At 63.1% G+C, this 54,844-nt stretch carries 60 protein-coding genes and 5 tRNA genes (2 of these 65 running past the window's edge); 48 read left to right on the top strand and 17 right to left on the bottom strand.

Annotated features, from left to right (window positions below; genetic code table 11):
* From tsf to GGR38_RS07780, 21 genes are all read left to right on the top strand, one after another.
* Window positions 1–683, top strand: the 3' portion of a protein-coding gene (tsf, locus tag GGR38_RS07880) for a translation elongation factor Ts (RefSeq protein ID WP_183624299.1). 244 nt of this gene lie to the left of the window's left edge; the window shows 683 of its 927 coding nt (coding positions 245–927); its start codon lies off the left edge, out of view; its stop codon occupies window positions 681–683.
* 170 nt (window positions 684–853) lie between these two features.
* Entirely contained in the window at window positions 854–1,567 is a 714-nt protein-coding gene (pyrH, locus tag GGR38_RS07875) for a UMP kinase (protein ID WP_168602627.1), read from the top strand.
* Between the two features lie 15 nt (window positions 1,568–1,582).
* Complete coding sequence (gene frr / locus GGR38_RS07870) at window positions 1,583–2,146, top strand: ribosome recycling factor (protein WP_168602628.1); 564 nt, start codon at window positions 1,583–1,585, stop codon at window positions 2,144–2,146.
* A 62-nt stretch (window positions 2,147–2,208) separates the two neighbouring features.
* A complete protein-coding gene (uppS, locus tag GGR38_RS07865) occupies window positions 2,209–2,853 on the top strand; it encodes a polyprenyl diphosphate synthase (RefSeq protein ID WP_183624580.1) in 645 nt (214 codons plus the stop codon).
* Window positions 2,840–3,586 (top strand): phosphatidate cytidylyltransferase, encoded by a 747-nt coding sequence (locus GGR38_RS07860; protein WP_246404334.1) that lies wholly within the window; start codon window positions 2,840–2,842, stop codon window positions 3,584–3,586. The genes uppS and GGR38_RS07860 overlap by 14 nt, the downstream gene beginning before the upstream one ends.
* Window positions 3,587–4,741 (top strand): 1-deoxy-D-xylulose-5-phosphate reductoisomerase, encoded by a 1,155-nt coding sequence (locus tag GGR38_RS07855; RefSeq protein ID WP_183624295.1) that lies wholly within the window; start codon window positions 3,587–3,589, stop codon window positions 4,739–4,741.
* A gap of 3 nt (window positions 4,742–4,744) precedes the next feature.
* Entirely contained in the window at window positions 4,745–5,866 is a 1,122-nt protein-coding gene (rseP, locus tag GGR38_RS07850) for an RIP metalloprotease RseP (protein WP_246404333.1), read from the top strand.
* Window positions 5,867–6,153: 287 nt separating this feature from the next.
* Window positions 6,154–8,889, top strand: coding sequence for an outer membrane protein assembly factor BamA (gene bamA, locus GGR38_RS07845; protein WP_183624293.1), 2,736 nt, complete (start codon window positions 6,154–6,156; stop codon window positions 8,887–8,889).
* Complete coding sequence (locus GGR38_RS07840) at window positions 8,889–9,566, top strand: OmpH family outer membrane protein (protein ID WP_183624291.1); 678 nt, start codon at window positions 8,889–8,891, stop codon at window positions 9,564–9,566. Before bamA ends, GGR38_RS07840 begins: the two co-directional genes overlap by 1 nt.
* Before the next feature lie 21 nt (window positions 9,567–9,587).
* Window positions 9,588–10,067 carry a 3-hydroxyacyl-ACP dehydratase FabZ gene (gene fabZ, locus GGR38_RS07835; RefSeq protein WP_183624289.1) on the top strand — a complete coding sequence of 160 codons (480 nt, stop codon included), beginning with the start codon at window positions 9,588–9,590 and terminating at the stop codon, window positions 10,065–10,067.
* 90 nt (window positions 10,068–10,157) lie between these two features.
* A complete protein-coding gene (gene rpmE, locus GGR38_RS07830; protein ID WP_172338864.1) occupies window positions 10,158–10,391 on the top strand; it encodes a 50S ribosomal protein L31 in 234 nt (77 codons plus the stop codon).
* 196 nt (window positions 10,392–10,587) lie between these two features.
* Window positions 10,588–10,664: transfer RNA gene (locus GGR38_RS07825), tRNA-His, on the top strand.
* A gap of 186 nt (window positions 10,665–10,850) precedes the next feature.
* A complete protein-coding gene (gene ccmC / locus GGR38_RS07820) occupies window positions 10,851–11,609 on the top strand; it encodes a heme ABC transporter permease CcmC (RefSeq protein WP_183624287.1) in 759 nt (252 codons plus the stop codon).
* On the top strand, window positions 11,609–11,749 hold the full coding sequence (locus GGR38_RS07815) for a hypothetical protein (RefSeq protein WP_183624279.1): 141 nt from the start codon (window positions 11,609–11,611) through the stop codon (window positions 11,747–11,749). Before ccmC ends, GGR38_RS07815 begins: the two co-directional genes overlap by 1 nt.
* 3 nt (window positions 11,750–11,752) lie before the next feature.
* Entirely contained in the window at window positions 11,753–12,199 is a 447-nt protein-coding gene (gene ccmE / locus GGR38_RS07810) for a cytochrome c maturation protein CcmE (RefSeq protein WP_183624277.1), read from the top strand.
* A 12-nt stretch (window positions 12,200–12,211) separates the two neighbouring features.
* Complete coding sequence (locus GGR38_RS07805) at window positions 12,212–14,206, top strand: cytochrome c-type biogenesis CcmF C-terminal domain-containing protein (RefSeq protein WP_183624275.1); 1,995 nt, start codon at window positions 12,212–12,214, stop codon at window positions 14,204–14,206.
* Window positions 14,203–14,754, top strand: a complete 552-nt coding sequence (locus GGR38_RS07800) for a DsbE family thiol:disulfide interchange protein (RefSeq protein WP_183624273.1) — start codon at window positions 14,203–14,205, stop codon at window positions 14,752–14,754. The genes GGR38_RS07805 and GGR38_RS07800 overlap by 4 nt, the downstream gene beginning before the upstream one ends.
* A complete protein-coding gene (locus GGR38_RS07795) occupies window positions 14,754–15,173 on the top strand; it encodes a cytochrome c-type biogenesis protein (protein WP_183624271.1) in 420 nt (139 codons plus the stop codon). The genes GGR38_RS07800 and GGR38_RS07795 overlap by 1 nt, the downstream gene beginning before the upstream one ends.
* Window positions 15,170–15,877: a tetratricopeptide repeat protein gene (locus tag GGR38_RS07790; RefSeq protein WP_183624269.1), complete on the top strand. Its 708-nt coding sequence runs from the start codon at window positions 15,170–15,172 to the stop codon at window positions 15,875–15,877. Before GGR38_RS07795 ends, GGR38_RS07790 begins: the two co-directional genes overlap by 4 nt.
* Window positions 15,878–15,981: 104 nt before the next feature.
* Entirely contained in the window at window positions 15,982–17,904 is a 1,923-nt protein-coding gene (locus tag GGR38_RS07785) for a potassium transporter Kup (RefSeq protein WP_425497046.1), read from the top strand.
* Window positions 17,905–18,038: 134 nt separating this feature from the next.
* The gene (locus tag GGR38_RS07780) at window positions 18,039–18,659 is read left to right on the top strand and encodes a superoxide dismutase (protein ID WP_183624267.1); all 621 of its coding nucleotides are present in this window, start codon (window positions 18,039–18,041) and stop codon (window positions 18,657–18,659) included.
* Between the two features lie 227 nt (window positions 18,660–18,886).
* Here the strand turns inward: GGR38_RS07780 and GGR38_RS07775 are convergent, their stop codons facing one another.
* The 8 genes from GGR38_RS07775 to GGR38_RS07740 all read right to left on the bottom strand — a co-directional run bounded on the left by GGR38_RS07775 (window position 18,887) and on the right by GGR38_RS07740 (window position 26,488).
* On the bottom strand, window positions 18,887–19,525 hold the full coding sequence (locus GGR38_RS07775; protein WP_183624265.1) for an inner membrane-spanning protein YciB: 639 nt from the start codon (window positions 19,523–19,525) through the stop codon (window positions 18,887–18,889).
* A complete protein-coding gene (gene ftsY, locus GGR38_RS07770; RefSeq protein WP_183624263.1) occupies window positions 19,522–20,451 on the bottom strand; it encodes a signal recognition particle-docking protein FtsY in 930 nt (309 codons plus the stop codon). The genes GGR38_RS07775 and ftsY overlap by 4 nt, the downstream gene beginning before the upstream one ends.
* Window positions 20,448–21,638, bottom strand: a complete 1,191-nt coding sequence (gene mtaB, locus GGR38_RS07765; protein WP_183624261.1) for a tRNA (N(6)-L-threonylcarbamoyladenosine(37)-C(2))-methylthiotransferase MtaB — start codon at window positions 21,636–21,638, stop codon at window positions 20,448–20,450. Before mtaB ends, ftsY begins: the two co-directional genes overlap by 4 nt.
* On the bottom strand, window positions 21,635–22,447 hold the full coding sequence (dapF, locus tag GGR38_RS07760; protein WP_183624259.1) for a diaminopimelate epimerase: 813 nt from the start codon (window positions 22,445–22,447) through the stop codon (window positions 21,635–21,637). Before dapF ends, mtaB begins: the two co-directional genes overlap by 4 nt.
* 41 nt (window positions 22,448–22,488) lie before the next feature.
* Window positions 22,489–24,186 (bottom strand): putative bifunctional diguanylate cyclase/phosphodiesterase, encoded by a 1,698-nt coding sequence (locus GGR38_RS07755; protein ID WP_183624256.1) that lies wholly within the window; start codon window positions 24,184–24,186, stop codon window positions 22,489–22,491.
* Window positions 24,187–24,382: 196 nt separating this feature from the next.
* Window positions 24,383–24,459: transfer RNA gene (locus tag GGR38_RS07750), tRNA-Pro, on the bottom strand.
* Between the two features lie 160 nt (window positions 24,460–24,619).
* Window positions 24,620–26,152, bottom strand: coding sequence for a methyl-accepting chemotaxis protein (locus GGR38_RS07745; RefSeq protein ID WP_183624254.1), 1,533 nt, complete (start codon window positions 26,150–26,152; stop codon window positions 24,620–24,622).
* A 3-nt stretch (window positions 26,153–26,155) separates the two neighbouring features.
* Window positions 26,156–26,488 carry a hypothetical protein gene (locus tag GGR38_RS07740; protein ID WP_183624252.1) on the bottom strand — a complete coding sequence of 111 codons (333 nt, stop codon included), beginning with the start codon at window positions 26,486–26,488 and terminating at the stop codon, window positions 26,156–26,158.
* A 153-nt stretch (window positions 26,489–26,641) separates the two neighbouring features.
* On the opposite strand from GGR38_RS07740, the gene thyA reads away from it, so the two are divergent.
* The 4 genes from thyA to GGR38_RS07720 all read left to right on the top strand — a co-directional run bounded on the left by thyA (window position 26,642) and on the right by GGR38_RS07720 (window position 28,609).
* Window positions 26,642–27,610: a thymidylate synthase gene (gene thyA, locus GGR38_RS07735; RefSeq protein WP_246404331.1), complete on the top strand. Its 969-nt coding sequence runs from the start codon at window positions 26,642–26,644 to the stop codon at window positions 27,608–27,610.
* Between the two features lie 12 nt (window positions 27,611–27,622).
* Window positions 27,623–28,216 (top strand): YdeI/OmpD-associated family protein, encoded by a 594-nt coding sequence (locus tag GGR38_RS07730; RefSeq protein ID WP_183624250.1) that lies wholly within the window; start codon window positions 27,623–27,625, stop codon window positions 28,214–28,216.
* 205 nt (window positions 28,217–28,421) lie between these two features.
* Window positions 28,422–28,498 (top strand) — tRNA-Asp (locus tag GGR38_RS07725).
* Window positions 28,499–28,532: 34 nt separating this feature from the next.
* Window positions 28,533–28,609 (top strand) — tRNA-Asp (locus GGR38_RS07720).
* A gap of 89 nt (window positions 28,610–28,698) precedes the next feature.
* On the opposite strand, the gene GGR38_RS07715 is transcribed toward GGR38_RS07720, so the two are convergent.
* The 4 genes from GGR38_RS07715 to GGR38_RS07700 all read right to left on the bottom strand — a co-directional run bounded on the left by GGR38_RS07715 (window position 28,699) and on the right by GGR38_RS07700 (window position 30,365).
* Complete coding sequence (locus GGR38_RS07715) at window positions 28,699–28,914, bottom strand: DUF2842 domain-containing protein (protein ID WP_183624248.1); 216 nt, start codon at window positions 28,912–28,914, stop codon at window positions 28,699–28,701.
* A complete protein-coding gene (locus GGR38_RS07710) occupies window positions 28,914–29,495 on the bottom strand; it encodes a 5-formyltetrahydrofolate cyclo-ligase (protein ID WP_343059036.1) in 582 nt (193 codons plus the stop codon). The genes GGR38_RS07715 and GGR38_RS07710 overlap by 1 nt, the downstream gene beginning before the upstream one ends.
* 331 nt (window positions 29,496–29,826) lie before the next feature.
* The gene (locus GGR38_RS07705; protein ID WP_183624244.1) at window positions 29,827–30,144 is read right to left on the bottom strand and encodes a cell division protein ZapA; all 318 of its coding nucleotides are present in this window, start codon (window positions 30,142–30,144) and stop codon (window positions 29,827–29,829) included.
* Window positions 30,141–30,365: a hypothetical protein gene (locus GGR38_RS07700; protein WP_183624242.1), complete on the bottom strand. Its 225-nt coding sequence runs from the start codon at window positions 30,363–30,365 to the stop codon at window positions 30,141–30,143. The genes GGR38_RS07705 and GGR38_RS07700 overlap by 4 nt, the downstream gene beginning before the upstream one ends.
* Window positions 30,366–30,560: 195 nt before the next feature.
* Here GGR38_RS07700 and tkt point away from each other — a divergent pair, with 195 nt between their 5' ends.
* From tkt to GGR38_RS07670, 6 genes are all read left to right on the top strand, one after another.
* Window positions 30,561–32,534 carry a transketolase gene (gene tkt / locus GGR38_RS07695; protein WP_183624240.1) on the top strand — a complete coding sequence of 658 codons (1,974 nt, stop codon included), beginning with the start codon at window positions 30,561–30,563 and terminating at the stop codon, window positions 32,532–32,534.
* 14 nt (window positions 32,535–32,548) lie between these two features.
* Complete coding sequence (gap, locus tag GGR38_RS07690) at window positions 32,549–33,556, top strand: type I glyceraldehyde-3-phosphate dehydrogenase (protein ID WP_168602655.1); 1,008 nt, start codon at window positions 32,549–32,551, stop codon at window positions 33,554–33,556.
* A 72-nt stretch (window positions 33,557–33,628) separates the two neighbouring features.
* Window positions 33,629–34,825 carry a phosphoglycerate kinase gene (locus GGR38_RS07685; protein WP_183624238.1) on the top strand — a complete coding sequence of 399 codons (1,197 nt, stop codon included), beginning with the start codon at window positions 33,629–33,631 and terminating at the stop codon, window positions 34,823–34,825.
* 137 nt (window positions 34,826–34,962) lie between these two features.
* Window positions 34,963–35,874, top strand: a complete 912-nt coding sequence (locus GGR38_RS07680) for a class I fructose-bisphosphate aldolase (protein ID WP_183624236.1) — start codon at window positions 34,963–34,965, stop codon at window positions 35,872–35,874.
* A 79-nt stretch (window positions 35,875–35,953) separates the two neighbouring features.
* Window positions 35,954–36,631 carry a thiamine phosphate synthase gene (thiE, locus tag GGR38_RS07675; protein ID WP_183624234.1) on the top strand — a complete coding sequence of 226 codons (678 nt, stop codon included), beginning with the start codon at window positions 35,954–35,956 and terminating at the stop codon, window positions 36,629–36,631.
* Window positions 36,632–36,694: 63 nt separating this feature from the next.
* Window positions 36,695–38,677, top strand: coding sequence for an OPT family oligopeptide transporter (locus GGR38_RS07670; protein WP_183624232.1), 1,983 nt, complete (start codon window positions 36,695–36,697; stop codon window positions 38,675–38,677).
* Window positions 38,678–38,686: 9 nt separating this feature from the next.
* On the opposite strand, the gene GGR38_RS07665 is transcribed toward GGR38_RS07670, so the two are convergent.
* On the bottom strand, window positions 38,687–39,040 hold the full coding sequence (locus GGR38_RS07665) for a hypothetical protein (RefSeq protein ID WP_183624230.1): 354 nt from the start codon (window positions 39,038–39,040) through the stop codon (window positions 38,687–38,689).
* A gap of 102 nt (window positions 39,041–39,142) precedes the next feature.
* Here GGR38_RS07665 and efp point away from each other — a divergent pair, with 102 nt between their 5' ends.
* The 3 genes from efp (at window position 39,143) to GGR38_RS07650 (ending at window position 40,718) form a co-directional block, all read left to right on the top strand.
* A complete protein-coding gene (gene efp, locus GGR38_RS07660; RefSeq protein WP_183624228.1) occupies window positions 39,143–39,706 on the top strand; it encodes an elongation factor P in 564 nt (187 codons plus the stop codon).
* 2 nt (window positions 39,707–39,708) lie between these two features.
* Complete coding sequence (locus GGR38_RS07655; RefSeq protein ID WP_168602662.1) at window positions 39,709–40,545, top strand: inositol monophosphatase family protein; 837 nt, start codon at window positions 39,709–39,711, stop codon at window positions 40,543–40,545.
* 89 nt (window positions 40,546–40,634) lie between these two features.
* Window positions 40,635–40,718 (top strand) — tRNA-Leu (locus GGR38_RS07650).
* A 64-nt stretch (window positions 40,719–40,782) separates the two neighbouring features.
* Here GGR38_RS07650 and GGR38_RS07645 read toward each other — a convergent pair.
* The 4 genes from GGR38_RS07645 to GGR38_RS07630 all read right to left on the bottom strand — a co-directional run bounded on the left by GGR38_RS07645 (window position 40,783) and on the right by GGR38_RS07630 (window position 45,001).
* On the bottom strand, window positions 40,783–41,313 hold the full coding sequence (locus GGR38_RS07645) for a GNAT family N-acetyltransferase (RefSeq protein ID WP_183624574.1): 531 nt from the start codon (window positions 41,311–41,313) through the stop codon (window positions 40,783–40,785).
* Window positions 41,314–41,315: 2 nt separating this feature from the next.
* Window positions 41,316–42,260 (bottom strand): asparaginase, encoded by a 945-nt coding sequence (locus tag GGR38_RS07640; protein WP_183624226.1) that lies wholly within the window; start codon window positions 42,258–42,260, stop codon window positions 41,316–41,318.
* A gap of 56 nt (window positions 42,261–42,316) precedes the next feature.
* Window positions 42,317–44,518, bottom strand: a complete 2,202-nt coding sequence (locus GGR38_RS07635) for a TonB-dependent receptor (RefSeq protein ID WP_183624223.1) — start codon at window positions 44,516–44,518, stop codon at window positions 42,317–42,319.
* 78 nt (window positions 44,519–44,596) lie between these two features.
* Window positions 44,597–45,001 (bottom strand): hypothetical protein, encoded by a 405-nt coding sequence (locus tag GGR38_RS07630; protein ID WP_221227039.1) that lies wholly within the window; start codon window positions 44,999–45,001, stop codon window positions 44,597–44,599.
* A 235-nt stretch (window positions 45,002–45,236) separates the two neighbouring features.
* Between GGR38_RS07630 and GGR38_RS07625 the strand changes: the two genes are divergently transcribed.
* The 14 genes from GGR38_RS07625 to GGR38_RS07560 all read left to right on the top strand — a co-directional run.
* The gene (locus GGR38_RS07625) at window positions 45,237–46,346 is read left to right on the top strand and encodes a hydrogenase small subunit (protein ID WP_183624221.1); all 1,110 of its coding nucleotides are present in this window, start codon (window positions 45,237–45,239) and stop codon (window positions 46,344–46,346) included.
* On the top strand, window positions 46,346–48,145 hold the full coding sequence (locus GGR38_RS07620; protein WP_183624219.1) for a nickel-dependent hydrogenase large subunit: 1,800 nt from the start codon (window positions 46,346–46,348) through the stop codon (window positions 48,143–48,145). Before GGR38_RS07625 ends, GGR38_RS07620 begins: the two co-directional genes overlap by 1 nt.
* A gap of 15 nt (window positions 48,146–48,160) precedes the next feature.
* Window positions 48,161–48,727: a HupE/UreJ family protein gene (locus GGR38_RS07615; protein WP_183624217.1), complete on the top strand. Its 567-nt coding sequence runs from the start codon at window positions 48,161–48,163 to the stop codon at window positions 48,725–48,727.
* Between the two features lie 15 nt (window positions 48,728–48,742).
* The gene (cybH, locus tag GGR38_RS07610; protein WP_183624215.1) at window positions 48,743–49,462 is read left to right on the top strand and encodes a Ni/Fe-hydrogenase, b-type cytochrome subunit; all 720 of its coding nucleotides are present in this window, start codon (window positions 48,743–48,745) and stop codon (window positions 49,460–49,462) included.
* Window positions 49,463–49,700: 238 nt separating this feature from the next.
* On the top strand, window positions 49,701–50,405 hold the full coding sequence (locus GGR38_RS07605; protein ID WP_183624207.1) for a HyaD/HybD family hydrogenase maturation endopeptidase: 705 nt from the start codon (window positions 49,701–49,703) through the stop codon (window positions 50,403–50,405).
* Window positions 50,405–50,716 carry a HypC/HybG/HupF family hydrogenase formation chaperone gene (hypC, locus tag GGR38_RS07600; RefSeq protein ID WP_183624204.1) on the top strand — a complete coding sequence of 104 codons (312 nt, stop codon included), beginning with the start codon at window positions 50,405–50,407 and terminating at the stop codon, window positions 50,714–50,716. Before GGR38_RS07605 ends, hypC begins: the two co-directional genes overlap by 1 nt.
* Window positions 50,713–51,174: a thioredoxin domain-containing protein gene (locus GGR38_RS07595; RefSeq protein WP_183624202.1), complete on the top strand. Its 462-nt coding sequence runs from the start codon at window positions 50,713–50,715 to the stop codon at window positions 51,172–51,174. The genes hypC and GGR38_RS07595 overlap by 4 nt, the downstream gene beginning before the upstream one ends.
* Entirely contained in the window at window positions 51,174–52,016 is an 843-nt protein-coding gene (locus GGR38_RS07590; RefSeq protein WP_246404328.1) for a hydrogenase expression/formation protein, read from the top strand. The genes GGR38_RS07595 and GGR38_RS07590 overlap by 1 nt, the downstream gene beginning before the upstream one ends.
* A complete protein-coding gene (locus tag GGR38_RS07585) occupies window positions 52,013–52,234 on the top strand; it encodes a rubredoxin (RefSeq protein ID WP_183624198.1) in 222 nt (73 codons plus the stop codon). The genes GGR38_RS07590 and GGR38_RS07585 overlap by 4 nt, the downstream gene beginning before the upstream one ends.
* Window positions 52,231–52,704, top strand: coding sequence for a [NiFe]-hydrogenase assembly chaperone HybE (gene hybE / locus GGR38_RS07580; protein WP_183624196.1), 474 nt, complete (start codon window positions 52,231–52,233; stop codon window positions 52,702–52,704). Before GGR38_RS07585 ends, hybE begins: the two co-directional genes overlap by 4 nt.
* The gene (locus GGR38_RS07575; RefSeq protein WP_183624194.1) at window positions 52,701–53,417 is read left to right on the top strand and encodes a Ni,Fe-hydrogenase I large subunit; all 717 of its coding nucleotides are present in this window, start codon (window positions 52,701–52,703) and stop codon (window positions 53,415–53,417) included. Before hybE ends, GGR38_RS07575 begins: the two co-directional genes overlap by 4 nt.
* Window positions 53,417–53,758: a hydrogenase maturation nickel metallochaperone HypA gene (gene hypA, locus GGR38_RS07570; RefSeq protein ID WP_168602676.1), complete on the top strand. Its 342-nt coding sequence runs from the start codon at window positions 53,417–53,419 to the stop codon at window positions 53,756–53,758. The genes GGR38_RS07575 and hypA overlap by 1 nt, the downstream gene beginning before the upstream one ends.
* Entirely contained in the window at window positions 53,689–54,642 is a 954-nt protein-coding gene (gene hypB / locus GGR38_RS07565) for a hydrogenase nickel incorporation protein HypB (protein ID WP_343059034.1), read from the top strand. The genes hypA and hypB overlap by 70 nt, the downstream gene beginning before the upstream one ends.
* A 4-nt stretch (window positions 54,643–54,646) precedes the next feature.
* Window positions 54,647–54,844 carry the 5' portion of a HypC/HybG/HupF family hydrogenase formation chaperone gene (locus GGR38_RS07560; protein WP_183624190.1) on the top strand. It continues 45 nt past the right edge of the window, so only the first 198 of its 243 coding nucleotides appear in the window; its start codon is at window positions 54,647–54,649; the stop codon falls past the right edge of the window.

The raw sequence follows: 54,844 nt of genomic DNA, 5'->3' as shown, positions 1-54,844 counted from the left end.
TCGCCAAGAACGACCAGTTCCAGGATTTCGTGCGCAAGACCACCGAAGTCGCTCTGAACGGCGACATTGCCGAAGTCGAAGCCCTCAAGGCTGCGGCCTATCCCGACGGCGGCACGGTTGGCGAAAAGCTGACCAGCAACGTTGCCACCATCGGCGAAAACCAGCAGGTCCGCCGCATCAAGGCCGTTTCGGTTTCCGAAGGCGTGGTCGTGGCTTACATGCACAATGCCGCTGCCCCCAACCTGGGCAAGATCGGCGTGCTGGTCGCTCTGGAAGGCAATGCTCCGGCCGACGTTCTGGAACCGCTGGGCAAGCAGATCGGCATGCACATTGCCGCGGCTTTCCCGCTGGCTCTGTCGGCTGACGACCTTGACTCGGCTCTGATCGAGCGCGAGCGCAAGATCGCTGCTGAAAAGGCTGCTGAATCGGGCAAGCCCGAAGCCGTTCAGGCCAAGATGATCGACGGCGCCGTGGCCAAGTATGCCAAGGAAAACGCCCTTCTGTCGCAGCTCTTCGTGATGGACGGCAAGACCCCGGTTTCGGACGTCGTTGCCGCCGCCGCCAAGGAAGCCGGCGCCACGATCAAGCTGGTGGACTATGTCCGCTTCCAGCTGGGCGAAGGCATCGAAAAGGAAGAAACCGACTTCGCCGCCGAAGTGGCTGCTGCTGCCGGCCTGAAGTAAGTTTCTTTCCAGCAATGGAAAACAAGGGGCTCGCCGGAAACGGCGGGCCTTTTTGTTTGGTGCTCTGGCATGTTTTCTCTATCCCTGTGTGCATTAGTTTTTGCGCACCCTTGGCACGGGCAACGCCACGGTATAAGGGCGCTTGCGAAGCATAAGGATAGATCGAAACCATGGCTCAGCCCCAATATAAGCGCGTTTTGCTGAAACTTTCGGGCGAAGTGTTGATGGGGAGCCAGCCTTTCGGCATCGATCCCGAATTCGTGGCCGAAATGGCCGCCGAGGTGAAGGCTGCCAAGGAAAGCGGGCTGGAAATCTGTCTGGTGATCGGCGGGGGCAATATCTTCCGCGGCATGGCGGGCGCCGCCAAGGGCATGGACCGCGCGCAGGCCGACTATATGGGCATGCTGGCCACGGTGATGAATGCGCTGGCGATGCAGAATGCGCTCGAACAGCTTGGCGTTCCCACCCGCGTGCAGAGCGCTATCGAGATGGACAAGGTGTGCGAGCCGGTGATCCGCCGCCGCGCCGAGCGTCATCTGGAAAAGGGCCGCGTGGTGATTTTTGCCGCCGGTGTTGGCGCGCCTTATTTCACCACGGATTCGGGCGCGGCCTTGCGTGCGGCTGAAATGCGCTGCGATGCGCTGTTCAAGGGCACCAGCGTGGATGGCGTCTATAATGCCGATCCCAAGCAGGATCCTGCGGCGAAGCGTTACGATACGATCGACTATGACACTGTTCTGGCCGACAACCTCAAGGTAATGGATGCGAGCGCCGTGGCGCTGTGCCGTGACAACAAGATTCCGATCGTCGTCTTTTCCATCCGCGAGCGTGGCAATCTGGCCCGCGTGCTGGCCGGGCAGGGCGTCCAGACGATTGTGCAGTAATTCAGGAGAATACCAATGGCTGCTCCCAAATATGACAAGGCTGATCTTGAGCGCCGGATGAAGGGCGCGGTGGAATCGCTGAAGGGCGATCTGTCGGGTCTGCGCACGGGCCGTGCCAATACCGCGCTGCTCGATCCGATCACGGTGGAAATCTATGGCAGCCACATGCCGCTCAACGCCTGCGCCACGGTGGCCGCGCCCGAATCGCGCATGTTGACCGTGACCGTGTGGGATCGTTCCAGCGTGACCCCGGTGGAAAAGGCGATCCGTTCGGCGGGTCTGGGCCTGAACCCGATCACCGATGGCAACACGATCCGTCTGCCGATCCCCGATCTGACCGAGGAACGCCGCAAGGAACTGGCCAAGCTGGCCAGCAAATATGCCGAAGGCGCGCGCATCGCGATCCGCAATGTCCGCCGCGACGGCATGGAAGCGCTCAAGGCCGACGAGAACAAGAAGCTGATCTCGGAAGACGAGCGCAAGCGCTTTGAAACCGAAGTGCAGAAGCTGACCGACGAGGCGATCAAGGGCGCTGATGAAGCTGCTGCGGCCAAGGAAAAGGAAATCCTGGGCAAGTGACCGCTGCGGTACTTCCTGCTTCTGGCGGACCCGAACACGGTGTCCGCCATGTGGCCATCATCATGGATGGGAATGGCCGCTGGGCCAAGAAGCGCCATTTGCCCCGCGTGCTGGGGCATCAACGCGGGGTCGAGGCGGTGCGCCGCCTGATCCGCGGGGTGCGCGGCATGGGGCTGGAGGCGGTGACGCTTTATGCGTTTTCCTCGGAAAACTGGCGCCGCCCGGAACAGGAAGTGTCCGATCTGATGGGGCTGCTCAAGCGCTTCATCATCAGCGATATCGACGAGATTGCAGCCAACGGCGTCCGTCTCAAGATTATCGGTGATTACAAGGCTTTGTCGGCTGATATTGTCGATCTGCTCGAAGGCGCGATGGCGCGCACGGCGGGCAATTGCGAGCTGACGCTGGCCATTGCGCTCAATTACGGCAGCCAGCAGGAAATCGCCCGCGCGGCAGCGGCAGCAGCGGTCAAGGGCGAGATTACGGCCGAGGCTATCGAGGCCGAACTCGACACGGCATGTCTGCCGCCGCTTGATCTGGTGGTGCGCACCAGCGGCGAGGTGCGCCTGTCGAACTTCCTGCTGTGGCAGGCCGCCTATGCTGAAATGTGGTTCACCGACGTGCTGTGGCCCGATTTTACCCCCGACCATCTGGCCCACGCGCTTGGCGCCTTTGGTCAGCGGGAGCGTCGCTTTGGCGGCCGCTGAAGGCGAGGGGGCTGCGGCTCCCAAGAAAAACTCCGATCTCAAGGCGCGCACGCTTTCGGCCATCGTGATGGTGGTGGTGGCGGGCGGGGCGCTCTGGCTGGGCGGCATTGCGTGGACGGTGTTCGTGCTGCTGGTGGCCACGGGCGTCTTGTGGGAGTGGAGCAAGCTCTCTCGCGCGATTGCGGCAAGCCATTGGGCGCGGCTGATCTGGCTGGCGGCGGGCGTTGCCTATGTCGGGCTGGCGGGCGAGATGCTGATCGTGCTGCGGGCCGAGGATATTGTGTCGGTGCTGATGCCGGTGCTGGCGGTGATTGCGACCGATATTGGCGCCTATTTCGCCGGGCGCACCTTTGGCGGGCCAAAGATTGCGCCGAAAATCAGCCCCAGCAAAACGTGGAGCGGGCTGGCCGGCGGGACCCTTGGGGCCGGTCTGGCTCTGGCCGGGCTTCAGGTCTATGCGCATTGGCGCGCCGTCAGCGAGATGGCGGCCTTGCATCTTCCGGTCGCCGCTGCGCCTTTCGCCATTAACTGGCCGGAGGTTGCCGTGAGCGGCCTGCTGGTCGCCGTCATCGCCCAGACCGGAGACTTTTTCGAAAGCTGGATGAAGCGCCGGGCCGGGGTCAAGGACTCGGGCCATCTCATTCCGGGCCATGGCGGCTTGTTCGACAGGGTTGACGGTTTGCTTGCGGTGCTGTTCGTTGCCGGGATGCTCGGCGCAATAGGAAGATTCTAAGTGCGATCAATTTCCGTTTTGGGCGCCACCGGTTCGATTGGCGCCTCCACGCTGGATCTGATCCGCCGCAATCGTAAGGATTGGCGGGTTGTCGCGCTGACGGCCAATGGCAATGCAGCGGCTTTGGCCGCGCTGGCGCGTGAATTTGAGGCCGAGGTGGCGGTTTGCGCCGATCCTGCCGCGCTTCCTGCATTGCGTGAGGCTTTGGCCGGGACCAATATCGAAGCGGCGGCGGGGGCGGATGCTCTGGTCGATGCGGCGCGGCGTCCGGCTGATATTGTGATGGCCTCGATTGTCGGCTGCGCAGGGCTGGCCCCGACCATGGCCGCCATCGAGCAGGGCCGCACCGTGGCGCTGGCCAATAAAGAAGCGCTGGTTTCGGCGGGCGAATTGATGATCGCGGCGGTGGCCAGGCATGGCACCACGCTGCTGCCGGTCGATTCCGAGCATAATGCGATCTTCCAGTGCCTGTCGGGCAACAAGACTGAGCACGTCCGCTGGATCACGCTGACGGCCAGCGGCGGTCCGTTCCGCGACTGGAGCCTTGAGCAATTGCAGAGCGCCACCCCGGCGCAGGCGATCAAGCATCCCAACTGGAGCATGGGCGCCAAGATCAGCGTCGATTCGGCCAGCATGATGAATAAGGGGCTGGAGTTTATCGAGGCCTATCACCTGTTCCCGGTGGGCCTCGACCGGCTGCGCATTATCGTGCATCCCCAATCGATCATCCATTCGATGGTTGAATATCACGATGGCTCGACGCTGGCCCAATTGGGGCCGTCCGACATGCGCGTGCCGATTGCCTCATGCCTGGCCTGGCCGGAACGGATGGAGACGCCGCTCTCGAGCCAGCTCGATCTGGCCGCGATTGGCGAATTGACGTTCCGCGCGCCCGATGAGCTGCGTTTCCCCGCCACGAAACTGGCGCGGCAGGCGGCCCATGCCGGAGGCGGCATTCCGGCGGTGCTGAACGCGGCCAATGAGGTGGCGGTCGATGCTTTCCTGAACGGGCGGATCGGCTTTACCCGCATTCCCGCGATGGTCGAGGATGTGCTGAACGCCTATGCGCCGCCCCCTCCGGCTGCTATTGACGAGGTGCATGAGGTGGATGCGCAGGCCCGCCGCCGCGCCGCCGCCTTGCTGGAGATGGCCTGAACCATGGCGCAGCCGACGATTCTGATGACGATCCTTGCCTTTGCCCTGCTGCTGGGGCCGCTGGTGCTGGTGCATGAGCTGGGCCACTATCTGGTGGGCCGCTGGTGCGGGGTGAGGGTGGTGGCCTTTTCCATCGGCTTTGGTCGGGAAATCGCAGGCTGGACGGATCGGCAGGGCACGCGCTGGCGGCTCTCGATGCTGCCTTTGGGCGGTTACGTCCAGTTTGCGGGCGATATGAACCCGGCCTCGGCAGGGGTGGACAAGATCCCGCTCGACATTAAGGAGCGCGAGGGCTGGTTCCATTTCAAGCCCTTGTGGCAGCGCTTCCTGATCGTGCTGGCCGGGCCGGCGACCAATTTGATCGTGGCGGTGCTGATCTTTGCCGCCTTCAACATGGCCTATGGGCGTCTGACGGTGCCTGCCGTAGTGGGGCGCTTTGGCGAAAATTCCGCGGCGCAGGCCGCAGGTGTGCAACTGGGCGACCGGATCGTGGCCATCGACGGCAAGGCGATTTCCGGGTTTGAGCAGATTCCCGATGCGGTCAAACCCTTTCCGGGCGAAACCGTGCAGTTGCAGATCGAGCGTTCGGGCCATCGCCTGACGATCCCGGTCACGCTGGCCTCCGAAATGATGAAGGACGGGCTGGGCAACAGCGCGCGGATCGGGCGGCTGGGCGTGGGGCGGCCGCTGGGCGATACAGAGGTGATCCATATCCGGATGGGTGTGGTCGATTCCTTTGTGACGGCGGGCGATCAGTCGCTGCATCTGATGGGCCTGATCGCCACGGGTCTCAAGCAGATCGTGACCGGCCAGCGCAGCGTGCGCGAAATGAGCGGGCCGATCAAAATGGCGCAATATTCGGGCCAGACCCTGCAAATGGGCTGGTTGCCGTTTGTGTCCTTTGCGGCTTTCATTTCAATTAATTTGGCATTCATCAATCTGCTGCCAATCCCGGCGCTGGATGGTGGACATCTGGCATTTTATCTGGCCGAAGCGGTGCGGCGCAAACCCTTGGATGCGAAGAGCCAGGAATGGGCGTTTCGCACCGGGATTGCCTTTGTGCTGGCGTTGATGGTGTTCGTCACGATCAACGATCTGGTGCCGGCGGATCTGTTCGGCCTTTGACGGGGCGGTTTTGACCGGCCCGCTTTTGGCCGGACGGCGCAAGATGCCTTGAAAGCTGGGCCCGCATCGGGCAGAGGGCGCATGACGCGCAAAAGGGATGCTGTTTCGGCCGGTTCGTCCGGCCCATGAAACGGGCAAACACGGGGACCGTGCAGCTGGCCGCCTGAGGGGGGTCGATTGTCGGGGGCGCATTGACCGGTCGGGTGACCGACGGTTGCTAATGGATGGGAAGTACCGTGTCGAAGATGGATCGGAATATGGCTTTCGGGCAGGCAAATACGGATAAGATGACGCGCCTGGGCCAGATCGGCATGGCCTTGCTGGGCACGACGATCTTGGCGGGCGCGCCTCAGATGGCAAGCGCGGTCGAGCGTCCGGCGCAAAAGTCCGCCGCTGCGGCCACGGCTGCTGCTCCGGCGGCCAAGCCTGCTGCCACTCCTGCGGCAACCCCAGCGATTGCCGCCCAGCCGGTGGCCACGGTGGCGGCCGAGCCGATCCTGTCGCTGACGGTTGAGGGCGCGCAGCGTCTCGAACCCGATACGGTCCTGTCCTATATCCAGATGCGCGCGGGCCAGCCCTACAGCGAGGCCGCCGCCGACCAGGCGCTCAAGGATCTGTACGCCACTGAATTGTTCGCCGACGTTTCGGTGCGCAACGATGCCGGGCGCGTGGTGATCACGGTTAAGGAAAATCCGGTCATCAACCGCATCGTGCTTGAGGGCAACAAGCACCTCAAGGAAGACAAGATCAATCCGGAAATCAAGCTGGCCCCGCGCCAGATCTTTACCCGGTCCAAGGTCCGCGCGGACGTGTCGCGCATCATCGAGCTGTACAAGCGTCAGGGCCGTTTCGCCGCGACGGTGGAGCCCAAGATGGTGCGGCTGGACCAGAACCGCGTCGATATCGTCTTTGAAATCAACGAAGGCCCCAAGTCCAAGGTTCGCCAGATCAACGTGATCGGCAATGACCATTTCAGCATCAAGGAAATTGAAGCTGCGATGATCACCAAGACCGCGCGGCCTTTGCATATCTTCCGCTCGAACACGTCCTATGACCCGGACAAGCTGGCCTATGACCAGCAGAAGCTGCGCCAGTTCTATCTGACGCAGGGCTATGCCGATTTCCGCGTGGTCTCGGCCGTGGCCGAACTGACGCCCAACAAGCGCGACTTCATCATCACCTATGTGGTCGAAGAAGGTCAGCGCTATAAGTTTGGCGATGTGAAGGTCGAAAGCCAGCTTCGCGACTTTGACGGCGCCCAGTTGGCCAAGCAATTGCCGATGAAGAAGGGCCAGTGGTACAACGCCAAGCTGGTCGAAGACACGATCGACAAGATGAACGAGACGGTCGGCGTGTTCGGCTATGCCTTTGCCGACGCCCGCCCTGATTATCAGCGCGACGCCAAGAATCTGGAAATGGGCGTCACCTTCAACCTTCAGGAAGCGCCGCGCGTTTATGTCGAGCGGATCGACGTGAACGGCAACACGCTGACGCAGGACAAGGTGGTGCGCCGCGAATTCCGTCTGGCCGAGGGCGATGCCTTCAACTCGGTGCAGGTGAAGCGTTCGACCAACCGCATCAAGAGCCTTGGCTATTTCCAGGAAAAGTTCGAGGTCAAGCAGGTCAACGGATCGGCGCGCGACCGCATCATTCTGGAAGCCAACGTCGAGGAAAAGCCGACCGGCGAATTGCAGCTCTCGGCCGGTTACTCCAGCCTTGAAAGCTTCATCTTCCAGGCCTCGATCCGCCAGAACAACTTCCGCGGGCGCGGTCAGACCATCGGCCTGTCGGGTTCGGTCTCGCGCTATTCGAAGAGCCTCGTGCTGTCGTTTACCGAACCCTATCTGATGGACAAGAATGTCTCGATGGGCATCGACATCTATCGGCGCGATTATAATAACTACAACTATTACAGCAGCAACACCTCTACCACTTACAGCAACTCGACCATCGGTTTTCAGGGGCGCCTTGGCTTCCCTGTGACCGAATACATGTCGCTGGTGGGTCGTTACACGTTGAACTATGACAATGTGTCGCTGTCCAAGTCGCAGTTTTACACGGTGAATGCCTCTGGCGTTAATGCTTGTAACCCGCTGCTGGCGGGTCGCTATCTTTGCGATGCGGAAGGCAAGCGTCTGTCCTCGATTGTTGGCGCTTCGCTGATCTATGACAATCTGGACAATCGCGTGCGTCCGACGCGCGGTCGTTCGGGCTCGCTGGGCGTCGATTTCGCCGGGCTTGGCGGTGATGTGCGCTATGCGCGTCTGCGCGCCAATGCCTCGCAATTCTATCCGCTGGGCAAGGGCTTCATCTTCTCGATGAAGGGCGAAGCGGGCGCGATCAAGGCGCTCAGCAGCCGCAATGTGAGCGGGGTGGATGACGTCTATCTGACCGACCGCTTCTATCTTGGCGAACCGCAGATGCGCGGCTTCGACATTCGCGGCATCGGCCCGCGCGTGGTGCGCAAGCCTTATACGACCGACAGCACCGGGGCCTATGTCCTGACCACGGACAAGAATTCTTGGACGCAGGACGCGGTCGGCGGCAAATATTACTATCTGTTCCATGCCGAGGTCGAAATTCCGCTGGGTTCGGGCGCCAAGGAAATGGGCATCCGTCCCTCGATCTTCCTTGATGCGGGCGCGGTTTGGGGCATCACCAAGCCCACGCTTCAGGATTCGACGGCGATCTGCGGCTATGTGGGTTGCTCGATCTTTGTGCCGACCCGCGATACCACGGGTAATGCGCTGTATTATCAGACCAACACCGATGGCAGCGTGGTCACCACGACCAACAAGACCAACACCGCGACGGGCGCCGCCAACACCGCAATTGGCAGCAATATCAGCCCGTTCAAGGAATTCTATTACGGCGACAGCCCGCGTCCGCGTATCGCGATCGGCGTTGGCTTTAACTGGAATTCGCCCTTCGGCCCGTTCCGCATCGACATTGCCAAGTCGCTGCTGCACGAAGAGGGCGACGACACCAAGACCTTCCAATTCAACGTGGGAACGCAGTTCTGATGAAAACTTTTGCCAAGATTATCGCTCTGGCCGCGCTGGCTGGTATTTCGCAGGCTGCCATGGCTGCTCCGGCTGCCAAGCCCGCTGCGGCTGCTCCGGCAGCGTCGGCGAGTGCCGGCGTGAACGGCGTGGCTGTGGCCAACCTCGACGCTGTCGTCGCCAATTCGCTGGCCTTCAAGAAGGCGCAGGCTGACCGCGAAGTGACCTACAAGGCTCAGCTTGACGCCGCCAAGTCGAAGGAAGCTGCGCTCAACGCCCAGATCAAGCCGATCGTGGACAAGTTCCAGAAGGATCGTGCGGCTCCGGGCGCCAATGTGAACGCTCTGGCCGCCGCTGCTCAGCAGCAGGTTCAGCAGATCCAGGAGCAGGGCAAGGCCGAGATCGAAAAGATCGTCGAGCCGGTTCGTCTGTCGGACGCCTATGTGCTTGAGCAGATCATGGACAAGCGCGCCGCTGCTGTTCAGTCGGCGATGAGCAAGGCCGGCGTCACGCTGCTGCTCAACCCCGAAGCGATTCTGGCCGCGACCAACGCTTACAATCTCAACCAGCAGATTCTGACCGAGCTGAACACCTCGCTGCCTTCGGTTCAGATCGTGCCGCCCGCTGGCTGGCAGCCGCGCGAAGCTCGCGAAGCCGCCGCTCAGCAGCAGCAGGCTCCGGCCAACGAGAGCCGCTAAGGAAAGAGTGAGGGGGATAGGATGAGCGACGATACTGCCGCAGCCGCGGCGCCGCTGACATACGACATTCGCAAGGTTCTGGCGGCGCTGCCTCATCGTTACCCCTTGCTTCTGGTGGATCGGGTTGCCGCGCTGAACATTGGCGAGGACATCCATGCGGTGAAGGCCGTCTCGTTCAACGAGGCGTTCTTTCAGGGCCATTTCCCCGGCCGCCCGATCATGCCCGGCGTGCTTCAGATCGAAGCGCTGGCGCAGGCGGCGGCCATTCTGGCCATTGAGACTCTGGAACTGGCCGGCAGCAACAAGCTGGTCTATTTCATGAGCATTGAGGACGCCAAGTTCCGCTCTCCTGTCGAGCCGGGCGTACTGCTTGATCTCAAGGTGGGCTTTATCCAGAAGCGCGCACGTGTGTGCAAATTCTGGGGCAAGGCGGAAATTGACGGGAAGGTGACCTGCGAGGTCAATTTCACCGCGATGATCGCCGATCCGCCCAAGGATTGATTCAACTGGACAAGCAGGCGGCGCGCGTCTATGCGCGCCGCTTCTCATTCAGGCCGGTCGGAACCGGCCGTTTTTGCGAAAGTGAATGCCATGGCCAAGGCTAACATCCATCCCGACTACCACTTCATCAACGTGCAGATGACCGACGGCACCGTTTTCCAGACCCGTTCTACCTACGGCAAGGAAGGCGACACGCTGGCTCTGGACATCGACCCGACCTCGCACCCGGCATGGACCGGCGGTAACGCCCGTCTGCTGGATCAGGGCGGCCGCGTGGCGCAGTTCAACAAGCGCTTTGGCGGGCTTTCGCTCACCAAGAAGTAAGCGTTTTACGGGGCGCGGCGGGCCTGCACCGGCCTGTCGCGCGCCTGCTCTGCCAAATGGCGTGAGCGAATATGGCGGGTGTGGGAAAAATTTTCACAGAAAGTGAAAATAACTCTTTCCATCTCCGCCAAGCTGGTGCAAAGGGCCGCTCCCGGCAGGGACGGCGCGGTTGAAAAACCCCGCAAAAAATAGAGTGGCGATTATAGCTCAGTTGGTTAGAGCGCCGGTTTGTGGTACCGGAGGTCGAGGGTTCGAACCCCTTTAATCGCCCCATTTTTTCAAAGCAGCAGCGGCCTTGGCGGGCCGCTTTTTTATTGCCCTTTCTGCTTTTTATCGCCCTTCCTATACGCGTAAAAACCATGGTGCTGGCCCCATGGCCCCCTTGCCGCGCGCGATGCGGCCTGCCAAAGCAAGGGCGCGCGCCGAAAGGGTCGGCGCTTTTGCGGTTATTGATCGGTCATGCACGGTTTTGCCAATCCCGCCCGTTTCCTGCGCATCGCCCGCTGGGCCACGCCGCTTTGTCTGTTGCTGGGGCTGGTGCTGGCCGCATGGGCGCTGGTGTGGGGGGTGTTCTTTGCCCCCGCCGATGCGCTTCAGGGCGATACGGTGCGAATCGTTTACCTGCATGTGCCCACCGCCTGGCTGGGTATGGGCGGGTGGAGCGCGATTGCGATCGCCAGCTTTACCGAAATCGTCTGGCGCCACCCGCTGGCCGGGATTGCCGCGCGGGCCGTGGCGCTGCCGGGCGCGGTGTTTACGGCGCTGTGCCTGATCACCGGTTCGATCTGGGGCCGCCCGGCATGGGGCACATGGTGGGTTTGGGATGGTCGGCTGACCTCGATGCTTGTGCTGCTGTTCCTCTATTTCGGCTATATGGCGCTCGACGCCGCCGCACGGGGCAGCCAGCAGGCAGGGCAGGGGCAGAGCCGCATCACTGCCATTTTCGGCCTTGTGGGGGCCGTTAACATCCCCGTGATCCATTATTCGGTCACATGGTGGAACAGCCTGCACCAACCGCCCAGCATCACCATGGGCAAATCGGCCATGGCGGCCGATTTCCTCGTGCCGCTGCTGATCGCCACGGTGGGCTTCTCGCTGATCTTTGGCGGGATCGTCATGGCGCGGATGCGCACCATTCTGGCCGATGAACAGGCCGAGGCGCGTTTGCGTCGCAAGGCCATGCGGGCGCAGGCCCCGGCCGTCGGGGAGGCTTGGTAATGACCGAGGCATTTGACCAATGGCAATTCGTGATCGCCGCCTATGCATTAGGGGGCGCGACAACATTGGGTCTTGCGGCCTATAGCTGGCTGGCGATGCGCCGGGCCGAGGCACGCCGCGACAAAGTACGCGAGGGTTAAGGCATGGCGGTTCGGGCCAAACATCAACGTCTGGTTTTGCTGGGCATCGCGCTGGTCGCGCTGATCGGGGCGGGTTTGCTGGCGACATGGGCGCTGCGCAGTCAGGCCAGCTATTTCTATGTTCCCGCCGATATGGCCGCCAATCCGCCGGAATCGGACCGCGCAGTGCGCCTTGGCGGCATGGTCGAGCGCGGCAGCATGAAGAATGCGCCCGACGGCGTGACGGTCAATTTCATCGTTTCGGATGGCAAGGCGCGTATTCCGGTGCGCTTCGCGGGCATCCGCCCCGCGCTGTTTGTCGAGGGCAGCGGCGTTGTGGCCGAGGGCAAGCTGGGCCGCGACGGCATTTTCGTGGCCGACAATCTGCTGGCCAAGCACGATGAAAAATACGTGCCGCGCGAGATGAAAGATATGCAGCAGGCCCGTAAAGCCATCGAAAACACCAAGTGAGGATTTCCCCCCGTGCTTCCTGAAATCGGTTTGGGCCTGTTGTGGCTGGCGGCGGCACTGGCCGGTCTGCAATTGCTGGCGGGCGGATTGTCGCTGAGCGCCAATGGCGGCGGCATGGCGGGCATCGTGCGCCCGGTGGCGATCGTGCAAGGCATTTTGGCCGCCGCCGCGCTGGGCATCCTGATCTGGCTGTTCGTGCAGACCGATCTGTCGGTTAAACTGGTGGCGGAAAACAGCCATTCGGCCAAGCCTCTGATGTACAAGATCGCGGGGACTTGGGGGAATCACGAGGGCTCGATGCTGCTCTGGGTGACGGTGATGGGGCTGGGCGGGGCGTTTGTCGCTGCCGTTGAGCGCCGCCTGCCCGAACCCACGATGATGGCGACGCTGGCCGGACAGGCCTTTGTCAGCCTCGGTTTCTATGCGTTCCTGCTGTTCGCCTCCAATCCCTTTGCGCGGCTCTATCCGGCGCCGGAGGATGGCAATGGGCTTAACCCGCTGCTGCAGGACCCCGGCCTCGCGTTCCATCCGCCCACGCTTTATCTGGGCTATGTCGGGCTTTCGATCGCGTTTTCCTTTGCCATCGGCGCGCTGATCACGCGTCAGGTCGGGCCTGATTTTGCCCGTGCGATGCGGCCTTGGGTGCTGGGCGCGTGGATCTTCCTGACCGTGGGCATCACGGCGGGCAGCTATTGGGCCTATTATGTGCTGGGCTGGGGCGGCTGGTGGTTCTGGGACCCGGTCGAGAATGCCTCGCTGATGCCATGGCTGGCGGCGACTGCCTTGCTGCATAGTTGCAGCGTGCTGGCCGCGCGCAATGCGCTGCGGGCGTGGACGGTGATGCTGGGCGTGGTGGCGTTCTCGATGTCGATGGTCGGCACCTTCCTTGTGCGTTCGGGCATCCTGACCTCGGTTCATGCCTTTGCGGTCGATCCGCGCCGGGGCGGGTTCATTCTGGCCTTGCTGGCGATCTATATCGGCGGGGCCTTGCTGCTCTTCGCCCTTCGCGCCGCCACCGTAACCGAGGGCGAGCGCTTTGCCATCATCAGCCGCGAGGGCGCGCTGGTGTTCAACAATGTCATGCTTTCCTCGATCCTTGGCATTACGCTGATCGGCACGCTCTATCCGCTGTTCACCGAGGCGATGGGGACCAAGGTTTCAGTTGGCCCGCCCTATTTTACGCCGGTTTCGGCGATGTTTGCGGTGCCGATGTTTGTTGTGCTGCTGTTTGGGCCGATGCTGCGCTGGCGACGGGACAAGTTTTCGCGCGTGTCGGGCGTGTTGGCGCTGCCGCTGGTGGTGGCGCTGATCGCGGGGGGCTGGGCCTTTGGCGCGGGCGTGCGCCATGTGCTGCCGCTGCTGGGGCTGGCGTTGGGGCCGGCGCTGGTGGTGGCCAGTGTGCTGCCGCTGCGGGGCCGTTCGGTGCTGCGTGCGCCGCTCAGCCTGTGGGGCATGGTGATTGCCCATGCGGGGATTGGCGTGGCGCTGTTCGGCATGGCCTCGGACAGTGCGTTTACGGTTGAAAAGCTGGTCGCCGCCAAGGTCGGCGAGGTGCAGCAGGTTGGCCCGTGGAGCATCAGGCTGGCCGAGGTGGCGCCGATTGCCGGGCCGAACTGGACCGCGATGGAGGGCGTGTTGAAGGCGCGCTATGACGGCGGGGCAGAAGTGACGCTGCGCCCGCAATCGCGCACCTTCTGGGCGCCGCTTCAGACCAATGCGGTTTCGGCGCTGAAGGGCCGCTGGAATGGGCAGCTTTATACCGTGCTGGGCGATGAAACCGTGTCGGACAAGGGCGAGAGCCGCTGGCAATTGCGCCTCTGGTGGAAGCCCTATGTGCCGCTGATCTGGATCGGCGGGTTGCTGGTGGCGCTGGGCGGCGGTCTGGCTTTGCTCAGCCGCGTGGCGCAGGATCTGAAGCGCCGTCTGGCGCGGGCCAAGGGCGGTCATCGGCGCGATGAAGTGGCGGCTTTAGTCAAGACAGATGCGGCCAAGGGAGATGCGGCATGAGCAAGGACAATCCCGCCAAGGCCCCGCGCTGGGCGCTGTGGCTGCCTTTGGCGCTGTTTGCCGGTTTTGTCGCGCTGGTGGTGGTGGGGCTGGTCAAGCCCAAGAACACCGATATTGCCAGCCAGATGGTGGGCAAGCCTTTGCCCGCCTTTACCCTGCGCGCGGCGGCTGATGAACGGCCCGGTCTGGCCACTGCGGATTTCCAGACCGGCAAGCCGCAATTGCTGAACATCTTTGCCAGCTGGTGCATCCCCTGCCGCGCCGAGGCGCCGGTGCTGGAGGAATTGCGTCGTCAGGGCGTGACGATCAACGCCATCGCCATCCGCGACCACAAGGCCGATCTGGCCGCGTTTCTGGGGCAATATGGCAATCCCTATGCGCGGATCGGTGCGGATGACGTGTCGGCGGTGCAACTGGCCATCGGATCGAGCGGCGTGCCGGAAACCTTTGTCATCGATGGCAAGGGCGTGATCCGTTACCAGCATATCGGCGACATCCGCCCTGAGCAGATCCCCGACATTCTGCGCCTGCTCAAGGAGGCGCAGTGATGATTCGCGCGCTCCTTGCCGCTTTGGCGTTGATGATGGCCGCGCCCGTATGGGCCGACGATTCTATGCCGCCCGCGCCTTGGGCCTATCGCCAACTGCCCGATCCGGCGCAGGAGGCCAAGGCCAAGGCCTTGATGGAAACGCTGCGCTGTCTGGTTTGCCAGAGCCAGTCGATTGCCGATTCGGATGCCTCGATCGCGGGCGATATGCGCAGCCAAGTGCGCGAACGTATCGCGGCGGGCGAGGACCCGGAGGCAATTCGCGCCTGGCTGATCCAGCGCTACGGCGATTATGTCAGCTATGAGCCGCGCGTCAGCGCCGCGACATGGCCGCTGTTTGCCGCGCCTCTGCTGCTGGTGGCGCTGGCAGCGTTTTTGCTGCGAAAAAGGTTTACCAGCGGAACGGAGACTGAGGCATGACCTGGGTGGTTTTGATCGCGCTGGTGGTGCTGGTGCTGGCGGTTTTGCTGTGGCTGATGCGGCGGCGGCGTGAGGGCTGGGAGGCTGTGGCCGCAGCGCTGATGGTCGGTCTTGCCGGCTATGCGTTGCAGGGCCAGCCCGCGATGCCCTCGGCCATGAAGGCGCCGAGCAATCCGGCGGCGGGCAATGGCAAGGCTCTGGTTGAGGAGCGGCAGAAATTGTCGGGCGTGGACCCGACCAAGAATCGCTGGATCGTGCCGGGCGATGCGCTGGCAATGCATGGCCAATATGCCGAGGCGGCAACGGTTCTGCGCGGGGCGGTCGAGGCCGATCCCAAGAATGGCGATGCGTGGCTGGCGATTGCCAATGCGCTGGTCAGCCATGCCGAGGGCAATATTTCGCCCGCCGCGCTCTATGCCTTCCGTCAGGCGCAGAATGCCGATCCCAAGGCGCCCGGGCCGTCCTTCTTCCTTGGGCTGGCGATGGCGCGGGCGGGGCGTTTTGATGAAACACGCAGCCTGTGGGCCGATCTTGTGGCCAAGGCGCCCGCCGATGCGCCGTGGCGCGATGATATTGCCATGCGTTTGAAGCGTTTGGACGAATTGATGGCGATGCTGCGCCAGCGCGCGCAGGCCGAGGCCGCCGCCCCGCAAGGCGCGCCGATGGCGACCCCCATGGCCGCCCCCATGGCGGCGCCGCAATAAGCGATTGGGCAGCGCGGCGGGATGCAAACGGCTGTTGCCGGGGCATTGCCGCGCTGCTAATCGCCGGGCCTTGCCGCTTTTCGCGGCGACTCAGGGGCATAGGCATGATGCAGCCAGTGGCGCAGCCGGGCGAGACCGATAAGGTCGAACACTCTTCCACCCATCAAGGATCACATGGCGGCCTGCCCAAGCTGGCGCTGGGGGCGATGGGCGTGGTGTTTGGCGATATCGGCACCAGCCCGCTTTATGCGATGCGCGACACTTTTGCCGGGCATCACCGCCTGCCGCTCGACCAATTGCATGTTTACGGCATCATCAGTCTGATGTTCTGGTCGATGATGGTGATCGTGACGCTGAAATATGTGTCGATCATCATGCGCGCCGATAACCGGGGCGAGGGCGGGTCGCTGGCCCTGCTGGCTTTGGTGAACCAGCATATTTCGGGCAAGCGCTGGTCGGCGGGCATCGTGCTGCTGGGCGTGTTTGCCACCTCGCTGTTCTATGGCGATTCGATGATTACGCCCGCCGTTTCGGTGATGGGCGCGATCGAGGGTCTGGCCGTTTACGAGCCGGGCATGCATGGCGCCGTCGTGCCGATGGTGGTGGTGATTCTGATCGGCCTGTTTCTGATCCAGAGCCGCGGCACGGCCAAGGTTGCGGCCTTTTTCGGCCCTGTCATGCTGGTCTATTTCGCGGTGATCGCGGTTTTGGGCGTGATGAGCATTCTGGAGCATCCGGGCGTCATCGCCGCGCTCTCGCCCCATTTTGCCGCTGCGATGTTTGTGGCCGATCCGATGCGCGGCTTTCTGGCGATGGGTTCGGCGGTGCTGGCTGTGACGGGGGCCGAGGCGCTTTATGCCGATATGGGCCACTTTGGGCGCCCGCCGATTCGTCTGTCGTGGCTGGCAATCGTGCTGCCCTCGCTGGTGCTCAATTATCTGGGGCAGGCGTCCTTGCTGGTGCGCGTGGGCGCGCCTGCTCTGGCCAGCCCGTTCTATTTCCTTGCGCCTGAATGGTTCCAGTGGCCCTTGCTGGGTCTGGCCAGCCTGGCCGCGATCATTGCCAGTCAGGCGGTCATCACGGGCGCTTTCTCGGTGACGCAGCAGGCGATCCAGCTTGGCTTCATCCCGCGCATGTCGATCAAATATACCAGTGTGAACGCCGGGCAGATCTATATTCCCGTCATCAACTGGGCGCTGATGATCGCGGTGATCCTGCTGGTGTTCGTGTTCAAGGAATCGTCGAACCTGACGGCGGCCTATGGCATCGCGGTGACGGGCGCGATGATGATCGACAATTTCCTGCTGGCGGTGATGCTGTTCGTGGTGTGGAAATGGGCGAAATGGCTGGCGATCCCCTTGCTGGTGATCTTCACGTTGCTCGATTTCGGCTATCTGTCGGCCAACCTGACGAAGATCCCCGATGGCGGCTGGGTGCCGCTGGTGATGGGGCTGGCGATTTTCACCCTGCTCACCACTTGGTCCAAGGGGCGCGCGTTGATGCGGGCCAGCATGGCCGAGGGCACGATCCCCTTCGAGGTTTTCGCCAAGAGCGCCCATTCCAGCGCCCAGCGCGTGGCGGGCACGGCGATCTTCATGTCATCGACGCGGGGCGGGGTGCCTTCGGCGCTGCTGCATAATATCAAGCATAACAAGGTGCTGCATGAGCGCGTGGTCGTGCTGACCATCGCCATTCAGGATGTGCCGGTGCTGGAGGATGGCGAGCGGATCGAGATGAAGAATTTCGGTCAGGGCTTCTACAAAATGGCGATCAAGTTCGGCTTCCTTGAGGATACCGATGTGCCCTCCGCGCTCAAGGGCGTGACGCTGGACGGCGAACCGATCGACATGATGAAGACCAGCTTCTTCCTCTCGCGTCAGACTTTGATCGCTTCGTCCAAGCCGGGCATGGCGATCTGGCGCGAAAAGCTGTTTGCGTGGATGATGCGCAATGCGGCCTCCGCGATGGAATTCTTCCGCCTGCCCGTCAACCGCGTGGTCGAGCTGGGCAGCCAGGTGGAGATCTAAATAGCGGGGCGGGAAGGGTAAGCTTTCCCGCCCTACAGATTTTTTCGCTCTGCACGGTGGCCGATCCGCGCTTTGATGCCCATATACCGCCACAAGCCCCGGGCCGGGGATTCGCGATAACACAGGAGAAAGTCATGGCCTTCACTCTTCCCGAACTGCCCTATGCCAAGGACGCCTTTGGCACGGTCCTCTCGGCCGAAACCTTCGACTATCACCATGGCAAGCACCACAATGCCTATGTCACGCAGGCCAACGACCAGATCAAGGGCACCGATCTGGAAGGCAAGAGCCTGCTCGAAGTGATCGCGGCCGCCAAGGCTGCGGGCAACAAGAAGCTGTTCAACGCTTCGGCCCAGATCTGGAACCACACGTTCTACTGGCTCGGCCTGTCGCCGGAAAAGACCGCTCCTTCGGCTGAACTGCTGGCCAAGATCGACACCGATCTGGGCGGCCTCGACGCGTTTAAGGCCGCGATCAAGGCTGAAAGCGCCGGTCACTTCGCCAGCGGCTGGGGCTGGTTGGTGCTGGAAGACGGCAAGCTGAAGGTGACGAGCTATCACGACGCCGACACCCCGGTTGCCTATGAAGGCGTGAAGCCGCTCTTCACGCTCGACGTCTGGGAACACGCCTATTACGTCGACTATCGCAACCTGCGCCCGAACTACCTCGACGCGCTGCTCGACCATGTGAACTGGGCGTTCGTCGAAGCCAACCTTGATGGCGAAGGCGCAGCCCGCGCTGATCAGCAGGGGTAAAGGGGAGTTTTTCGCAGGGGGACTCGTCCCCCTGCACCCCGCACCCCCATTACTGATTTTGGAATGATCCTGAAGCCTCGTGCTTTGGGGCCAAAATAGAAAAGCCTGCGGCGCCTTCAAACAGCGCCGCAGGCTTTTCTATTTTCAACGCCGCGTCCGACACAAAATGCCGAAGCCCCAGCGCCACGCAGACAGTAACGGGAGCGCGAGGGACGAGTCCCTCGCATTCAATCCTCCTTGGAATCAGCTTCCTCCGCCCCCAACCCATGCTTCAACAGCATCGGCATCTGGGCAAAGGTGAAAAGGAAGGAGAGCGGCATAAACAGCCAGATCTTCATCGCCAACCAAGTGTCGAAATTGTGATTCGCCTGATTGTAGAAGTGGCGCAGCGCCTCGTTTAGCACCGCGAGGAACAGGAAGAACCAGCCCCAGTTGCGCGACAGCTTCATCCATCCCTCGTCGGACAGGCCCGCAAAGGCGTCCTCCAGCAGGATCTTGAGCAGCGCATGGCCGCGCATCAGCCCGATCAGCAAAGCCAGCCCGCTGGCGACATAGATCGCGGTGGGCTTGATCTGGACCCATGTGGCGTCATGCAGCAGCACCGTCAGCCCGCCAAAAAACACGACGAGGCCCGATGAAAGCCACAGCATCGGCCCGATCCGCCCCAGCCGCCATTTCGACACGACCAGCGCAATCAGCGTGGCGACGATAAACACCACCGTGCTCTTGGTGATGGCCACCACATCGCCGATTCCCGCTTCGCCGCCCGCCGGGCGTGATGCGCGATAGGCGAGGAAAAAGGCCAGCATCGGCCCATAATCGATAACGATATTGAGCCAGCCCGACTTCTTCTTCGTCGCGCTCATGCCGCCACCCCGGCGATCACGCGGGCCACAAGGTCCGGGTCAAAGGGGCGCAAATCGTCGATGGTTTCGCCCACGCCAATGGCATGGATCGGCAGGCCATATTGCTCGGCCGCCGCGACCAGAACGCCGCCGCGCGCGGTGCCGTCCAGCTTGGTCATCACCAATCCCGTCACGCCCGCCACTTCGCGGAAGACCTCGATCTGGGCCAGAGCATTCTGGCCATTGGTGGCGTCCAGCACCAGCACCACGTCATGGGGTGCGGCCGGGTTCAACCGGCCCAGCACGCGGCGAATCTTGGCCAGTTCGTCCATCAATTCGCGCTTGTTCTGCAAACGCCCTGCGGTGTCCACGATCAGCGCGTCAGTGCCCTTGTCGGTCGCGGCTTTCACCGCGTCAAACACTACGCTGGCCGGATCGCCGCCTTCGGGACCCTTGATGATCGGCACGCCCAAACGATCCGCCCAGACGCCCAATTGCCCGATGGCCGCCGCGCGGAACGTGTCGCCCGCCGCCAGCATCACCGCGTAATCCTGCTCCTGAAACAGATGGGCGAGCTTGGCGATGGTCGTGGTCTTGCCGCTGCCGTTGACGCCGATGACCAGCACGACATGCGGGCGCGGAAAGGCGGTGACGTCCAGCGGCTTGGCCACCGGGCGCAGGATCGCGGCGATTTCCTCGGCTACGGCGGCGCGGATCGCGGCTTCATCGACGCCATTGTCGAACCGCGTGGCCGCCAGACGTTCGCGGATGCGTGCCGCCGCACGCGGGCCAAGGTCGGACAGGATCAGCGCGTCTTCAAGGTCATCCAACTGATCCTCGGTCAGGCGCGCGGCCCCGCCCAGCAGACCGGCGATATTGCCCGTCAGTCGGTCGCTCGTTTTGGCAAAACCGCCCAGCAAACGGTCGGACCAGCTATCGGCACTCATGCCAGCATTCCTTCAAGCAAATATGTGGGTGTGATGGTGATGATGGCCCCGCGCGGCGCGCCGGCAGGCGCGCGAATGGAGGCGAAATTTTCCGCATGGCCCGTCCCGTCGCGCTCGACCAGAATGGTCTGGGGCCGCCCGAGCAGGCTTTCCTGCCATGCCTGACGCTGAAGCGCGACCGCCTCACGCAAGGCGGCGGCGCGGGCCAGCACCACCTCGCGCTCCACCTGCGGCATGCGCGCGGCGGGCGTGCCGGGGCGGGGGGAATAGGGAAAGATATGGCCATGGACGATGGCCAGTTCGGCAATGATCGACAGGTTCGCCTGATGTGCGGCCTCATCCTCGGTGGGGAAACCGGCGATGATATCGGCGCCGATGGCCATGTCGGGGCGCAGGGCCTTCAACCGCGCCACCAGATCCAGCGCATCGGCGCGGCTGTGGCGGCGCTTCATGCGTTTCAGGATCAGATCATCGCCATGTTGCAGCGAGAGGTGCAGATGGGGCATCAGCCGCGCTTCCCCGGCCAGCAGGTCGAACAATTCCTGATCGATCTCCACCCCATCGACCGAGGACAGGCGCAGGCGCGCCAACTCAGGCACCTCGCGCAGGATCGCGGCGACCAAGGCCCCCAGACGCAGCCCGAAATCCTGACCCCAAGAGGTGAGATCCACCCCCGTCAGCACCACTTCGCCCACGCCGCCCGCGACATGGGCGCGCACTTCGGCCACCACATCGGCCAGCGAGCGCGAGCGCGAAGGACCGCGCCCCTGCGGGATCACGCAGAAGGTGCAGGCATGATCGCAGCCGTTCTGCACCGCGACAAAGGCCCGCGTATGGCCCACCGAGCGCGCCGCCACCGGGGCCAGATCGGGCACATTCCACGCCCGCGCGTCCAGCTTTTCCGCATTGGCGATCAGCCCGTCCACCTCAGGCATGGCGGCAATGGCCTCGCGCTCGATTTCGGCGGCGCAGCCTGTCACCATCAGGCGCGCATCGGGGTTATTGCGGCGCGCGCGGCGGATGGCCTGCCGCGTCTGGCGCAGCGCCTCGGCCGTCACGGCGCAGGAATTGATGACCACCAGACCGGTTTCACCCGCCAGCATTGCCTGCATCCGCTCGCTTTCAGCCAGATTCATCCGGCAGCCCAGAGAGATGACTTCAACGCGCGAGACGGCCTCAACGCTCATGCGAGATAGTCGGAAAGCTCGAAGCTGCCACGGAAGGCTTCGGTGGCCGGACCCGTCATGGTAATGCGCCCATCCGTGCCCCATTCGATCACCAGCACGCCGCCCGGCAGCGTCACCTCTACCCGGCGGTCGACAAGGCCCCGGCGCATGGCGCCCACCGCCGTGGCGCAGGCCCCGGTGCCGCAGGCCAGCGTAATGCCCGAACCACGCTCCCACACGCGCAGCCGTATGGCGCTGCGCGAGGTGATGGTGGCGACATTGACGTTGATGCGCTGGGGGAACAGCGGATCATGCTCAATGATCGGGCCGATGCGGGCCAGATCGACGGCATCGGTGTCGGGGGTGAAAAAGATCACATGCGGATTGCCGACATTGACCGCCGTGGGGCCAACCAGATCTTCCCAGCCCACCGGCATGGTGAGCGTATCCATGGCAAAGCCCAGCGGAATCGCATCCCAGTCAAAGCGCGGCACGCCCATATCGACGCTGATCCCCGCCTCGCTCGGCTCGGTCGTCAATATGCCGCCCAGCGTTTCGATCCGGGCGGGGCGGCCATGCAGCAGGCCGACCGCGCGACTGGCATTGCCGCAGGCGCCGCTTTCGCTGCCATCGGCATTGAAGAATCGCATGCGGAAATCGGCCACGTCCGACCCGTCCAGCACGACCAGTTGGTCGCAGCCGATGCCGGTGTGGCGGTTGGCCAGCGCGGCGGCCAGCGTGGTGGTGATTTCGGGCAGGGCTTCGCTGCGCCCATCAAGGACGACGAAGTCATTGCCCAGCCCGTGCATCTTGACAAAACCTATGCGCATGGGCCGCGCTCTATGCCTGTTGGCGCCTCAGGTCCACCCTTTTAGGCGGTGCGGAGCCACTCTTGCGGCATAGTTGATGGCTGGGTCGATGGTGCGGGCTCGGCTTGACGGCTGCTGGCCAGCGAAACGTCATGGGCGTGGGGCGCCAGCAGGGCGCGTTCGGCCAGAAATTCGCGGGTGGCCTGTGCGTCCTGAGGCTTGCCGTAGAGATAGCCCTGGCCTTTGAAGCTGCCCAAAGACTGCAGGCTTTCGAGCAATTCGGCCGATTCGACCCCTTCGGCCGTGATCGGCAGGCCAAGGCCCTTGCCCAGCAGCGCGATGGTTTCCACGATGGTGCGGCTGTCGGAATCCTCCTGCATGGCCAGCACGAAGCTGCGGTCGATCTTGATCCGGTCAAAGGGCAGCTTGCGCAGTTGGGCAAAGGAGGAATAGCCGGTGCCGAAATCATCGAGGCTGATCGTGATGCCCTGATTGCGCAGCGAGGTGACGAGCGCCTGAACCACGGCGATATTCTGGTGCAGGCTGGTTTCGGTGATTTCCACCTCAAGCCGCTGGGGCGGGAATTGCGCCTCGACCAGCAGCTTGAGCAGCTTTTGCGCAAACCACGGATCGCGCAATTGCAGCGGCGAGATATTGACCGAGAGCGTGAGGCGCGGATCCCATTCGCGCGCATCGCGCAGGGCCTGACGGATCAGCGATTCGGACATTTCGGCGATCACGCCGATTTCCTCGGCAATCGGGATGAACACGTCCGGCCCGATCAGGCCAAAGGTGGGCGAATGCCAGCGCGCCAGCATTTCAAAGCCCAGCACCTCGCCCGTGGCCAGATCGACCTGTTGTTCATAATAGGGCACGAATTCGCCCGCAGGGATTGCCTCGCGGATCGCCAGTTCCAGTTCGCAGCGATAGCGCAATTCGGTTTCCAGCGATTCCTCGAACCACAGTGGGGCAGGGCGTGCCTGCTTCTTGGCATGAAACAGCGCGACTTCGGCCAGATGCAGCAGGCCATTGGCGTCGATCGGCGCATTGCCCAGCCGGTTCTGGCGATCGCCGCTGGCCAGCCCCACGCTGGCGCTCAGCCGGTGGCTTTCCAGCTTGCGGTCCATCGTGGCCAGCATGGCGTCGGCAATATGATCGACGCGTTCGGGATGGCCCGGCGTAAAGGGGATGACACAGGCGAATTCATCGCCGCCCAGCCGCGCCAGCAGGGCCTCGGGCGGCAGGAGCGCCTCGATCCGCTGGGCCGTGTCGGTCAGCAGGAGATCGCCGCCATGCGTGCCGATCTTGTCATTGATGACCTTGAAGTCATTGATGTCGAGCATCACCAGCGCCGCCGTTTCGCCGCGTTCGCGCAGAGTCGCCAGCAACTGATTGGCGCGCGGGGCAAAGGAATGGCGGTTAAGGCAGCCGGTCAGCGGATCGGTCTGCTCCATCTGGCGGGCCAGATCTTCGGCCTGACGCCGCGCGACCACTTCGCCATGCAGATCCTGATACCGGCGCCAGCCAAAGATGACGAGCGCGATGTTAAGCAAAAGCGCATTGGTCAGCAGTTGATCCGGGCCAAGCCCGATGCCGCTGGCCCGCGCCCAAACCTGCGACAGCGCCTTGCCGCCGATGGCGGCGACCATGCAGGTTGCCGTGACCGCAATGGCCAGCGCGAGCATATCATTGCGCGCGGACCGTGAGGGCCGAGCGTCTGGCTGTGAATTGGCCCGCTGGATCTTGGCAATGACGGACATGGATATGGCTTGCCCCTGAAGCGCGAAATTGGATGAAATCTAGGATCAGGTTGTAAAATTTGCGTTAATAATTGTCGCGGCGGCGGGGAGGCTGGCCGGGGTGGGACGGGCCGCGCAGAGGGCGAATATATCGCGCGCAAAGAAAAAGGCGGCCCTAAGGCCGCCTTATCCTGTATCTCTCGTAAAAGAGAGAAAATGGTCGGGGAAAGAGGATTCGAACCTCCGGCCCCTGCCTCCCGAAGACAGTGCTCTACCAGGCTGAGCTATTCCCCGACCGGAGCGGCTCTCTAAGAGCGCCGCTGGGCAGGAGGGCGCCTATATAGGGGGGTATTCGGGTTGGCAAGCGGCAAGTGGCAAGTTTTTTCAAAAACCGATGCATTTTTTCAGAAAACCGCAGAAATCCCGGCTTTTCAAAATCTTTCACTGGGCGAATTTACGCCGCCAGCCCCAAACGGCCCCCGGAATGCCCCCCCGAACCCTCGCCGCTGAACCGCCCGACGGCGTTGATCAGCACATTGGTTTCGCCCGAAAGCGCCTGCAGCGCGGCGTTGCTTTCCTCGACCATGGCGGCGTTTTGCTGGGTCGATTGGTCAAGGATGCGGAAGGTGTCGCCCACCTGTGAAAGATCCTCGGCATTGCTGTGGGCCGCATCGGCAATCGCGCCCACGGCTTGCGCGATCTGGCCGATCTGGCCGATGATGCCTTGCAACGCCTCGCCGGTCTGGAGCACCTGCGCCACACCTTCGGAAACCTGATGGGTGGATGTGTCGATCAACTGCTTAATACCATTGGCCGCGTCCGCGCTGCGCTGGGCCAGCGCGCGCACTTCATTGGCGACAACCGCAAAGCCCTTGCCCGCATCGCCCGCGCGAGCGGCCTCGACCCCGGCGTTCAGCGCCAGCAGGTTGGTCTGGAACGCGATGCCGTCGATCAGGGTGATGATCTGGCGAATCTCCTGCGCGGATTTTTCGACCAGTTCCATCGTCGCCATCGCGCGGCTGACGACATGCTGGCCGTCATTGGCGCTTTGCTGGGCCTGATCCAGCGCGGCATTGACCGAGGCGGCGCTCTGGGCGGTATCGCGCGCGGCCTCGACAAGGCGCTGCATGGTCGATCCGGCTTGCTCGACGCGGGCGGCCTGTTGCTCGGTCCGCATGGCCAGATCGTTGCTGGCGGTGCGGATTTCGGCCGACCCGGCCTGAATGACGCTGGAGGCGCGCGAAACCTGGCTGACCAATGCGGCCAGATCGCCCACCGAACGGTTGAAATCCTCGCGCAGTTCCTCGAACTGGGTCGGAAAGCGGCGGTTGAGCCGGTGGGCCAGATCGCCGCGCGCCAGCGCCTGCATCGCGGCACCGATTTCCTCGACCACTTCGCGCCGCTCAGCCTCGACGCTTTCACGCTCGCGCTCGGCGGCAAGGGTGATGCGCTCCTTTTCCTCCTGCGCGGCCTCCTGCTGGATCATCACCTGCGACAATTTCTGCACAAGCGCGATCAGAACCCCGGTTTCCACCAGCAGGATCACCGCATGCAGCACCACGCGAAAGAAATCACCGGTGGCGCCAAACACCAGCGAAGGCGCAATATAGCTGAGCAGCAGGTGATGGAGCGCCGTGACCACGGTTGCCGCAATGATAGGGCGCCAGTCGACCAGAACGGGCAGCATCGCGATCAGCGCAAAGAAGGTCATGTGCAGATCGACCTGCCATGTGGCGCCGCTCCATTGATAGAGCAGCACCGCGCTGAACAGGGGCAGGGTGGCGCCCATGGCGATGCGCGCCACCGCGTCATCCTTGCCCGACATCATCAGCAAGGTCGGCACCGCCACCAGCCCCAGCGCCAGCAGGACCGGGGTAAAGCCCGAACCGGCGATCATGCTGCCGATCAGCACCAGAATGGTGATCAGCCAGCATACGCCCACAAGGGCTTTCATCCCCAGATGACGCAGATTGATAATTTCATGCATGGCTCATCCTTGGCGATTGGCAGATGGAAAGTTCGAAGGAGACTGGCAAAGTGAGGAGGGCACGGCGAAAACCAGCGCCCCCGCGCCCAGCGCGGAGAAAGGCGTATACTGGCGGCCCCCGATCAGGATCAGGCTGCCCTTTGCGATGCCCCGGCCCGTCAGGGGCAGGCCCTGCGCTTTGGCCCAAAGGGCGGCCCCGGCGCTGTGTCCCGGCAAAGGCAGCACCAGCACCGCCATCCCGGCCCGCGGCCAAAGTGCGATCAGCGGCGCCAGCAACAGCACCAGGGCCAGTTGGGCGATGGCCAATTGCCGATAGGGAAGGATAACGGATCTCAACGCGGGCAACCCATGAGAATGAGGGATATTTGCCCGTTTTACCCGGTAGACTTTGGCATTTCGCACGGAGGTATTACGCAAACACCCCTAGATGGCTTGGGGCTAGATAGAGCGAGGCGATTGCCGGTGGCTTTCGGCGCGGGGCGGCGTTAGATGAGGGGCATGCAGACCGACAGTTCTAACGCTCAGCGTCCCAACACTCTCCGGCATTGGGAATGGCAATATCTCGATCTGATGCGCCAGATCTGGGAAACGGGCGATGAGAGGCGTGATCGCACGGGCGTGGGTACGCGGTCATTGTTTGGCGCGACGATTCGCTGTGATCTGTCCGATGGGCGCATGCCGCTGGTCACCAGCAAGCGGGTGTTCTGGAAAACGGCGACGCGCGAATTTCTGTGGTTCCTGACCGGCGACACCAATATCCGCGCGCTCTGTGCGCAGGGGGTGGAAATCTGGACCGATTGGCCGCTGGCGCATTATCGGCGCGAGACGGGGGATCAGATTACCCGCGAGGATTTTTCCGCGCGCATCGTGGCTGACGCGGAATTTGCTGCGCGCTGGGGCGATCTTGGCCCGGTCTATGGCAAGCAATGGGTGAACTGGCCGACCTATGAGCCAGTAGGCGATGGGCTTTACCGGCTGGGGCAGGGAATCAATCAGGTCGCTGATCTGGTCCATGCCCTGAAAACCAATCCGGGCAGCCGCCGCCATATCGTCGAAGGCTGGAATGTGGCCGAGGTGGACGCGATGGCGCTGCCGCCTTGCCACAAGACCTATCAGTTCCATGTGGCCGATGGGCGCCTGTCGGGCATCCTGTATCAGCGCAGCGCGGATCTGGCGCTGGGCGTGCCGTTCAATCTGTGGAGCGCGGCGCTGTTCGTGCGGCTGCTGGCGGCGCAGGCCGGGCTGGAGCCGGGCGAGCTGGTGTGGATGGGGGGCGATGTGCATCTCTATCTCAACCATGGCGATCTGGTCGAGGAGCAGTTGAAGCGCGTGCCCTCGGGCGAGCCGAAGCTGGCGATTACGCCGCGGGCGCAGAGCATCTTTGATTACCGGATCGAGGATTTCTCGGTTCTCGACTATGCCCCGCAGGCCAAATTGGGAGCGCCCGTCGCTGTGTAAAAGGGAGAGCAAATGGATCAGAGAATCGATGCCTATATCGCGGCCGCGCCCGATTTCGCGCGGCCGATCCTGACCCATTTGCGCCGCGCGGTGCATGAGGCTGTGCCGGGGCTGGGCGAGACGATCAAATGGTCGATGCCCCATTTCACGCTCAATGGTAAGAATCTGGCCGGGATGGCGGCGTTTAAGGCGCATTGCGCCTTTGTGATCCATGGCGCGGGGCGTCAGGGGGCCGAGGAAGGCCGTGGTGATGATGGGCTGGGCGCCTATGGCAAGATCGCCAGTATGGATGACCTGCCCGATGCCGATACGTTTCGGATGCGATTGATGGAGGCCGCGCAGGGCCTGTCGGGCGCAAAGAAGCCCGCCCGCGCGCCCAAGGCGCCCAAGGCGGAGATCGCTGTTCCTGACGATCTGACGGCGGCTCTGGCGGAGAATGCGGCGGCCGACGCGGTGTTCGCCGCTTTCGCTCCGTCGCATCGGCGCGATTATCTGGAATGGATTGTCGAGGCCAAAGCGCCCGCCACCCGCGCCCGCCGTATCACTCAGGCGGTAGAATGGATGGCGGAAGGGAAAAGGCGCAATTGGAAATACGAAAAGTGCTGATTTATCGGCATTAGTCTGTGGATAAATCGCATTGTCATGCGCCGGAAACAGATTCGTGGCAGAGATTACAGGCTGTTCACCGCGTGAAAACCCTGAAAAACCGGGGCTTGGGCAAAAGCATGTTCAAGCCTGTTGACAGGTCGCCCCTCCCAACGTAGAGGCCGCGTCACCCAAGGGGCGCTGCCCCGAAGGAAACACGAAGTGAGCGGGTGTAGCTCAGTTGGTTAGAGTGCCGGCCTGTCACGCCGGAGGTCGCGGGTTCGAGCCCCGTCACTCGCGCCACTTCATGGTTCCTTGCGAGGCCCAAGCATATTGCGCGGGTGTAGCTCAGTTGGTTAGAGTGCCGGCCTGTCACGCCGGAGGTCGCGGGTTCGAGCCCCGTCACTCGCGCCACCTTGGGTCCATTCCTTGGAATGGTATCAAAAAGGCCCGGTCCCAAGCGGATCGGGCCTTTTTTGAGTTTGGATAAAACGCCGGGGGAATTAACCCCAGCGCCCGGTCTCCATCCAGATCAGGAATCGCCGCAAGGGCAGCAGCCAGACCACGCCCAGCACGACATAGACCGGCATTTGCCCCAGCGCAGGCCATGGCGCGATCCACGGCGCGATATAACGCGCCACCAGCGCCGCATAGACCGCCAGCCCGATCAGCAGCAGCAGCAGGCCCGCCGGAATGCGCCACGTAGGCTCTTTGCGCATCAGATATCTCCGTAAAGGCGGGTGGGGGTGATCACCGCGCGCAGGGGCATATCATGGGGCTCTGCGGGCAGGCTGTCCACCTTCTGGCAATCCCATGCCAGCCCCAGCGCCATCACCCCCGGATTCGCGCCCAGCCAGCGGTCATAATGCCCGCCGCCTTGCCCCAGTCGCAGGCCCTCGGCGGTAAAGCCGACCAGCGGCACGAAGGCGACATCGGGAAACAGCTCCTCCGCAGTGGCGGAGGGCTGGAGCGCGCCATAGGGGCCGGTTTCGAGGCCTTCGTCGGCAAACGGATCGTTCCATGCGCGAAACTGCATCGGCGCGCCCACGGCGGCAAACCACGGCAGGGCGATTCGCCGGTCATTCTCGGCAAACCATTTGGCGTAGGAGCGCGTCGGCGCCTCACCCGAAATGGCATGATAGAGGCCCACCACCGAGCCTGCGCCCGCCACCGCCGCCACTGCGCCGGGCGGGCGCAGGAACAAAAGGGCGGACATGGAGGCAGGCAGGGCGTTCACATGCTCGCGGCGCAGGCGGCGCAAACGGGCGCGCAGGGATTTTTTGTCGGTCAAGGTCTGCACTTTCGGCCTGTGCCGTCCCGCTCCTCCGGCGCAGCTACCTTCAGTACAATCTGGGTGGCTGGGCCGGGGGAGCGGGACGGCACAGCAAGCCCAACGCGAAGGCGTTGGGCGGACCCAACAAATAAAGGGTGACGGGACCACCATGGGCCGTTGCCGGGAAATCCTCTGACGCCTCGACGTCAGGTGGGGACCATGTACCAGAGGCCAGAGCCAGTGGCAGGGACAGCCCCCTAGGATTGCTTATAGCCTCAGGGATTTTCATGCGGCTCGCACCGGGCAGTACCCGTCATTCACCTATTTAGGCGCTATGGTGCGATTTCTCAAGGGCTAGTTAGAAAAGTCCTTCGACCGATGCGGCCAGTTGTTCGAGCCTTGCGGCCACGGCATCCAGCCTTTCGCCCAGCGCGGGATCGGCTGGCGGCGTATCGGGCGCGCCCTGATCGGCCTGCTGGCGCAATTCCTGCACCTCGTCGGCCAGCAGGAGCGCGGCAAAGAGCATCGAGCGCACTTCGCTCTGATTCGTGGTGCCGGGCAGAGCGTCCATCTTCTCCTCGATGATGCGGCCCAGCAGGCGCACATGATCTTCCTCGCCCGGCGAGCAGGCAACCGCATAATCGCGCCCGCCGATCATCAGATCGACCCGGCTCATGATTTTTGCACCCGTGCGATCAGCCCATCGAGGGTGGAGAGCGCATCGCCTACCTTTTCGCGCAGGATTTCGTGGCGCACTTCAAGCTGGGCGGTCTGACCGGCGGCCTCAAGGCGCGCTTGCCCAGCGCGCTGGGCAGCATGGGCAATCCGGTCCAGCGCGGCCTCGATCCGGTCGAGGGCGGGGTTGATCGGGGCGGGGTCGGTTTCACTGCTGGCCATCACCGGCAAAGGCCTAGCGCAATAATTTTGCCCTTGCAAAGCCCGCTGCGGCCCAAATGACAACGGTTGCGGCGATTTCCATGCCATTTTGGCCCCGCGCAGAGGTTGACGCAGGCCCCCCTGTCCGCAATGGAGGCGGCGCGAATCGCACGCCAATGTGCCTGTGCATACCTATTCGGAGCTTTCGAAAGCATCATGAGCATTACCGCCCCCCGCCTGCAAAACATGGCCAACGCCATCCGTGTGCTCTCGATGGATGCGGTTCAGGCCGCCAATTCGGGCCATCCCGGCATGCCGATGGGCATGGCCGATGTTGCCACGGTCCTGTTTTCGAAATTCCTGAAGTTCGATCCGGCCCAGCCGCGCTGGCCCGACCGGGACCGGTTCATCCTGTCGGCTGGCCATGGCTCGATGCTGATCTACAGCCTGCTGCATCTGACCGGCTATGAACAGCCCACGATCGAAGACATCAAGAATTTCCGCCAGCTGCACTCGGTTTGCGCCGGGCACCCGGAAAACTTCGAACTGCCGGGCGTGGAATGCACCACCGGTCCGCTGGGTCAGGGCCTTGCCATGTCGGTGGGCTTTGCCATTGCCGAGCGTCACCTGAACGCGCAGTTCGGCGATGATCTGGTCGATCACAAGACCTTCGTGATCGCGGGCGACGGCTGCATCATGGAAGGTATCAACCACGAGGCCATCGGTCTTGCCGGTCACCTCAAGCTGGGCCGTCTGGTCGTGCTGTGGGATGACAATCGCATCACCATCGACGGCGACACCGATCTGTCGACCAGTGAAGACGTGGCCGCGCGCTATACGGCGACCGGCTGGCATGTCGTGTCCTGCGACGGTCATGATTTCGTTGACATCGAACGCGCGATTGCCGAAGCGGTGGCTGATCCTCGCCCCTCGCTCGTCGCCTGCCGTACGATCATCGGCAAGGGCGCGCCCAATAAGCAGGGCGGCCATTCCGTGCACGGCTCGCCGCTGGGCGCGGCCGAAGTGGAAGCCGCACGCGGCGAACTGGGCTGGACGCTGCCTGCCTTTGAACTGCCCGCCGATGTGCTGGGCGACTGGCGCAATGTCGGCGCTCTGGGCAAGACGGCGGCGGTTGACTGGGCTGCGCGCGTGGCGGCCAGCGACAAGGGCGGCGAACTGCTGCGCCGCATGAACGGCGAACTGCCCGACCAGACCGAGGTGCAGGCCACGTTCGACGCATGGCTGGAAGGCAGCACCAAGGTCGCCACCCGCAAGGCCAGCGAAATGGCGCTGGAAGTGCTGACCGCGCATGTGCCCGAAATGGTGGGCGGCTCGGCCGACCTTACCGGCTCGAACCTGACCGTCACCAAGTCGACCAAGCCGTTCGGTCCGCAGGACTATTCGGGCCGCTATGTCTATTACGGCATCCGCGAATTCGGCATGGCCGCGGCCATGAACGGCATGGCGCTGCATGGCGGGATCATCCCTTATGGCGGCACTTTCCTCGTGTTTTCGGATTATTGCCGCAATGCCATTCGTATGTCGGCTTTGCAGCGGGCCAAGGTGGTCTATGTGCTGACGCACGATTCGATTGGCCTTGGCGAGGACGGTCCGACCCATCAGCCGATCGAACATGTGATGTCGATGCGCATGATCCCGAATCTGGAAGTGTTCCGCCCCGCCGACGTGATTGAAACCGCCGAGGCATGGCAATTGGCGATCGCCAATGAAGGCCGCCCCAGCGTGCTGGCTCTGACCCGTCAGAACCTGCCGCAATATCGCCATTCGGGTCCGAACCTGACGGCGAAGGGCGCCTATCGTCTTGAGGCCGCCGGTGCGGCGCGCAAGGTGGTGATCGTGGCGACCGGTTCGGAAGTTGAGATTGCGATGGCGACTCGCGCCGCGCTTGAAGCGCAGGGTGTGGGCGTCGATGTGGTCTCGATGCCTTCGATGAGCCGTTTCCTTGAACAGGATGCGGCCTACCGGGCTGATGTTCTGCCCGCCGATGTGCTGCGTGTCAGCATCGAGGCAGGTACGACCTTTGGCTGGGAACGTATTACGGGCCTTGACGGTCTGCGCTTTGGTATCGACACCTTCGGCGCATCGGCTCCGGCCCCGGCTCTTTATGACTATTTCGGTCTTACGGCTGAAAAGATTGCGCCGCAAATTCTTGCGGCACTCCAGAACTAACGAGGAGGATATTCATGGCTGTGAAGGTTGCCATCAATGGTTTCGGTCGTATCGGGCGCAATGTGGCCCGCGCCATTCTGGAGCGTCCCGATTGCGGGCTTGAACTGGTTTCGATCAACGATCTGGCCGATGCCAAGGCCAATGCCCGTCTTTTCAAGCATGACAGCGTGCATGGCACTTTCTCGGGCACCGTCGAAGTGGACGGCAACGACCTGATCCTGAACGGCAAGCGCGTTCAGGTGACCGCCGAGAAGGACCCCGCCAACCTGCCGCATGCCGCCAATGGCATCGACATTGCGCTGGAATGCACCGGCTTCTTCGTCGACCGCGATTCGGCCGGCAAGCACCTGACGGCAGGCGCCAAGCGCGTGCTGATCTCGGCGCCCGCCAAGAAGGTCGACAAGACCGTGGTGTTCGGCGTGAACCATGAAACGCTGACCGCTGACGACCTGATCGTCTCGAACGCTTCGTGCACCACCAACTGCCTGGCGCCTTTTGCCAAGGTTCTGCATGAATCGATTGGTATCGAGCGTGGCCTGATGACCACGATCCACTCGTACACCAACGACCAGAAGATCCTGGACCAGATCCACAAGGATCCGCGTCGCGCTCGCGCCGCTGCCTTGAACATGATCCCGACCTCGACCGGCGCTGCTGTGGCCGTGGGCGAAGTGCTGCCCGAACTGAAGGGCAAGCTGGACGGTTCGTCGATCCGCGTGCCGACCCCGAACGTTTCGGTCGTCGACCTGACGTTCCAGCCCAAGCGCGACACGACCATCGAGGAAGTGAACGCTCTGCTCAAGGCTGCTGCTGAAGGTCCGCTCAAGGGCGTGCTGGGCTATACCGAAGAGCCGCTGGTTTCGATCGACTTCAACCACGATCCGCATTCCTCGACCATCGACGCGCTGGAAACGGCTGTCATCGACGGCAAGCTGGTGCGTGTGCTGAGCTGGTACGACAACGAGTGGGGCTTCTCGAACCGCATGCTGGACACGGCAGGCGCGATGGCCAAGTTCCTCTGATGGAACACCGGGGCGGGAAGGGAAACCTTTCCGCCCTTTGTTTCTGGGGTTCTGATAATTTAGGGGTTAGAGATGGCTTTTCGTAAGCTCGACGATCTGGGCGATGTGAGCGGCAAGGTCGCGCTGGTGCGCGTCGATTTCAATCTGCCGATGAAGGATGGCGCGGTCACGGAAGACACGCGCGTGCGCGCTGTTGCGCCCACCATTCTGGAACTGGCCGACAAGGGCGCCAAGGTGCTGCTGCTGGCGCATTTCGGCCGTCCCAAGGGCAATCGCGTGGCGGATCAGTCGCTGTCGCTGGTCGTGGGCGCGGTGGAAAAGGTGTTGGGCCGCGAAGTGATGTTCGTGCCCGAAGTGGCGGGCGATGTGGTCAAGCAGGCTGCGGGCATCCTGCGCGCGGGCGACATTGCTTTGCTGGAAAACACCCGTTTCTGGCCCGGCGAGGAAAAGAACGACCCCGAGTTGGTGAAAGCCATTGCCGAGGTTGGCGATTTCTACGTCAATGATGCTTTTTCGGCGGCGCATCGCGCGCATGCCAGCACCGAAGGTCTGGCCCATGTGCTGCCAGCCTATGCCGGTCGTTCGATGCAGGCCGAGCTTGAGGCGCTGGAAAATGCGCTTGGTCAGCCGGTGCGCCCGGTGGCCGCCGTTGTCGGCGGGGCCAAGGTGTCGAGCAAGCTTGATGTGTTGAAGCATCTGGTGACCAAGGTTGACCACCTCATCATCGGCGGCGGCATGGCAAACACCTTCCTGGCCGCGCGCGGCGTGGATGTGGGCAAGAGCCTGTGCGAGCACGATCTGGCCGCCACGGCCGAAGAGATCATGGAAGCGGCGGACGCTGCCGGTTGCACTGTGCATCTGCCCTATGAAGTGGTGGTGTCGAAGGAATTTGCCGCCAATCCGCCTTCGCTGCGCACCTGCAACGTGCATGAAGTGGCCGCTGATGAGATGATCCTCGACGTAGGCCCCAGCGCGGTTGAGGCGCTGGCCGATGCGCTGAAAACCTGCAAGACGCTGGTGTGGAACGGGCCGATGGGCGCGTTTGAAACCGTGCCTTTCGACGCGGCGACCGTGGCTTTGGCCCAGATCGCCGCGGCGCTGACCAAGGAAGGTTCGCTGGTTTCGGTGGCGGGCGGCGGCGATACCGTTGCTGCGCTGCATCATGCCGGGGTGGCGGGGGACTTCTCCTATATCTCGACCGCAGGCGGCGCTTTCCTTGAATGGATGGAAGGCCGCGAACTGCCGGGCGTCAAGGCGCTCGAAATCTAAATAAATTCGCCCGCTCGGTTGCAGTGCAGCAGTTGCATTGCAAAACCGGGCGGGCTATTTCAGACCGGCCGCGCATACCTATGCAATCTTTTACGCATAGGTATGAACAACAGGCCTTAACCAACAGGGAAACACGCATGACCACCAAGGTTGTCCAGAAGATCCTCAGCAATTACGAATCCGACAATCCCGGCGTTAAGGCCAATCTTTATCGCATGCTCAATCAGGGCAAGCTGGGCGGCACGGGCAAGATGATCATTCTGCCGGTGGATCAGGGCTTTGAACATGGCCCGGCACGCAGCTTCTCGGTCAACCCCGACGCCTATGATCCGCATTACCACTATCAGCTCGCCATCGACGCAGGGCTTTCGGCCTATGCCGCGCCGCTGGGCATGCTGGAGGCGGGCGCCGACAAGTTTGCCGGCCAGATCCCGACGATCCTCAAGGTCAACAGCTCGAACAGCTGGGGTACGGCGGCCAATCAGGCGCTGACGGGCGGCGTTGACGATGCGCTGCGTCTGGGCTGCTCGGCGATTGGTTTCACGATCTATCCCGGCTCGGACGATGTGTTCGAGATGATCGAAGAGATCAAGGAACTGCGCAACGAAGCGGCCAGCGTCGGCATCGCCACGGTGATCTGGTCCTATCCGCGCGGCGGCAAGCTGCCCAAGAGCGGCGAACTGGCCTTGGACGTGGGCGCCTATGCTGCGCATATCGCGGCGCTGATCGGCGCGCATATCATCAAGGTCAAGCTGCCCAGCAACCACATTGAGCAGGCCGAAGCCAAGCCCTGCTATGAGGGCACCGACTGGTCGGCGCAGTCTGATCGCGTCAAGCATGTGGTCCAGTCGTGCTTCAACGGCCGCCGCATCGTGATCTTCTCGGGCGGGGCCACCAAGGGCGCCGACGCGGTCTATCAGGACGCGCGCGACATTCGCGATGGCGGCGGCAATGGTTCGATCATCGGCCGCAACACGTTCCAGCGCCCGCGTGACGAAGCGCTGGCCATGCTGGGCAAGCTGGTGAACATCTACAAGGGCAAGGAATAATCCTCAGTCTCTTGGGTGAAGCAAAAGACGCGGGGGCCGACACTGGCCTCCGCGTTTTTTATGCGGTATGGGCGCGGACATGACTGACGCACCGACCTTTGAACACACCCGCGCTCCCACGCAGCTTTATCTGATCTCGCCCGCCGATGTGGGCGGCGATTTTCCCGAAAGGCTGGCGCGCGCTCTGGATGCGGGCCTCAAGGGGCGTCACCGGATCGCGGCTTTCCAGTTTCGCGTGAAGGACATCGACGATCACGCTGCCGCGCGTCTGGCCGCGCCCTTGCAGGCCATTTGCGCCGAGCGCGAGATCGCCTTCATCGTCAACGATTCGCTCACGCTGGCCAAGCGCCTGAATGCCGATGGCGTGCATCTGGGGCAGGACGATCTGGCCCGCGAAGGCGGCGTCAAAGTGGCGCGTCAGGAATTGGGACAGGATGCGCAGATCGGCGTGACCTGCCACAACAGCCGCCATCTGGCGCTGGAAGCGGGCGAGGCCGGGGCCGATTACGTGGCTTTTGGCGCCTATTACCCCACCGCCACCAAAGAGGTCGAGCATTATGCCGAGCCGGACCTGCTGACCTGGTGGCAGGGCCTGTTTGAAATTCCCTGCGTTGCGATTGGCGGGATTACGGCGGAAAACGCCGCGCCGCTGGTGCGCGCGGGGGCCGATTTCCTCGCCGTTTCGGGTGCGGTGTGGAACGGTGATGAGGTTGCGAATGTCAAAGCCTTGATGGATGCTATCCTGGCCGCGCAATAAAGTTGTTGAAGAGCATGTCGGCTGCCCCTTTCCCAAGGGGCGCCGGCGTGTCAGAACATGGGCATGACCCAAGCCAATCCTGAAGGCGCGAATAAGCGCGAACTGACCCTGCGCGGCATCGTGCTGGGCGCCTTGCTCACCATCGTGTTCACGGCGGCCAATGTCTATCTCGGGCTGAAGATCGGCCTGACCTTTGCCACATCGATCCCGGCGGCGGTGATCTCGATGGCGGTGCTGCGCCATTTTTCGGGCGCGACCATTCAGGAAAACAACATCGTCCAGACCATCGCCAGCGCGGCGGGGACGCTCAGCGCGATCATCTTCGTGCTGCCGGGCCTGATCATGATCGGTTGGTGGGTGGATTTCCCTTACTGGCAATCGGTCGCGGTGATCGGCGTGGGCGGCATTCTGGGGGTGATGTATTCGGTCCCCCTGCGCCGCGCTTTGGTGACGGGCAGCGATCTGCCCTATCCCGAAGGCGTGGCGGCGGCCGAGGTGCTGAAAGTCGGCGCTGGCGTCGGCGGCGAGGAGGAGAACCGCAAGGGACTGGCCGCCATCGTGCTGGGTTCGGGCGTGTCGGTGGGTTATACTCTGCTCGCCAAGATGGGCGTGGTGGCCGAGGAAGCCTCGCGCGTCTTCCGCTTTGGCGCTGGCGCTTCGGGCGTTTCGACCAGTTTCAGCCTTGCTTTGATTGGCGTGGGCCATCTGGTCGGCTTGACGGTGGGCATTGCGATGCTGATCGGCATGCTCATCAGTTGGGTCGTGCTGGTGCCGCATTATACGGCGGGCGGGGTTCCTGCGACGCATGAGTTGGCCGGTTTCGTCTCCGGCGTGTTCAAGAGCAAGGTGCGCTTCATCGGCGCCGGAACGATTGGCGTGGCGGCGGTCTGGACGCTGCTGCGCGTGATCGGGCCGATTGTGAAGGGCATCACGGGCGCTTTGGCGGCGCAGCGGGCGCGCAAATCGGGGCAGGGCGGGGCGCTGGCCTTGAGTGAACAGGACCTGCCGATTGGCCTTGTGGGCGCGGTGATTGCCGCCTCGATGGTGCCGATCGGGCTGCTGCTGGCCGGTTTCGCCTCGGGCGGGCCGATTGAGGCGCATTTCGTGCCGGTGCTTGTGCTGACCGTGCTTTACGTGCTGTTGATCGGCATCGTGATCGCCTCTGTCTGCGGCTATATGGCGGGCCTGATCGGCGCGTCGAACAGCCCGATTTCGGGTACGGGGATCATCTCCGCGCTAGGCATCGCGTTGCTCTTGGCCGCGATCTTTGGCCGGGGCATCGCACCCGAGGCGACCCGTGCGCTGGTGGCCTTTGCGCTGTTCGTCACGGCCATCGTGTTTGGCGTGGCGACGATTTCTAACGACAACCTGCAAGACCTGAAAACCGGCGAGCTGATCGGCGCGACGCCCTGGCGACAGCAAATCGCGCTGGTGCTGGGCGTGGTGTTCGGCGCGTTGGTGATCCCGCCGGTGCTCAGCCTGCTCAACACCACCTTCGGTTTTCAGGGCGCCGCCAATGCCGGACCCGAAGCGCTGGCCGCCCCGCAGGCCGCGTTGATTTCGGCAATTGCGCAGGGCGTTTTGGGCGGCAGTCTCGACTGGGGCCTGATCGGCATCGGCGCGGGGATCGGTGTGGTGGCCGTCATCATCGACGAAGTGCTGCGCGCGATGAAGAAGGGCGCTCTGCCGCCCCTCGCGCTGGGCATGGGCATTTATCTGCCGATGGGGCTGACGCTGTTGATTCCCGTGGGGGCGATCATCGGGCGCATCTATGACAATTGGGCCAAGAAGAGCCGCGATCCTGAACTGGCCGAGCGGCTGGGCGTTTTGGCGGCCACAGGCCTGATTGCGGGCGAGAGCCTGTTTGGCGTGGTCTTTGCCGGGATCGCGGCCGCGCGCAACAGCCCGACCCCGCTGGAAATCATCGAGCCGGGCGATGTCGCCCTGCCGCTGGGTATGGTGATCTTTGCCGCCGCGCTGGTCTGGCTCTACACCAGCACCAAGCGCGCGGCGGCCCAGCGGACCACATGGCCGCTGGAGGATTAAGCGCCTAAATCAATAGCGATTATTGGCCACGCGGCGGATACAGCGAAGGTCGGTCTCCTTGCCTTCGCTGGTCAGCTTGCGCAGAAAATTCTCGCTGACCCGGCGGAACCGGTCGCCGCGCTTGGGGCCGGTGGTCATGTGGATCTCATCGCCCGTCGCCAGATACGACCCGCGCCCCTCGCTCGTGCTGTACATCGAGCCCTGGCGGATGGTGAAATCCTCCTCCGGGCGGCGCAATCCGGCAGCGGTCAGTGCGGTGCCGGGCATTTCGCAGACATATTCGCCGCGCCGCACGGTAAAGGCAGGCCCTTCCGGCCCCGCCAGAGCGGGCGTAGAAAAGACCGCAATTCCCGCTAATCCCAATGCACAGCATGATTGCCAGATGGCCTGAGGTCCGCTAAGGGCGCCCGACTGCGCTTTTGCGCCAAACTTATTTCTGCTCTTTTCCATCGAAGGTCAAACCCCATGAAGATCAGCGGCGTCGAAATCCGCCCCGGCAACATTATCGAGTATGAAAAGGGCATCTGGAAGGTCGCCAAGACCCAGCATACCCAGCCCGGCAAGGGCGGCGCTTTCATGCAGGTCGAGATGAAGAACCTGATCGACGGGCGCAAGACCAATGTGCGCTTTCGCAGCCAGGATACGGTGGAGAAAGTTCGTCTGGACACCAAGGATTTCCAGTTCCTCTATGCCGAGGGCGAGGATCTGGTGTTCATGGACGTGGAAACCTACGATCAGATCAACCTTTCCAAGGACATCATCGGTGATGCCTCGGCCTTCCTTCAGGACGGTATGACGGCGGTTCTCGAAATGTATGACGAACGCCCGATCAGCGTCCAGCTGCCCGAACAGGTCGAAGCCACCATCGTTGAAGCCGATGCCGTGGTGAAGGGCCAGACAGCCTCGTCGAGCTATAAGCCGGCCGTGCTGGACAATGGCGTGCGCATTCTCGTGCCGCCCCATATCGCTTCGGGCACCCGCATCGTGGTGAACGTTTACGAACGCACCTATGTCGGTAAGGCTGACTGAGTATGGCAATTTCCGGCCTGATCCGCGTGATGGAACGCGCCGCCCGCAAGGCCGGTCAGCGTTTGCGTCGCGACTTTGGCGAAGTGGAGCACCTTCAGGTGAGCCGCAAGGGTACGGCTGATTTCGTCAGCCGCGCCGACCAGCAGAGCGAACGCACGATCTATGACGAATTGCGCGCCGCGCGCCCCGACTGGGGCTTCGTGATGGAAGAGGGCGGGGTGATCGAAGGCGATCCTACCCGCCCGCGCTGGATCATCGACCCGCTCGATGGCACCAGCAATTTTCTGCACGGCATCCCGCATTTCGCCATTTCCATTGCCGCGCAGGAACCTGCCTTTGACGGCAAGGGCCCGGCGGGCGATGGTTGGGGCGATGTTATCGCCGGGATCATCTATCAGCCGATCACGGATGAAAGCTTCTGGGCGGAAAAGTCGCGCGGGGCATGGTTGCACGATCGCCGTCTGCGCGTGTCGGGCCGCCGTCATCTGGACGAGAGCCTGATCGCCACCGGCATTCCCTTTGCGGGCCATGGCGATCCGCTGGAATGGGCCAAGATCTATGCGGCGATCGCGCCGCAGGTGGCGGGCATTCGCCGTTTTGGCGCGGCCTCGCTCGATCTGGCCTGGGTGGCCGCGGGTCGTTACGAAGGTTTCTGGGAATCGAACCTGAAGCCTTGGGATTCGGCTGCCGGCTGCCTGCTGGTGCGTGAAGCCGGTGGCTTTGTCTCGAACTATCGCGGCCAATCGCTGCCGGTTTGCGACAAGGAAGTGCTGGCTGGCAATGACGCTCTCCACTCGCGTCTCCACAAGTTGCTTGTGGGCGCGTTGAAGGAAGGCTGATAAAAGCCATTGATCTGATGCGAAAGGATCGCTAGGCGGGGTGAACAGAGCCGCTGCGGCGATCCTTCGCAGATGGTTTTGGGAATAACGCCCCTGTGGTGGAATGGTAGACGCGTCCGACTCAAAATCGGATATCGAGAGATGTGCCCGTTCGAGTCGGGCCAGGGGCACCATTCCCTGATGAAAAAAGGGTCGGTTGATCACCGGCCCTTTTTCTTTGCTTACAAGATCTTGGGCTTACAGAACTTTGCCCATGCGCAGCAAAGGCACCTGAACCCCGTCGATAGGGGCGGAAAGCACTTCTTCGATGGGGCCATAGCCGCAGGAGCGGTAGAGGGGGACGCCCGCCATGGTCGCCATCATCTCGGTGCGTGCGAAACCGGCGGCGCGGGCGGCATCTTCGCACACCTGCATCACGCGGCGGCCGATGCCCTGTCGGGCGAAATCGGGGTTGGTGTACATCGCGCGAATCCGGGCGGCATCGCGCGCCGGGTCCAGCACTTCGGGTTCACGCGCCACCACGCTGGCATCGCCGCCATAAAGCGTGGCGCGATAGGACCAGCCGCCGCAGCCCGCCAGCACCCCATCCGATTCGACGAGGAAATAGGTGCCGTCCTTGATGAGCTGGGTATCCAGCCCCATCACATGGCGACTGGCGGTGATCTGTTCCGGGGTCAGAAATCCGGTTTGCAGATGGTCGATGGCCCGCGCCATCAGCGCGCGCAGATTGTCCAGATCGTCCATGATGGCGATGCGGTGGGTCAGCATGGTCAATGGGTTTCCGTATAGATGGCGCCGCGCGCGGCAAATTCGGCGGCAATATCGGCCACGCCCGCTGCGATCAGGGTGGAGAGCAAAATCCGCGCCTGAGTCGCGCCCAATCCGCCCGCAAAGATCGCGCCCGCTTCGGCAAGGCGCTGACCGCTGGCATAATCGGCGGCGGTCGAGCCTGTGGGGCAGCGCGAGGCGACCACCACCGGCACGCCCGCCTGCGCAATCGCCTGCGCCGCGCCCACGGAACCATTGCCGCGCCCCAGCGCCATCAGCACGATGCCCCGCGCGCCCGATGCCACTGCGGCTCGGATCATCGCGCCATCATCTCCGCCCGAAAGCGCGATGATCGGGCAGAAACCATCGGGCACGACCGGCGCCAAAGGCGCAAACCGGGGCAGGGGAGCAGGCGCGGTGATCGCCTCGCCCGAAGCCGTGCCCGCCGCCGCCCCGCGCCAGCCAAAGCCGTCGAGCGCCGAGGTGGCGTGCTTATAGACCAGCGCCGCCGGGATCAGATGCCCGGCAAAAGCCACCAGCGCGCCATGCGCCGCCAATTCCGGCGTGGCGGCGGCGCGCAGGGCGGCGGCCAGATTGCCCGGACCATCGCTGGCCGGATCGCTGATCGGCAGCATCGCCCCGGTGACGATCACGGGTTTGGTAAGGGGCAGCGACAGATCGATGAGATAGGCGGTTTCCTCCATCGCATCGGTGCCATGGGCCACGACAATGCCCGCCATCTCCGGCTCGGCCAATGCGGCCAGCACCGCATCGCGCACGCGGGCCATATCGGCCAGCGTCATATCCTCGGACAGGCCTGCGTAAACCTGCCGCACGACAGGCCCCGCCAGAGTTTTCCCAAGGCCGGAAGCGCCCCCGGCCAGCTTGCCGCCCGCATCGGGCAAGGAGGAGATAGTTCCCCCGGCGTCGATCAGAATGATGCTCATGGGCAAGCCTATGGCCGCGCCGCGCCGGGGGAACAAGGGGGCAAACTGCGAAGGCGCTACATCCGCCAGTCCACGCCTGCCGCAAAGCTGCGCTGGGGGAAGGGGTGGAAGAGGAAGTATTTGTCATTGTTGAGATTATCGACGCCAAGGCTGGCCTCGAAATGATCGGTGACGCGGAATAGGGCGCGCAGATCGATGACGAAATATTTGTTGAAGCCCTGATAGGTGTTGCCGATGATGTCGGAGTTGTCGAGCGTGGCGTAATTGCGGCTGGAATAGCGCGCCGCCGCGCTCAGGCTGAAGCGGGGCGTGGGATGCCATGTCACCACGGCGCTGGCCTTCCAGCGGGGGACGGAGGGCAGCAATTTGCCTTGAGCCGAGGGCAGGATGCTGTTCCGGCTGGTGATTGCTGCGGCATGGGTCAGGGTGGCCTGTAGGTCGAAGGCGCCAAGGATGTCGCGGCGCTCGGCGGCGATTTCGACCCCGCGCGCGCGGGTGCGCTCGACATTTTGCACATAGGTGGTGTTGGTCGCGCTGTTCAATTGCGAAATCAGCGCATTATCGACCACCTCGTTAAACAGGGCGATCCGGGCCGAGCCATGGAGCGCCTTATGCTCCAGCGCCAATTCGAGGCTGCGCGCGCGTTCGGGCAACAGGCCGGGGTTGGGATTGGCCAGCAAAGTGCCGGTGGTGACGGTCTGATACAGTTCGCCCACGGTGGGCATGCGAAAGGCTTGACCTGCCGAAAGCCGCGCGTTCCATTGCGACGCAAGGCGATATTCCAGCGCCGCCTTGGGGCTGAACCCGGCAAAGCTGCGCTCCGGTTGGACCAGCGTGGCGTTGATCGTGGAGGACAGCGTGGTGTTGACCCCGCCATAGGCGCGCCACCATTCCTGACGCCCGCCCAGCGTCAGCTTCACGCCAGAGGCAAGGCGGATTTCATCCTGCGCCCAGAGCGCGAAGGTCCGCGTATTGCCCCTGCTGGCCGAGCGCAATTGGCCAACCGCTGAGCTATTGTCGAGCCAGTTGGCGATGGAATAGGTGGCCGCATTCAGGGTTGTCCGGTCGAAATGCGCGCCAATGCTGATCCTCTGCCCCGCGCCCCAATTGCGGGCGATGCGTACGTCCAGCGTGGCCCAGCCGGTGCCTTCCTGACGCGCCATCGTACCCGCGCCGCCCGTAAACGCGCCGGGCAGGTCGTTGCGCGTGGCGATAAAACCGGTGCTGGCAATGCCGCTGGACGCATCGGGCGAGGGGTTGTTCTGAGCATCGCGTTCATAGCGATAGAGCGTGCCGATCACCTGCCAGTCGCGCCCCGTCAGGCTGAGCGCATGGGACAGGTGCAGCGCATCGCGGGCGTAGAGCGCGGAATTGAAGGCGGTGGTATAGGATTGGGTATAGGTCTGCACGCCGCCTTGCGTATCGTCGCGCCAGATGCCCAGAACATAGCGGGCTTGAACACTGGGTGTCAGGTCATAGGCGAATTTGGCCTTATAGGTGTCCTGAACGTGATGCTCGATGCCCCCTGCGCCCAGCACACGGATGGCAGCACCCGTGCGGTTGACATCGGCATAGCCCGCCGTGCCGCCGGTGGCGGTGATGAAGCTGACGGGCTGGCTGTTGGCGGTGGTGCGGGTGGCGCTGAGCAGCACCGAGAAACGGCCAAAGCGCTGGCCCAGCGAGCCGGAGAATTGCGCGGTCGGCAAGGTCTGGTCGGTGCCGTAATAGGAATAGGTCTGGATATTGGTCTGGGCCGAGAGGCGCGCCTCAAGCTTGTCCGGCATCCGGGTGGTGATATTGACCACAGTGCCGATCGAATTACCCGCATAGGCCGCCGAGAAGGGGCCGTAGATCACATCGACCCGCTCGATTTCCGCAGGCGTCACCAGACTCCAGCGCGGCGAGCCATTGCCATTGTTATTGCCGATCAGCGCCGACAGCAGCGCGCCATCGGCATAGATCAGGCTGCGCGCCGATGAGCCCAGCCCGCTGGTGCGCGTGGCGATGGGGGCGTAATTGTCGCCTATGTGGCGTTTGCGGATGATCAGGCTGGGCAGATATTTGAGCGTGTCCTCGACGCTGACGGCGTTAACCTGAGCAGCGATGGTGGCAGCGTCGACCGAGGCGGTGGAGGCGGCAGGTGTTGCGATGGCGGTGGCTTGGGCATTGACGATGATGGTGCGTTGGTCCTCATCACCGGCATAGGCAGGCGTGGCAAGCACGGCCACAGCTAGGGCCGCATAGGAAACAAAAGACATAAAACCCCCGAAACAGGCAGGCGCAAACGGGCGCGGCCAAAGGCGCGCCATGGCGTCATTCCGGCAAGCAAGGCCGGTTCAGGGGCGGGCAGGCGGCCCGCGCAAAGGGGGCCGGATCGCGCGTGCGCGGCGCAGCGGCAGAGCAGGCCGGGGCAAAAACCCCAGCGCCAGAATAAAGGCCAGCGCGGCGGCCAGCAGAAACCCGTCGGCCCCGCCCATCGCCGCGTCCGCCATCACGCCATAGTCGCAATGGTTCTTTACCCGCGCTGTGCCATCGTCGCGGCCGGGCAGGGTGATGCTGCGCGTGATCCTTTGGCCCAAAGAATCGGCGCAGATTTCCATAGTGAGCACCCGCGCCCGATGATCGGGCATATAGCCCGCCGGAACCCATGCGCGCACCAGCAGCGCCAGCGCCATAAAGGCGGCGGCCAGCCAGCGGTGGCTTTGGACAAGGCGGCGGATCGCATGCACGATCAAACGCATAGCCGTGCGCGGGCCTCGCGTCATCCGCTCGTTTCAAGACATATTGCCCCATGGCGGGTGGAAAGCGCGCGGGCATAAGTGGAAGGCAACTTGCCATCCGGATTGGTTCGCCAGTCGGGGATAATCCACCTTTCCCGCCAATATCCGTATCTGGCACAGGCCTTGCTTAACAATCCCCGCTGAAATCTTAACACGCAAATCCCCGTCAAGGGGAAACGTCCGGGGAAGAACACGCATGGCCACCGAGACATTTTACGATGTGATGCGCCGTCAGGGCATCACGAGGCGCAGCTTTACCAAGTTTTGCAGCCTGACTGCCGCAGCCTTGGGCCTGCCGCCCGCCGCCGCCGCGCAAATTCAGGATGCGATGGAAACCAAGCCGCGCATTCCCGTGCTGTGGCTGCATGGGCTGGAATGCACCTGCTGTTCGGAAAGCTTCATCCGTTCGGGCCATCCGCTGGCCAAGGACGTGATCCTTTCGATGATCAGCCTTGATTATGACGACACGATCATGGCCGCCGCCGGGCATCAGGCCGAGGCGATCATTCAGGAAACCATCAAGAAATATGATGGTAATTTCATTCTGGCCGTTGAGGGCAATCCACCGCTCAATCAGGAAGGGATGAGCTGCATCATCGGCGGGCGTCCGTTCCTTGAGCAATTGAAAGAGGCCGCCGACCATTGCAAGGCGATCATCAGCTGGGGATCGTGCGCAAGCTGGGGCTGCGTTCAGGCCGCGCGGCCCAATCCCACACAGGCGACCCCGGTGCATAAGGTGCCCGGTCTGCCCGCCAAGCCCATCATCAAGGTGCCGGGCTGCCCGCCGATCGCCGAGGTGATGACTGCGGTGATCGCCTATATCCTGACCTTTGAGCGATTCCCGGAGCTGGACCTTCAGGGCCGCCCCAAGATGTTCTATTCGCAGCGTATTCACGACAAATGCTATCGCCGCCCGCATTTCGACGCCGGGCAATTTGTCGAGAAATTCGATGATGAGGGCGCGCGCAAGGGCTATTGCCTTTACAAGGTCGGCTGCAAGGGGCCGACCACCTATAACGCCTGCTCGACGGTACGCTGGAACGGCGGCCTGTCCTTCCCCATTCAGGCGGGGCATCCCTGCATCGGCTGTTCGGAAGACGGCTTCTGGGACAAGGGTTCTTTCTATGAACGCCTGACCGACATCAAGGGTTTCGGCATCGAGGCCAATGCAGACCAGATCGGCGGGACCGCCGCGGGCGTGGTGGGCATTGCCGCGGCCGCCCATGCCGCCGCCAGCGCGGTCAAGCGCGCGCGCCAGAAGACCGGCGAAGACACCAAGAACAATGAACTTGAGGGACAGGACTGATGGCCACGATAGCCACGCCCAATGGCTTTAACCTCGACAGCAGCGGCAAGCGCGTTGTCGTCGATCCCGTCACCCGCATCGAAGGGCATATGCGCTGCGAGGTCAATCTCGACGCCAACAATGTGATCCGGAACGCCGTTTCCACCGGCACGATGTGGCGCGGCCTTGAAGTGATCCTGAAGGGCCGCGACCCGCGCGACGCATGGGCCTTTGTCCAGCGCATCTGCGGCGTCTGCACCGGCACCCATGCTTTGACCAGCGTGCGCGCGGTGGAAAATGCGCTGGGGATCGAGATTCCCGAAAACGCCAATTCGATCCGCAACATCATGCAATTGTCGCTGCAGGTGCATGACCATCTGGTGCATTTCTACCATCTGCACGCGCTCGATTGGGTGAACCCCGTCAATGCGCTCAAGGCCGATCCCAAGGCCACCAGCGAACTGCAGCAAAAAGTCTCGCCCAGCCATCCCAATTCCTCGCCCGGCTATTTCCGCGATGTGCAGACGCGCCTGCGCAAATTTGTCGAAAGCGGGCAATTGGGGCCGTTCAAGAATGGCTATTGGACGAACCCGGCCTATAAATTGCCGCCCGAAGCCGACCTTATGGCGGTGACGCATTACCTTGAAGCGCTGGATTTCCAGAAAGAAATCATGCGTGTGCGCACGATCTTCGGCGGCAAGGATATTCATCCCAACTGGCTGGTGGGGGGCGTGCCCTGCGCGATCAACATTGATGGCGATATGGCGGCGGGCGCGCCGATCAATATGGTCAGCCTCAACTATGTGGCCGACATCACCCAGCGCTGCATCGAATTCGTCGAGAATGTCTATATTCCCGACCTGATGGCCATCGCCTCCTATTACAAGGGCTGGCTCTATGGCGGCGGCCTGTCGAACAAGTCGCTGCTGGCCTATGGCGACATTCCCGACAAGGCCAATGATTACAGCCCCGCCAACCTGATGATGCCGCGCGGGGCGATCATCAACGGCAAGCTCTCCGAAGTTCACCCGGTTGATCTGACCGACCTGACGCAGGTGCAGGAATTTGTGCCGCATTCGTGGTACAAATATGAGGACGAGAGCAAGGGCCTGCACCCGTGGGATGGTGTGACCGAGCCGCATTACGAGCTGGGCAAGGGCGCCAAGGGCACCAGCACCCGCATCGAGGAAATCGACGAGAGCGCCAAATACAGCTGGATCAAGGCCCCGCGCTGGCGCGGCCATGCGATGGAGGTGGGGCCGCTGGCCCGCTATGTCATCGGCTATATGCAGGGCAACAAGGAGATCAAGGAGCAGGTCGATTGGGCGCTCAAAACGCTGGACGTGCCGATGGACGCCCTGTTCTCGACGCTGGGCCGCACCGCCGCACGCGGGCTGGAGGCGCAATGGGCCGCGCGCAAGCAGAAGTATTTCCTCGACAAGCTGATCGCCAATATCAAGGCGGGCGACACATCCACCGCCAACACCGCCAAATTCGACCCCAAGACCTGGCCCTCCGAGGTCAAGGGCGTTGGCTTTACCGAGGCGCCGCGCGGGGCCTTGGGCCACTGGATCCGCATAAAGGACGGCAAGATCGACAATTACCAATGCGTCGTGCCCACCACCTGGAACGGCAGCCCCCGCGACAACCAGGGCAACATCGGCGCCTTTGAGGCCAGCTTGATGAACACCAAGGTCGAGCGCGCCGAAGAGCCGGTGGAAATCCTGCGTACGCTGCACAGTTTTGACCCGTGCCTTGCCTGTTCGACCCATGTGATGGGGCCGGATGGGCAGGAAATGGCGCAGGTCAAGGTACGGTAACAGAGGAGAGGTTTGATGAAAGCGATTGGTAAAACTGTTCTGGCCGCCTCTGTTCTTGCGGCGAGCGCCATGCCCGCGATGGCGCATCCGGGCCATGACGGCTCGATGATGGCGGGGCTGGCGCATCCGTTTTCGGGCGTGGACCATCTGGCTGCGATGGTGGCGGTGGGCCTGTGGGCGGCAACGCGGCCTGCGCGGCAGGCGGTGATCGCGCCGCTGGCCTTTATGGGCGCGCTGGCGATGGGCGCTGTGGCCGGGCTGATGACGGGCGCGCTGCCTATGATCGAGCCGATGGTGGCCGGATCGGTGCTGGTGCTGGGCGCGCTGCTGGTGCTGGCCACGCGGCTGTCCTCAGGCCTCGCGCTGGGGCTGATCGTGGCGACGGGCGCGGTGCATGGACTGGCCCATGGCGCGGAGGCCAGCGGCAATCTGGCGGCCTATTTCGGCGGCTTTCTTGTGTCCTCGGCGCTGCTGCATGGCGCGGGATGGCAAATGGGCCGGATGATCTTCTCACGGTCGCAGGGGCGGCTGGCGGCGGGCCTCGCGCTTGGCGCCACCGGCCTTGCGCTGCTCGCCGCATAAAGGGGGGAGAGCGCCATGGCCAGCACACCCATCGACCCGCCATTAGCCGTTGAACCAGCGGTCTACGTCTATGAAGCGCCGGTGCGCATCTGGCACTGGATCAATGCGCTTGCCGTCACGGTGCTGTTCGTCACCGGCTATCTGATCGGTTCGCCGCCCTTTGCGCTGATGGGCGAGGCGTCGAGCCATTATTTCTTCGGCTGGGTCCGCTTTTTGCATTTCAGCGCGGGCCAGATCATGGCGGTTGGCTTTGTCCTGCGCTTCTACTGGAGCTTTGTCGGCAACCATCATGCGCGCGAGATCTTCCGGCCGCCTTTCTGGCACATCGGCTTTTGGAAGGGCGTGCTGCATGAAATGCGCTGGTATGCGATGATCGAGGAGCATCCGCGCAAATATATCGGCCATAATCCGCTGGCGATGATCTCGATGCATGTCCTGTTCGTGTGGGTGGGCCTGTTTATGATCGTCACCGGCCTTGCCCTCTATGGCGAGGGTGAGGGGCCGGGCTGGATCCACACGGTGTTTACCGGGCCGGTGCTGTGGATCTTTGGCGGCAATTCGCAGACCGTGCATACGTGGCACCATCTGGTGATGTGGGCGATGGTGACCTTTGTCATCGTCCATATCTATGCCGCCGTGCGCGAGGATATCATGTCGCGCCAGTCGATCATTTCCTCGATGATTTCGGGCTGGCGCAATTTCCGCGATGCCAAGCCGATTGACCGCGACACCTGATCGGATTGGCCATGCGCGAAGGAAAGGGGAGTGGGAAACCGCTCCCCTTTTTGCATGGAAAGAAAGTTTGCATACCACCTTTTCACAGTGGAAAGTTTATTTGCATTTGACGCTTGCGCCCCGCAGCCTTCCCTAACCCATTTGGCCCACATCTTCACGCTTTGGCAGGAACTGGCACAGCGCTTGCAATCCCTCTTTCCATAACGAAACCATTCCATGCGATGGTGGGGAGCAATCAATGAACGGGCAAAAGCTCAACACACTCATTCTGGGCATCGGCAATCTGTTGTGGGCCGATGAAGGCTTTGGCGTGCGCGCGGTCGAGCATCTCCATCGCCACTGGTCCTTTCCCGATCATGTGCGGCTGATGGATGGCGGTACGCAGGGCATCTATCTGGTGCAGGACATCCGCGAGGCCGATCTGTTGGTGGTGTTCGACGCGGTCGATTACGGATTGCCGCCCGCCACGATGAAAGTGGTCGAGGGCGAGGAAGTGCCCAGCTTCCTTGGCGCGAAAAAGATCTCGCTGCACCAGACCGGCTTTCAGGAAGTCCTGGCCATGGCCGAGATGATGGGCGAGCCGCCCGCCGAAATCCTGCTGGTGGGGGTGCAGCCTGAGGAACTGGAGGATTTCGGCGGTTCGCTGCGCGACAGCGTCAAGGCGCAGATGGAGCCGGCGATCGAGGTGGCCCTGAAATGGCTGGCCGTGCGCGGGGTCCATGCCACGCGCCGCCCGGTGCCGCTTTCGCCCGAACAGGGCATCGGCAGCCTCGAAATGCTGATGGAGCATTATGAGGCCGCCCGCCCCGATGCGCAGGAAGCCCCCCGCCACGGCGATGCGCGTGTGCTGGCCGATGGCTGGGCCGGGCCTGCGGGGCCGGATGACCATGAGGCGGAAATCCAGTCGATCCTTGGCGGACCCAACATCAAGGTGGCGCTGTAATGTGCGTCGGCCTGCCCATGCGCGTGGTGGAATGCGGTGCGGGCTTTGCGTTGTGCCACCATGATGGCGCGATGCATTCCATCGACACTGCCTTGGTGGGCGATTGCGTGCCGGGCGAATGGCTGATGACCTTCCTTGGCGCCGCGCGCGAAAAGATGGACGAGGAAACCGCGCTACAGACGCTGGCCGCCACCGATGCGCTGGCGGCGCTGCTGCGCGGCGAGGCGGTCGATCTGGACGCCGCCTTTGCCGATCTGATTGCGCGCGAACCGCAATTGCCAGACCACCTTTTGTCGGAGAACAGCCTGTGAGCGACCTTTCCCCCGAACTTGACCGCTCGGCCCATTCGCCGCTGCTTGCCTCGATCATTGCCCGCCATGATTACGCCGTGGTGGGTGAAGAGGATTTTGATACCATCGCCGCATCCCATCCGCTCTCCATGCTGCTGGTGGCGGGGGACTGGTGGCGGCTGGCCGAATGCGATGATCTGGCTGTGGTGGTGCCTGAACTGGACAAGGCGCTGGGCGGGCATGTCGGCGTTTTGGTGGCCGCGCGCGATGCCGAGCGCGCGATGCAGCGCCGCTTTCGCTTTGCCTCTTTTCCGGCGCTGATCTTCCTGCGCGAAGGGCAATATCTGGGCGCGATGGAGGGCATCCGCGACTGGTCGGAATATATGAACGAACTGCCCGACATGCTGGGCCGCGAACCGTCCGACCCGCCGCCCTTCCGCATGCCCTCGGGCTGCGCCACGCCCAACGGAGACGCATGATGACCTCGGAAATCGAAACCCTGCTCAGCGCTCTGGTCGGCCCCGGCAGCCAGCCTGATGGGCCGGATGACGCCAAGCTGGACTATATGATTATGCCCGAGGAAATGCGGGTGTTCTCAATGGCCAGCATTCCCGCCGATGCCGCCGATCATGGCGCGGGCGTGGCGGCGGGCGAGGCGATCCTTGCCGCCCTCAACCGCGTGGCGGCGGGCGGGCCGGAGGAAAGCGTCGATCTGGCCCATCTGGCCCCGGCTGACCTGGCTTTCGTGGATCAATTGCTGGGCGAGGGCGAGGTTTCGGTCGTGCTGGGCGAAAGCCATCAGGCGCAGGAATCGGTGCTGGCGGGCGTGTGGCGCGTGCGGCAAACGGGCGAGCGCCGCGGCGACCGGGTGGATATTGGCGCCTTTCCGGCAGGCTTTATCGCTGCCGCCTTTGGCCGCGCGCAGGGCGAGGTGACGATCCCGGAAAAAACCTTCGACGGCCTGTTCAACGCCCCCGCGCTGATCGCCGAAATTAACGCCCATATCCCCGGCACGGCCACGCGCGCCGATCCGCATGTCATCAACCTCTCGCTGCTGCCCCATACCGAGGGCGACTTGCTGTTTCTGGAAGAAGCGCTGGGCAAGGGCGATCTCATCATTCTGTCGCGAGGCTATGGCAATTGCCGCATCCGCAGCACGGGTACGCGGCATAATTGGTGGGTGCGCTATTTCAATTCGCAGGACACGCTGATTCTCAACACGATCGAGATCAGCCCCTTGCCCGCCGTGGCGCAGGCCGCCCCCGAGGATATTGCCGACAGCGCCGAACGGCTGGCCGAAATCATGGACACCTATCGGTGAGCGAGTCCCACTTCTTCGACGGTTCCTTTGGCGGGGATGTGGCCAAGATCGGCCCGCAGACCAAGCTGGAATGTAAGATCTGCTGGCATATCTATGATCCCGCCGACGGCTGCACATACTGGCAAGTCGCGCCCGGAACGCCCTTTGCCGATCTGCCCGACCATTGGACATGCCCGCAATGCGACGCGCCCAAGGCGGGCTTTATGGTGGTGGAATGAGTGATCAGGCCGAACCATGGGCCTCGCAGGTTGAGGCGGTCTTCGCCGATATTGCGCAGACCCGCATGGTGGGCGTGCCGGTGATGAACGATGCGCTGGGCGTGACGATGTGCGGGGCATGCGAGCGGGATGGCTGGCGCTTGGGCGTGCTGATCACGCCGTGGTTTATGAATGTTTTGGCTTTTGGCCCGGATGATGAGGCCCCCGCCCGCGTGGGTGAGAAGCGCCACATCGCCCTGCCATCGGGCGCCTATGAGGCGATCCGGGGGCATGAGGAGGCTTTGGGCTTCTATTGGGCGATCTCGCTGTTTTCGCCCATGTTTGAATTTGAAACCATGGAGGTGGCCATCGCCACGGCAGACGCCGCCATGGCCGAAATCATGACCACGCCGCCAGCGCCGGCCCCAGAACCCAAACCCGCCCTCAGCCGTCGCGCCCTGTTCCGCCTGAACCGCGAGTATGCGGCGTGACCGGCCCGGCCATCCGCATCGCCATGACGCCTGCCGGGGCTCGGATCGCCCATTGCGCGATCCCCAATGCGCAAGGCCTGCTGATCGGCCTGCCCGCGATCAAGGTAGGGCAGGCTCTGCGCCGCCTGCACGGCATCTGCCGCGAGGCGCAGGGCCTGGCGGGCGAGATGGCCGTGGCGGCGGCGATGGGGAAAGCGATTGCCCCTGACGATCTGAACCAGCGCATCGAGCGCGTCCAAGCTGAGGCGCGGCGCGAGACGGGCCTGCGCCTGTGTCTCGATTGGCCCGCGCTGATTGGCGAGGCGCCTCAGACCGAACTGGCGCGCGAGATTATCGCGGGCGATTGGCGCGGTGTGGAGGCATCTGGACTGGCCGCAAGAGTGCTGGCCCATGCGCCCGAAGCGCTGCGCCCGATCTTTGCCGCGCGTTTGAACGGCGCGCCAGTCGCGCCCGATATGCATTCCCCTGAACCCGGCATGGGCGTGGCGGAATTGACCTGTGCAAGGGGGCGGCTGATCCATCGCGTGTGGCTTCACAAGGGGCGGGTGCGGGCATACACCATCGACGCGCCCACCGCGCGCCGGTTCGGCACGGATGGCGACGCGGCCGCGCTTTTGGCGCAATGCCATAGGGCACAGGAAGCGGCATGGGCGATGCAGGCCGTCGATCCTTGTGTGGATTGGGCGGTAGATATGGCGATGGAGACGGCCTGATGCATGAAATGGCGATTTGCGAATCCATCCGCCAGATTTTGGAGGAACAGGCCCGATCCGCAGGCTTTACCCGCGTCGAACGGGTCAAGCTGGCCATTGGCGCGCTGTCGGGCGTCGAGCCGGAGGCGCTGCGTTTCGGTTTCGATGTGGTGATGCGCGGCGGCGTGGCCGAAGGCGCAAGGCTGGAGATCGAGGACGTGGCGGCCCGCGCGTGGTGTATGCCTTGCGCGGCCAATGTGGCGATTTCGGCGCGCTATGATGCTTGCCCGCAATGCGGGTCCTATCAATTGCAGGTGACGGGTGGCGAGGACATGACCATTCGCGAATTGGAGGTTTTGTAATGTGCACGGTTTGCGGATGCGGCGAAGGCGGGGCCAAGCTGGAAGGCGGGCATCATCATCACGGGCACGACCATGAGCATGGGCATGACCACCATCATCATGATCATGACCATCACCACCATGACCACGATCATCACCATCATGGCGATGATCTGCACTATGGCCACGGCCCCGCTGGCGTTTCCGTTCCGGGCATGAGCCAAACCCGCCTGATCCAGCTTGAGGCCGACATCATGGGCAAGAACGCCCGCTATGCCGCCGCCAACCGGGATCGCTTTACGGCGGCTGGCATTCTGGCGCTCAATCTTGTGTCCTCGCCCGGATCGGGCAAGACCACCTTGCTGTGCCGCACGCTGAGCGAGATCGCGGACGAATTTCCCGTGGCGGTGATCGAGGGCGACCAGCAGACCAGCGCCGACGCCGACCGTATCCGCGCGACCGGGGCGCCTGCGATCCAGATCAACACCGGCAAGGGATGCCACCTCGACGGCCACATGGTTGGCCATGCGGTGGATCACCTTGCGCCCGCCGATGGCAGCGTGCTCTTCATCGAGAATGTCGGCAATCTGGTCTGCCCCGCTGCCTTTGACCTTGGCGAGGGCGCACGGGTGGCGATCCTGTCCGTCACCGAGGGCGAGGACAAGCCGCTCAAATATCCCGATATGTTTGCCAGCGCCGATCTGGTGCTGGTCAATAAGGTCGATCTTTTGCCGCATCTGGATTTCGACATCGAGGCGGCGATGGCCAACGCCCGCCGGGTCAATCCCCGCGTCCGCCTGATCCGCGTTTCCGCGCGCAGCGGCGAGGGGATGGGCCAATGGCTCGACTGGCTGCGCGCCGCTCGCGCTATGGCTCTGGCCTCGCGCCCCGTGGTGGAGGGCTAAGCCCATGTGCCTTGCGATCCCAGCGCAGGTGGTGGAACTCTTGCCCGATGGCATGGCCACTGTGTCGGCTGGCGGCATCACGCGCTCGGTCTCGGTGGCGCTGGTCGATGATGTGGCGCTGGGCGATTATGTCCTGCTCCACGTTGGCTATGCGCTGCACAAGATCAGCGCGGAGGAGGCCGAGGCCACGCTGAAAATGATG

It is taken from the genome of Novosphingobium sediminicola, from assembly GCF_014196525.1.
GTDB classification, from domain to species: domain Bacteria; phylum Pseudomonadota; class Alphaproteobacteria; order Sphingomonadales; family Sphingomonadaceae; genus Novosphingobium; species Novosphingobium sediminicola.
The sequence above is the reverse complement of the archived record's forward strand: the minus strand, read 5'-3'. Positions and strand labels throughout refer to the sequence as shown.

Bases quoted from the DNA above. Each gene is read 5' to 3' on its own strand.
- pyrH (WP_168602627.1), top strand. From the start codon at position 854: ATGGCTCAGCCCCAATATAAGCGCGTTTTGCTGAAACTTTCGGGCGAA.
- frr (WP_168602628.1), top strand. From the start codon at position 1,583: ATGGCTGCTCCCAAATATGACAAGGCTGATCTTGAGCGCCGGATGAAG.
- uppS (WP_183624580.1), top strand. From the start codon at position 2,209: ATGGATGGGAATGGCCGCTGGGCCAAGAAGCGCCATTTGCCCCGCGTG.
- rseP (WP_246404333.1), top strand. From the start codon at position 4,745: ATGGCGCAGCCGACGATTCTGATGACGATCCTTGCCTTTGCCCTGCTG.
- bamA (WP_183624293.1), top strand. From the start codon at position 6,154: ATGACGCGCCTGGGCCAGATCGGCATGGCCTTGCTGGGCACGACGATC.
- GGR38_RS07840 (WP_183624291.1), top strand. From the start codon at position 8,889: ATGAAAACTTTTGCCAAGATTATCGCTCTGGCCGCGCTGGCTGGTATT.
- fabZ (WP_183624289.1), top strand. From the start codon at position 9,588: ATGAGCGACGATACTGCCGCAGCCGCGGCGCCGCTGACATACGACATT.
- rpmE (WP_172338864.1), top strand. From the start codon at position 10,158: ATGGCCAAGGCTAACATCCATCCCGACTACCACTTCATCAACGTGCAG.
- ccmC (WP_183624287.1), top strand. From the start codon at position 10,851: ATGCACGGTTTTGCCAATCCCGCCCGTTTCCTGCGCATCGCCCGCTGG.
- GGR38_RS07815 (WP_183624279.1), top strand. From the start codon at position 11,609: ATGACCGAGGCATTTGACCAATGGCAATTCGTGATCGCCGCCTATGCA.
- ccmE (WP_183624277.1), top strand. From the start codon at position 11,753: ATGGCGGTTCGGGCCAAACATCAACGTCTGGTTTTGCTGGGCATCGCG.
- GGR38_RS07800 (WP_183624273.1), top strand. From the start codon at position 14,203: ATGAGCAAGGACAATCCCGCCAAGGCCCCGCGCTGGGCGCTGTGGCTG.
- GGR38_RS07795 (WP_183624271.1), top strand. From the start codon at position 14,754: ATGATTCGCGCGCTCCTTGCCGCTTTGGCGTTGATGATGGCCGCGCCC.
- GGR38_RS07790 (WP_183624269.1), top strand. From the start codon at position 15,170: ATGACCTGGGTGGTTTTGATCGCGCTGGTGGTGCTGGTGCTGGCGGTT.
- GGR38_RS07785 (WP_425497046.1), top strand. From the start codon at position 15,982: ATGATGCAGCCAGTGGCGCAGCCGGGCGAGACCGATAAGGTCGAACAC.
- GGR38_RS07780 (WP_183624267.1), top strand. From the start codon at position 18,039: ATGGCCTTCACTCTTCCCGAACTGCCCTATGCCAAGGACGCCTTTGGC.
- GGR38_RS07775 (WP_183624265.1), bottom strand. From the start codon at position 19,525: ATGAGCGCGACGAAGAAGAAGTCGGGCTGGCTCAATATCGTTATCGAT.
- ftsY (WP_183624263.1), bottom strand. From the start codon at position 20,451: ATGAGTGCCGATAGCTGGTCCGACCGTTTGCTGGGCGGTTTTGCCAAA.
- mtaB (WP_183624261.1), bottom strand. From the start codon at position 21,638: ATGAGCGTTGAGGCCGTCTCGCGCGTTGAAGTCATCTCTCTGGGCTGC.
- dapF (WP_183624259.1), bottom strand. From the start codon at position 22,447: ATGCGCATAGGTTTTGTCAAGATGCACGGGCTGGGCAATGACTTCGTC.
- GGR38_RS07755 (WP_183624256.1), bottom strand. From the start codon at position 24,186: ATGTCCGTCATTGCCAAGATCCAGCGGGCCAATTCACAGCCAGACGCT.
- GGR38_RS07745 (WP_183624254.1), bottom strand. From the start codon at position 26,152: ATGCATGAAATTATCAATCTGCGTCATCTGGGGATGAAAGCCCTTGTG.
- thyA (WP_246404331.1), top strand. From the start codon at position 26,642: ATGAGGGGCATGCAGACCGACAGTTCTAACGCTCAGCGTCCCAACACT.
- GGR38_RS07730 (WP_183624250.1), top strand. From the start codon at position 27,623: ATGGATCAGAGAATCGATGCCTATATCGCGGCCGCGCCCGATTTCGCG.
- GGR38_RS07715 (WP_183624248.1), bottom strand. From the start codon at position 28,914: ATGCGCAAAGAGCCTACGTGGCGCATTCCGGCGGGCCTGCTGCTGCTG.
- GGR38_RS07705 (WP_183624244.1), bottom strand. From the start codon at position 30,144: ATGAGCCGGGTCGATCTGATGATCGGCGGGCGCGATTATGCGGTTGCC.
- GGR38_RS07700 (WP_183624242.1), bottom strand. From the start codon at position 30,365: ATGGCCAGCAGTGAAACCGACCCCGCCCCGATCAACCCCGCCCTCGAC.
- tkt (WP_183624240.1), top strand. From the start codon at position 30,561: ATGAGCATTACCGCCCCCCGCCTGCAAAACATGGCCAACGCCATCCGT.
- gap (WP_168602655.1), top strand. From the start codon at position 32,549: ATGGCTGTGAAGGTTGCCATCAATGGTTTCGGTCGTATCGGGCGCAAT.
- GGR38_RS07685 (WP_183624238.1), top strand. From the start codon at position 33,629: ATGGCTTTTCGTAAGCTCGACGATCTGGGCGATGTGAGCGGCAAGGTC.
- GGR38_RS07680 (WP_183624236.1), top strand. From the start codon at position 34,963: ATGACCACCAAGGTTGTCCAGAAGATCCTCAGCAATTACGAATCCGAC.
- thiE (WP_183624234.1), top strand. From the start codon at position 35,954: ATGACTGACGCACCGACCTTTGAACACACCCGCGCTCCCACGCAGCTT.
- GGR38_RS07670 (WP_183624232.1), top strand. From the start codon at position 36,695: ATGACCCAAGCCAATCCTGAAGGCGCGAATAAGCGCGAACTGACCCTG.
- efp (WP_183624228.1), top strand. From the start codon at position 39,143: ATGAAGATCAGCGGCGTCGAAATCCGCCCCGGCAACATTATCGAGTAT.
- GGR38_RS07655 (WP_168602662.1), top strand. From the start codon at position 39,709: ATGGCAATTTCCGGCCTGATCCGCGTGATGGAACGCGCCGCCCGCAAG.
- GGR38_RS07645 (WP_183624574.1), bottom strand. From the start codon at position 41,313: ATGCTGACCCACCGCATCGCCATCATGGACGATCTGGACAATCTGCGC.
- GGR38_RS07640 (WP_183624226.1), bottom strand. From the start codon at position 42,260: ATGAGCATCATTCTGATCGACGCCGGGGGAACTATCTCCTCCTTGCCC.
- GGR38_RS07635 (WP_183624223.1), bottom strand. From the start codon at position 44,518: ATGTCTTTTGTTTCCTATGCGGCCCTAGCTGTGGCCGTGCTTGCCACG.
- GGR38_RS07630 (WP_221227039.1), bottom strand. From the start codon at position 45,001: ATGCGTTTGATCGTGCATGCGATCCGCCGCCTTGTCCAAAGCCACCGC.
- GGR38_RS07625 (WP_183624221.1), top strand. From the start codon at position 45,237: ATGGCCACCGAGACATTTTACGATGTGATGCGCCGTCAGGGCATCACG.
- GGR38_RS07620 (WP_183624219.1), top strand. From the start codon at position 46,346: ATGGCCACGATAGCCACGCCCAATGGCTTTAACCTCGACAGCAGCGGC.
- GGR38_RS07615 (WP_183624217.1), top strand. From the start codon at position 48,161: ATGAAAGCGATTGGTAAAACTGTTCTGGCCGCCTCTGTTCTTGCGGCG.
- cybH (WP_183624215.1), top strand. From the start codon at position 48,743: ATGGCCAGCACACCCATCGACCCGCCATTAGCCGTTGAACCAGCGGTC.
- GGR38_RS07605 (WP_183624207.1), top strand. From the start codon at position 49,701: ATGAACGGGCAAAAGCTCAACACACTCATTCTGGGCATCGGCAATCTG.
- hypC (WP_183624204.1), top strand. From the start codon at position 50,405: ATGTGCGTCGGCCTGCCCATGCGCGTGGTGGAATGCGGTGCGGGCTTT.
- GGR38_RS07590 (WP_246404328.1), top strand. From the start codon at position 51,174: ATGACCTCGGAAATCGAAACCCTGCTCAGCGCTCTGGTCGGCCCCGGC.
- hybE (WP_183624196.1), top strand. From the start codon at position 52,231: ATGAGTGATCAGGCCGAACCATGGGCCTCGCAGGTTGAGGCGGTCTTC.
- hypA (WP_168602676.1), top strand. From the start codon at position 53,417: ATGCATGAAATGGCGATTTGCGAATCCATCCGCCAGATTTTGGAGGAA.
- hypB (WP_343059034.1), top strand. From the start codon at position 53,689: ATGCGGGTCCTATCAATTGCAGGTGACGGGTGGCGAGGACATGACCAT.